This is a genomic window from Kribbella caucasensis (assembly GCF_004361855.1).
GTDB classification, from domain to species: Bacteria; Actinomycetota; Actinomycetes; order Propionibacteriales; family Kribbellaceae; genus Kribbella; species Kribbella caucasensis.
In genome coordinates this window covers 1-48,427 of sequence record NZ_SNWQ01000037.1, presented here as the reverse complement: position 1 = coordinate 48,427, position 48,427 = coordinate 1, and the positions used below count along the sequence as shown (strand labels likewise).

Here is a 48,427-nt window from a genome sequence, read left to right as displayed (position 1 = left end):
GTGATCGCGTTCATGTGTCTAGATTAGAACGCATGTTCGATCCAATCAAATCGAGAGGCGGCTGTCGTGGGCGGGAATCTGCTGCTCTGGTTGGGACTTCTAAGCTGTTGGTTGCTCTTAGCAAGTAATCGTGGACGGTGTCCAGATCGTCAGGGTGAAGGGCCGTTGGAGGTGGTGGCTAGGTGGCCGGAGATGGTTGTGACTGCGACAGATCCCTTGGTGTCTGTTCTTGCGACTGTCATGCCTTGGCGGGTTAGGAGGTCGAGCGTTCGGGGGGCGGGGTGGCCGTAGTCGTTGTCGCGGCCGGCGGAGATCAGGGCGAGGCGGGCATGGGTAGCGGCCAGAAAGGTGGGGTCTTGTTGGGCGGAACCGTGGTGCGGGACCTTGAGGACGTCGGCGGTCAGGTCGGGGTGGGTGGCGAGGATGGCGCGCTGGGATTCGGGTTCGAGGTCGCCGGTGAGGAGGATGCGGACTCCGGCTGTCTCGACCAAGAGAGTGATGCTGGCGTTGTTCTCGGGTGAGCCTTCGGTGGTGGACGTCGCGGTGGAGCCTGGTCCGGGCAGAGCGGGGATTCGGGCGGGCCAGAGGGTGGTCCAAGTGAGAGGGCCGATCGAGCGGTGTTCGCGGAAGGTGATGGGACGGATGGGGATGCGGTGCGTGGTGGCGAGGTCGAGGACGCGGCGGTGTTCGGCGGGTGGGGACAGGTACGGCGTCACCTCGATCTCGTCGATCCGGCGGCCGTGGATCGCGCCGGCCAGACCGCCTGCGTGGTCGGCGTGGAAATGGGTGAGGACCAGGACGGGGATGTGGTGAATGCCGAGGTCGCGGAGGCAGCGGTCCATCGGAGTGGGGTCGGGGCCGGTGTCGATGACGACGGCTGAGCCCGGTCCGACGCGGAGTACCAGGCCGTCGCCCTGGCCGACGTCACACATGACGAGTACCCAGTCCTTCGGGGGCCAGCCGACGCGGCCGACGGGACGCAGTACGAGGACGGCCAGGAGGGCGATCGCCAGGAGCATGGCGATTGGGTGGGCCAGGATTCGGTGGAGGCCGAGGACCAGTGCAAGGCAGAGCAAGGTGAGTACGGCGACTCCGAGGACGGTGGCCGGCCAGTGGTTGGTGGCGCCGGGGAGGTCGGCGCCGTTCTCGGCGATGAGGATGATCCAGCGAGCCGGCCAGCTCGCGAGCCAGCCGGCCAGGCGGGCGAGGTCGGCGCTGAGCAGGGCGATACCGGCCGCGCCGAAGCCGATGATGGTTGCGGGGCCGACTGCTGGACCGGCGAAGAGGTTCGCGGCGACCGCGACCATTGAGACTTGGCCGGACAGCCAGGCGACGACCGGAGTACAGGCCAGCTGTGCGGCGAGCGGGCAGGAGATCGCTTCGGCCACCCGCACCGGCAACCAGGCCGCCAAGGCATCTCGCCAGCCTGGTCCGAGGAGGACGATTCCGGCGGTTGCCAGTACCGACAAGGCGAATCCGGCGGATCGGGCGAGTGAGGTGTCGAGGAGGAGCAAGGCGATCACGGCGACCGACAGACTCCGTACTGCGCGTCGTTGGCCGCGGGCGCTGGTCATCGCTGCGAGTGCGACCAGTCCCATCGCCGCGGCACGCAGGACACTCGGTTGGGGACGGGCGAGTACTACGAACACGACGACCATCACCACACCTACGACGGTCAGGCCGCGTGCTCGTACTCCGATGAGGCGGGCCAGTGGGAGTACGAATGCCAGGAGGAGTGTGAGGTTGGTGCCCGAGACCGCCGAGAGGTGAGTCAACCCGGTGGTCTCGAAGTCTTCGACGAGGTCTGCGGGGAGGGCTGATTCGTCGCCCATGACAAGTGCGGGGACCAGGCCGCGCACGTCTGTCGGCTGTCCCGCGACCGATTCTCGCAGGCCGGCGCGGACGTGTTCGGCGGCGCGGAGCCACCAGGGTGGTTCGTCGAGGGCATGTGGGGAAGCGCGGGCGGAGAGCATCGCGGCGACGTCGGAACCTGGGTCGACGGGGCTGAGGCGGCCACGGGTCTCTACGTGCTGACCGAGGCGGACGTGCTGCCAGGCCGGTGAGCCGATCACCAGGATCGGGCTGCGGACTCGGGTGGTCTCTCCTTTGCTGGTGATCTCTTGGACGGTCGCCCGGATGACTACGTAGGGCGGGCGGCGGGCGCCTGGGGTGCTTCTGATTGTTGGGTCGCTGGTGAGTTTCAGGCGGAGCTTTGCGGTGGAGTTGGAGGCGGCCAGGTCTGTTACCGGGCCGCTGTTGAGCTTCTTGACCTGCAGTGCGGCTGCGCAGGCCATGGCTGCGATCACTGCGGCTATGGCGAGCCAGGTGGAGAGGTGAGGGACGCGGTGACGGGTGGAGACGTGGCGGAGGTGGTGACGAACGCCTTGGCGCGTGGGGAGGTGGCGTGTGGAGAGGTGGCGGAGGTGGTCGCGGGTGGGGAGGTGACGTGTGGAGAGGTGGCGGAGGTGGTCGCGGGTGGGGAGATGGCGACGGCGGAGGTGGGTGGAGATGGCTGTCAGGGCTAGGCCGAGGGCTGTGGCAGAGGCGGCGGTGATGAAGGAGACGTGGGATGGCTGGGCGGTGAGGACTGCTGCGGTGAGCCAACTCGCTGTCGCCGGCAGGAGGAGGCGGGCGTCGATCGGATGCTCGGGCTCGGTCTGGTCTGCGGTCGGCTGGTCCGCGGTCGGCTGGTCCGCAGTCGGCTGGTCCGCAGTCGGCTGGTCCGCAGTCGGCTGGTCCGCAGTCGGCTGGTCTGCAGTCGGGGGGTCTGGGGTGGGGTGGTCGGGGGCGGGCTTGTGGCGGTCAGATGCGGACATGGGGTTTGAGGGAGTCGAACTTCTTTTGGCCTACGCCGGGGACCTCTTGGAGTTGGTCGATGGTGGTGAAGGGGCCGTTCTGGGTGCGGTAGTCGAGGATTCGTTGGGCTAGGACGGGGCCTACGCCTGGGAGGGTTTCTAGTTGGGCGAGGGTCGCGGTGTTCAGGTCGACCTGGGTGGGTGAGGTGGGGGCTCCTGGTTGGGTGGTGCCGGGTGGGAGGGCGTTGGATTGAGAGCTTGCGGTTAGGCCGACGAGGATCTGTTCGCCGTCGGTGAGGGGGCGGGCGAGGTTGAGGGTGGTCAGGTCGGTGCCGGGGAGGGGGCCGCCGGCGGCGGTGAGGGCGTCGGCTACTCGGGCGCCGGGGTGGGTGCGGATCAGGCCGGGTTTTCGGACCTTGCCAGCTACGTGGACGACGATCGCGGGTGGGGTGCTGGTGGGTGACGATCCCGGAGAGGGTTGGGTGGATGGAGCGGCTACTGGGGAGCCGGTGGTGAGGGTTGCCGGGGGTTGGGGGTTGGGGACTTGGTGGGGGCGGGAGCGTAGTACGGAACAGCCGGCCCAGAGGAGGCCGATGAGGAGGACCAGGGAGATCACCGCGACGTGGCGTGGGGTCAGGGTCCAGCGGGTGCCGCGGAGGCGGTCGGGTAGGACGGGGTCGGGGATCCAGCCACCTCGCACTTGTTCCTCCCGTTCGTCGGCCGGTCTCGCGGGCACCGCGGCGCGCAGCCGGGCCAGCGAGCGCTGGCGGTCGGCCGGGTCCGGGGCTGGAGGTCGGCGGGACATCTTCACGTCAGGGAAGGTACGGGTGAAGTGCCGTCCGGCCGGACGAATCTTCGAGCCTGTGGACAGACGTGAGGAGAGGAGCCGGCGGAGGCGCGAGGCGAAGGGGCGCGGTGCGGAGGCACGGGTACGGGTGGCCGGGGCGCGGTGCGGAGGCACGGGTCCGGGTGGCCGGGGCGCCGTGCGCAGGTGACGCGGGCGCAGGTGACGCGGGCGCAGGTGACGCGGGCGCAGGTGACGCGGGCGCAGGATGGCTGGGGGCGGGCGCAGGGTCTGGAGCGCAGGTGGCGCGAGCTCGGGTTGGGGCGGGTTGGGGTGCGTGGGTTAGTGGGGGGCTACTACTACCGCCAGGAGGCCGGGGCCTACGTGGGCGCCTATTACTGCGCCTACTTCTCGGAGGACTATTTCGTCGGCTTCGGGGAGGCGGTCGGAGAGGCCGTCGGCGAGGGTTTGGGCTTTGTCGAGGTTGGCCAGGTGGTGGACGGCTACCTGGACTGGGCCGGTGCCGGCGCGTTGGACGGCTATGTCGGCAAGGCGGGCGATGGCTCGGCTCGAGGTGCGTACCTTCTCCAGCGGGATGATGCGGCCGCCGCTGATGGTGAGGAGGGGTTTCACGGCCAGGGCGGTGCCGAGGAGGGCTTGGGCGGCGCCGATTCGGCCGCCGCGGCGGAGGTACTCGAGGGTGTCCACGTAGAAGTAGGCGGAGACCGTGGCCATCCGGGCTCGCGCGGCCGCCTCGACCTCAAACTGGGTCGCGCCTTCGGCGGCGGCTGCGGCGGCCGCCAGGACGGGGAAGCCCAGGCCCATCCCCAGTGAGCGGGAGTCGACGACCCGGACCGGGATCGGGGACTCCTTCGCGCCGATCATGGCTGCCTCGAAGGTGCCGGACATGTCGCCGGACAAGTGGATCGACACGATCGAGGAGGCGCCGGCGTCCGCACAGGCGGCGTACGTGTCGGTGAAGGTTTGTGGTGCCGGCCGGCTGGTCGATACGGGGGTGAAGGTCTTGAGCGCCTCGGCGACCGCGTACGCGCTGGTGGCGCCGTCGTCGTACGACGTGCCGCCGATCACCACCTGCAGGGGTACGACGGTCAGCGGGTGGCGGAGCACCTCGTGCGCCGACAGCCCCGCGGTGGAGTCCGTGACGACGTGCACGTGGGCTGACATGGAGCGAGGTTACCGGACAGTTTTCGTCGGCGCCTGGTGTCAGACTCCGAAGAATGAAGGAGACCAGCGAGGAACTCACCGAACTGCAGCGGCTCCTCGACGCTGCCTATGGGCGCTCCACCGAGCATCTGCGCGCCATCATCACCGACAAGCGCCGCCTGGACGCGAACGACCTGGCCCAGGTCCTGACTGGCCTGTGCACGCTCAACCTGGCCACCGTGACCGCCCACAACGAGCCCCGGATCAGCGCGGTCGACGGTCACTTCCTGCACGCGCGCTGGGTGTTCACCACGGCCGGGAGCGCGGCCAAGGCGCAACACCTGCGGGTCAGGCCCGCGGCCAGCATCTCGTACGTCGACGGCGAGCGGATCGGCGTGTTCAGCCACGGCACGGTGGAGTTCCTCACCCCGGAGCACCCGGATTTCGAAGAGATCGAGGAGCACCTCACCGCGCACTATGGCAGCTCCCCGTCGAGCTGGGGCCCGGACATCGTCTACTGCCGGCTACAGCCGCACTGGATGGTCGGCTACGCCTTCGACAAGGCCGCAGTCCTGACCCCAAGGACATGACGAAACGACGAGAGGGCGGCCAAACCCCTCCAATGGCCGCCGCCCCCGCCGGTAGCTGACTCCCCCCTGGTTGTCAGCTCAAATGCGCTAGCCCGGGGAGCCCCAGCGGCCGACCCACCGGCAGGCGTCCAACCCTGCGCGGTAGTCGGATCGGCCGGGCCGGCACTCGTCCCCTGTGTCGTGTGCTCGGCCGCTGCTGGGACTCCGCCCCGGGGGCCTGTGCCCTGACGGTGCACGGCACCCGGCGTGAGGTAGGACAGGTCCGCACGACGCAGCACTCCGGAGCTCTCGACCACCGTTCGGCGCCCCCACCGTCCAGCCGTCGGAGTCCCTCCGCGTCGCTTCAACCAGGCCCGAAATCTTCCCCGGCAGTACGGTGCACCGCGGTTGCCTCGCCATCGGTGACCACCCCAATTCGCTGCCCAGTGATGCCCGAGCCCGGCATCGGTCTCTGTCTCGTGGAACCTGTCCTACTGGGCTCAATCTTGGTTCCGGCCGCTATGTCAGGACGAGGCAGAACTACCGGTAGTTACCCCGGCAGCTTCAGCGAAGCAGCGTCATGAAAGGGCAGTGAGTACGTCGTCCGCCAGCCGACGTACGGCCTCCGCGGGGTCCGCCGAGGGCCAACCCGAAGCCTCCGAAGCGGTCTTGCACGACTCCTGCAGGATGGCCCAGGCAGACGGCAGCATCGGCGGGTCCATCGTCCGCTGCCACGCCAGCAACTGACCACAGAGCGTGTCCGCCTCCGCGGATTGCCCCGCTGCATGCAGTACTGCGACCGCCTCGGGCAGCACGTCCAGGAGATAGACCACACGGCCCTCGACCAGCAGACGGCTCACCGCATCCTTGATCGAGGCACGCGCCAGCACGAGGTCCCCCGAGCGCCGGGCCAGCCGACTCCGGTACAGCATCACCAGGTAGTCGAAGTACCCCCGGTGTCCGCGGATGTCCGCGTCGGCCTCGTCCAGCAGCGCCTGCGCCTCGGCGTACCGGCCCTCGTGGTACTCGACCATCGCCAGGCAGCCGGCCACCTTCGTCCGCTCCGGGTCGTCGGACGCCTGGATCTCCCGGGCCAGCTCCGCGAACCGCCGCGCCTCCCCCAGATCCCCCAACTCCAGCGAGATCCGGCTGAGCGCCAGGTACCCGATCTCGTCCGGGTAGACGCCCGGATTCGCCAGCGCCGCCTCCCACGCCAGCAGCAACTCCTTGGCCTCCGGCAGCCGTCCCCACCGCGCCAGGGCGAGTCCGCAGATCGCCTGCACCGTCGTGGACCGCTGGACGTTCCCGTGCTCACGCGCGTCGGCGACCAGCGGAGGTATCTCGGCCAGAATCAACGTGTTCAGCAACAGCGACCCCGACGACACCCATCCCCCGCGCGCGACGAGTCCCATCTCGGACGTAGGCGCGATCAGTGTCCGTGCCTCGCCGTAGTGCCGCCGGGCCGCGCGGACGTCACCGGTGAGGTTCGACAACCGGCCGGCGATGGCCAGCAGCATCCCGCTGACCTCTTTGTCCTCGACGTTCTCCGCGCACTCGCCGGCCCACCGGATTCCCGTCTGCGCCACACTCGCCTGGTACTGCCAAGCGATCCGGAACCCGAGCACGATCTGCGCCGCCTGGTCCCACTCCCCCAGCTCCGCGGCCCGCTCCAGCGCCACCTCGAAGGTCGCCGAGTTCGCGTTCGCCGCGCGGTACCGGCGGTCCCGGTCCGGGCTCGCCCAGGCGCCCTCCAGCCCCTTCACGTACTCCGAACACCAGGCGACCGCACGATCGCGGAACACCGCCAGGTCGTCGTCCTGCGAGGACAACCCGGCGTACGCGTGCTCGCGGATCGTCTCCAGCATCTTGTACCGCGCACCGTAGAGCTGCTCGAACTCCGGTACCGGCTGCAACAACGACTTGTCCACCAGCTCGGCCAGCAGCATCGGCACGTCCAGTGGGTCGATCGGCGCACCCGTGCAGATCCCGGCCACCGCGTCCAGCGTGAACGGCGACCCCAGCATCGACGCGCGGTACAGCAACTGCCGGGCCGCATCCGACAACGTGTCCACGCTCCACGCGATCGTGTCGGCCAGCGTGCGCTGATGCGGCGCCCCGAACCGTCGCGGCCCCGACAGCAACCGGAACCTGTCGTCCAGCGCGGCCAGGATCGTCTCGACCGACAACGAGCCGGCCCGCGCGGCCGCCAACTCCAGTGCGAGCGGCAACCCGTCCAGCCGCTGGCAGAGCCGGGCCACTGTGGTCGCGTTCTCCGGGGTCAGCTCGAAGTCCCGCCGGACCCGACCCGCCCGTCGGACGAACATCTCCACCGCCGGGCTCGCCGCGATCTCGTCCAGGTCCTTGTCGTTCGCCGGTACGCCGAGCACCTGGACCCGGCGTACGACCTCGTCCGGCAGACCGAGCGGGATCCGGGACGTGACCAGCACGCCGATCCCGGGGAAGCTGCGGACCATCCGGTTGGCAACGGTGGCCACTCCGTCGAGTACGTGTTCGGCGTTGTCCTCCACGATCACCAGGTCGCCGGGTTTCCGGCCGGACAACACATCGTCCAGGTCCGACGTACCAGGCGCCGTCCCGAACGCGTCGAGGATCGCGGACGGTACGGCGGCGTCGCGCTGCACCGTGGTCAGGTCGACGACGACAACGGTGGTCTCCGCGCCCGAGAACCGGTCCGCCGCGGCCAGCGCCAGCTCGGTCTTGCCGACCCCACCCGGTCCGACCAGGGTGACCAGGCGGTTCTGCCGGAGCAGGTCCTCCAGCTCGAGCAGTTCCTCCTCACGACCGACCAGCCCGTCCGGGATCGGCCTGGTCCCGCGCCAGCGCAACCCGATCGGCGCCGGGTCGGCCACCGAGACGACCGGGCGCACGATGGCGTGCCCAGCGGCGGCCAGGAACCTCTCCGCATCGCCTTCCTGCAGGCCGAGACCCTTGGCGAGCAGCCGGACGGAATCCTTCCGGGGCCGCGCCACCCGGCCAGCCTCCAGCTCGCGGATGGTCCGCACGCTCAGCCCGGCGCGCTCGGCCAGCTCCTCCTGGGAGAGGCCCGCCTGGACCCTCAGGTCGAGCAACAGATCGGCGAAACTGCGCCGTCCGTCAGCCCGGCCATCCGTGTCCGACAAGCCCGTCACCCCTTCAGAGCCTCACCTGTCCACCGCACAACATAGCGTGACAGGGGCTCGGATAACGGACGCACCCGGTGCGTCGACGGTCACACCACCCGGCCGGCACCGATCGAACAGAAGCCCACAAAAAGGTTGAAAATCAAAAATGACAACGTCACTCCTGACGTCGCAAGAATGCGCGACTCAGGCGCTGAATCGGACTGTTTCCGAAGAATTGTCAGTTTGGTAGAGCGGGAGCACCGACGACCACTCCTCGATCCGCGCACTGGTCGCCGCTCGACCATGGTCGGCATTCAGAACGCTGCCGTCGCAGATACTCCGGGTGGCCCGGACGATCAGCTCGGTACCGACACCGAGCCAGTGTTCGCGCAGGGATTCGAATGCCGCCATGCAGAGTATTCAAGCCCAAATGTGTTTCGCCGGAGTAACGCAACCCGCAACATCACGATAAGTAAGACAAATGCGGAAATGCGGGGTTACCCGGTAGTCCCTTAACCGGGCAGCCAGGACAGCCGGACCTGCCGTTGCGGATTGTCGACGTTGGTGTCGACCAGGCAGATCGACTGCCAGGTGCCCAGCATCAGCCGGCCGTCGAGGACGGGGACCGACGCGTACGGCGGGATCAGCGCGGGCAGCACGTGATCCCGGCCGTGCCCGGGCGTGCCGTGCCGGTGCTGCCAGCCGAAGTCGCGCGGCAGCAGCTTCTCGAGCACGGCGATCAGATCGGTGTCGCTGCCCGCCCCGGTCTCCAGGATCGCGATCCCGGCCGTCGCGTGCGGCACGAACACGTGCAGCAGTCCGTCACCCTGAGCCTGATGGGCCTCAGCAGTGACGAACTGCTCGCACCGGCTGGTCAGGTCGAAGACGACCTCGCGGCTCCCGGTCCCGACGTCGATCAGCTCAGAACGCATCTGAGCAGCCTGTCAGGCCGGGACGATGTTGACCAGCTTCGGCGCGCGCACGATCACCTTGCGCAGACCGCGACCGTCCAGCGCCTTCTGTACCGCGTCGGAGGCCAGCGCCAACTGCTCCAGGTCGGCGTCGGAGATGTCCGGCGCGACCTCCAGCCGGTCCTTCACCTTGCCGGCGATCTGGACCACACAGGTGACCGAGTCCTGGACCAGCAGCGCCGGGTCCACCGTCGGCCAGCCCGCCTTCGCGACGGTCGCCTCGTGGCCCAGGTTCTCCCACATGTCCTCGGCCGTGTACGGCGCGACCAGGCTCAGCAGCACCGCCACCGTCTCGACGGCCTCACGAACCGCCGGGTCGGCCGCACCCGGGCCGGAGTCGATCGCCTTGCGGGTGGCGTTCACCAGCTCCATGATCCGGGCCACCATCACGTTGAACCGGTGCGACTCGACCAGCTCGGTCGCGTCGGCCACGGTGCGGTGGGTGATCTTGCGCAGCGCCTGGTCTCCGGTGGCGGGATCCGTACCGACCGGGGCCTCGACCACACCGCTCAGCCGCCAGGCGCGCTGCAGGAACTTGAGCGAGCCTCCCGGCGACATGTCGGCCCAGTCGATGTCGTCGTCGGGCGGGCCGGCGAACACCATCGTCAGCCGGACCGCGTCCACGCCGAACTCGTCCAGCTGGTCGCCCAGGTTGACCCCGTTGCCCAGCGACTTGCTCATCGCCTTGCCCTGGTTGATCACCTGGCCCTGGTTCAGCAACCGCGTGAACGGCTCGATCGCGGTCAGCAGACCCATGTCGTGCAGCGCCTTGACGAAGAAACGCGCGTACAGGAGATGCAGTACCGCGTGCTCCTTGCCGCCGACGTACTGGTACACGGGCATCCAGCGCTCGGCGGCCTCGGGGTCGAACGGGCCGTCGGTGTACTCCGGCGACATGTAGCGCAGGAAATACCAGGACGAGTCGACGAAGGTGTCCATCGTGTCGGTGTCGCGCTCGGCGGGACCACCGCACTTCGGGCACTCCACCTCGACCCAGTCCCGGGCGGCCGCCAGCGGCGAGACCCCCTTCGGCGCCAGGTCCGCGCCACGCAAATCGGGCAGCTCCATCGGCAGCTGGTCGTCCGGTACCGGCACCTCACCGCAGGAACCGCAGTGGATGATCGGGATCGGGCAGCCCCAGTAACGCTGCCGGCTCAGCAGCCAGTCGCGCAGCCGGTAGTTGATCGTCCGCTCGCCCAGGCCCTTGCTCTCCAGCCAGTCGATGATCGTCGACTTGGCCTCGGCGATCGGCAGGCCGTCCAGGCTGATCTCGTCGTTGGCGCTGTTGATGGCCGGGCCCTCGCCGGTGTACGCCTTGCCGTCGAAGCCGTCCTCCGGCTGCACGGTCCGTACGATCGGCAGCCCGAACTTCTCCGCGAACTCCCAGTCCCGGGTGTCCTGGCCCGGCACCGCCATGATCGCGCCGGTGCCGTAGTCGGCCAGCACGTAGTCGGCCGCCCAGATCGGGATCCGCTCACCGGTCACCGGGTTGATCGCGTACGAGCCCAGGAAGACGCCGGTCTTGTCCCGCTCGGTACTCAGCCGCTCGATCTCGGTCTCGCCCTTGACCTTCGCCAGATAGGTGTCGAAGGCCTCCTGCTGGTCCGGCGTCACCAGCTCCGCGGCCAGCTTGGCATCCGGCGCGACCACCATGAAGGTGGCGCCGAACAGCGTGTCCGGCCGGGTGGTGAAGACCCGGATCGGATCGGCGTGACCCTCGACGGTGAAGTCCGCGAACGCGCCCTCCGACCGGCCGATCCAGTTCCGCTGCTGCAGCAGGATCTCCTCCGGCCACTGCAGCTGGTCCATGTCGTCCAGCAGCCGCTGCGCGTAGTCGGTGGTCTTGAAGTACCACTGGGTCAGCTCGCGCTTGGTGACCTCGAACCCGCACCGCTCACAGCGTCCCTGGACCACCTGCTCGTTGGCCAGCACGGTCTGGTCGTTCGGGCACCAGTTCACGTACGACGCCTTGCGGTACGCCAGGCCGCGCTCGTAGAACCGCAGGAACAGCCACTGGGTCCAGCGGTAGTACTCCGGGTCCGACGTGTGCAGCCGGCGCGACCAGTCGAAGCTCAGCGCGTACCGCCGGATCGACTCCGCCTGGGTCTCGATGTTGGCGTAGGTGTACGTCGCCGGGTGCTCGTTGCGCTTGATCGCGGCGTTCTCGGCGGGCAGGCCGAACGAGTCCCAGCCGATCGGGTTCAGCACGTCGTACCCCTGCTGGAACCAGAACCGGGCCAGCACGTCGTGCAGCGCGAACACCTCGCCGTGGCCCATGTGCAGGTCGCCAGACGGGTAGGAGAACATCGTCAGCGCATAGCGGCGCTCGGCCGAGCCGTCGTCCCTGGCCTTGAAGGGGTCGAGCTTCTCCCAGACCGGCCGCCACTTGGCCTGCACGGCGTTGAAGTCGTACCCGCCCCGGTCGATCGGGGCGTCCTCCACCTGCTCGCTCACGGTCCTACTCCTGCGCTTCGTGTGTTGTTGAGCCTAAATGTGCCAGAAGGGCATCCCAGACATGACTGTGCCCCTAAAAAGAAGATGCCCCTCGCTCAGGAGGGGTCGCCGCACTGACCGGCGCGTCGGCGCCTTGATGCCAGTACGGCTAACTAAGGAGCAGGCTCACTCGCATGAGGCTCAGGATAGCACCGGTGCCGCGACTGCCAGAGACAGTCGCGGCACCGGGTGCGACGAGCGGTCAGCCGATCTTGACGCCCGGGAAGGTCGTCAGCCAGTTCTGCACGACCGGGACGTCGATGCGCTGCAGGCCGTCGAGGTAGCGGCAGTTCTGGGTGTAGCCGTAGCTGGTCACCGTCACCACGTAGCCACCGTGGTACGTCGGGCCGCCGGAGTCACCGAAGCAGGTGCCGCCGGTCCCGCGGTTGTCGTGCTCGTTGCCGTTCACCTGCAGGATCTGCGGGGTGAGCTTCTGGCCCGGCTCCTGCGCGACGCGACGGATCAGCGGGTACGACATCGGGGTCGGCTTCTGCGGGCCGGAGTCGGCCTTGCGGACCTCGGTGCCGTAGCCGACGGAGGTGAAGATGGTGCTGTTCAGCTTGGGCTGCTGGTAGGCGTTCAGGTAGTTCGTCGGGGCGATCTTGGCCGGGGTGATGTTGGCGACCGGCCGATCGAGCACGATGACGCCGACGTCGTTCCAGTTGTCCAGGTCGGTGAAGTCCGAGTACTCCGGGTGCGCGTACGCCGTACCGGACTTGTACCCCGCGGCCTCGAGCTCCGCCTGGGTGTAGCCGTTGGCCGGATCGGCGGCGACCGGGAACGGCGACGGCGGCTGCTCCGCGATCACCGAGTCGAAGGTGACCAGGGTCTTGCCCTTGGTGCCGAGCGTGCAGTGCGCGGCGGTGACCAGGACGGTCGGGCTGACCAGCGTCGCAGTACAGCGGAACCGGCCGTCGGGCTGGTAGAAGAGGATCAGGCCGACGCTCGGGTGGCCGTTGCCGTCCGGTTCGCCGCCGGTGATGGCGGACGCGGACAGCGACGGTACGGCGGCGAGACCCAGGATCAGGGCGATGACGCCGACGGCGCGGCGGACTCTGGTGCGCATATTCCCTCCAGGGCTGCAACACAGGGTGGTGAGTAACCGCATTGCAGCAGCGCCCACCGCCCACCGTCCAGAGTCCGCCGCGCAACGAGGGATAACCTTCTGTGATCGTCCGCGACGGCCCGGAAACACAGCGTGACCGCGCCTATCGCTCAGCCGTTGAGGTCAAGGGGCATGAAGGACGTTCCACCGGTTCGGCGGTACTCGCCCGGGGTGCGGCCGTAGCGGCGGCGGAAGGCGGTGGAGAAGGGGCGGACGTCGGAGTAGCCGCAGGCGTGGGCGATCGCGGTGATCGTGAGGGACGGGTCGAGCAGGAGTTGAGCTGCGAGTTCCAGGCGGAGGCGGCGGAGGGTCGACATCAGGGAGGCGCCGGTGACGGAGCTGAAGAGGCGTTCGGCGTGCCGCTCCGAGAGGTGGACCGCGGCGGCGACCTCGCGGACGGTGATCTGACGGGACAGGTTGTCGGACAGGTGGCGACGCATCGCCTCGACCACGAAGGGCCCACGGTTGCGGACGACCGGCTCCACCGACAGGTCGTCGTCGAGGGCGAAGGCGCGTGCGGTGTCGAGCACGAGCGCTGCACCGAAGGAATTTAAGGAGGTCTGGTACCCCGAACGTGGTGCCGCTGCTTCGGCAGCCAACGCGCTGATCGTCCCCGGGAGTCCGCCGAGCTGCGTGGAAACCACTGGTCCGTCGGCCCTGGTCAAGCCGGACCACCAGCCGTTGGCCGGGGCGAGATTCGATACCTCCCGGAACGTGAATCCCCAGAAGGCGATGCCCAGCGGTGAGGTCTGGCTGGATTCGATCTCGTGGACGTCGCCGGGGCGGGCGATGAACACGGTGCCGGGCCCGACGTCGTACTGGGTCGGGCCGGAGTTGAAGCGGCCCTCACCCTCGTAGGCGAGACAGACCTCGTGGAAGGAGTGGGTGTGCCAATAGTTGCGCCAGTACTCCGGCCGGTAGTACCCCCAGCTGACGAAGTCCGCGCGGAAACCGTCGACCTCGCAGGACTCCAGCAGTCCCGCGAGGTCGACGAACCGCTCGGCCGCAGCCACGCCGTCCAGACTCAAACAGCACTCCAAAACTCAAACAGTCCTGCCGGTCGGGTCGAACCCTCGCAGCATCATGCCCTGACCGAGCGAGAAGTCGTGCGTCTTCACGGTCGGCGGGTCAGCCGGGTCGCGGTACTGCACCAGCCACGTCGTCCGCGCCTGGTCGCTCACGTTCACCCCCGAGCCGTGCACGGTCAGATACGTGAAGAACAAGACGTCGCCGGCCTCGGCAGGTTGCGGTACAGCCGACTCGAACGGAACGTCGGGCAGGTGGAAGCCACCTGATTCGTCATGCTCCCGCGGCCCGGCGAGATGGCTCCCCGGGATCACCCGCACGCAGCCCTTCTCCTCGGGCGCGTCGTCGAAGTGGAAGATCGCCGCGCCGACCCGGTGATGGGTGTGCGGGAAGAACGGGTAGTCCTGGTGCAGCGGGAACGGCGACCCGTTCTCCGGCGGCTTCACGAACAGCTTCGTGTGGTGCAACTGGACGTTCTCCACGCCCATCACCGCAGCGGCCACGTCGGTGAACCGCGGGTCCACCAGCAGCCGCGAGAACGCCGCGTCGTAGAACTGCGCATCATGCAGATGCCGCAACGTCGTCGGCGCCTCGGTCATGTCGCGGGCGGCTGCCCAGGTCGGGTCGTCGGCCCGGTTCAGCCGGGCCAGCAGGGCGTGGCTGGTCTCCCGGTAGTACGCCGCTTCCGCCTTGCTGAGCAGACCTTTCACGAGAACGAAGCCGTTCTCGGCGTACTGCGACGCCAGTGCCGGCAGATCCGGCCGGCTCTCGGTGATCGTCATCTCGGTGTCCTCCTGATCGGGTACTCCGAGCCTAAGAAGATCGGCGCCCGGGCGGGAGGACCGCGCCGGACGCCGATGTTCGTCAAACGGACATGCTCGCCCGTGGATCAGCCGAGGAACAGGTAGTCGGCCTGGTACGGGACGGTGGCGATGCTCTGGCTTTCCGGGTCGCACGCGCCGGTCGGGGCCACCCCGCCGACCGTGTTCAGGCGGAGGATCTGGGTCGTGTCAGCGAGAATCCCGGACCGGCCGCCGATCTGCGTAGCCTCGAGCAGCAGTTCGGGGATGTTGCCGGCGCCGTTGGCCGACTTGGTGACGAGCTTGCCGGTGACCGCCGTACCGTCCGGCGCGATCCATTGCGGCGGGCCGGCGACCGGCTTGGCGAACGAGTGCAGGATCCCCTCCCGCAAGACAGCCGCGACGCCGAACTGGCCGAAGGCGAACCCACCGTCCGGCTGCTTCACGCAGTTGTAGATCTGCGAGCCGCCGACCACAGCGGCGTGCACCGACCGGGGCTGGCCGCTCTTGTTGTTCGCCAGCTGACCGCGCACCGCACCGCCGCTGAACTCCGCCGTGTGCAGGTTGGAGTAGAACGCTCCCGGGTTCTTCCTGAACTGACCCACCAGCTCAGTCCCGATCGTCGCAGTACCTGCGATCCCGGTGACGGACTGCGGCAGGCCGTCCGAATCGGCGAAGAGGTCGGCCGCGATCGTCCCGTTGACGCCCTTGACGCCGTTGTGGATGTGCCCGTTGGTCGGTGCGCTGATACCGTTCCACACTGCTGTGTAGGACAGCTGGTCACCGCTTGCCCGCAGCAACCACTGGGCCCGGCCGTCCCTGTCTCCGGACGGCTTCGGCCCCGGCACCTCCTGCTTGCCGTCAGCAACGGACTGGAGGTTCGCGGTCGCGCTCCCGTGCAGTACGCCGTTGAGGTCGACGGCCCGCTGCAACGGATGAAGCTGGCCACGAACGGCGCCGCCGGCGAACTCGGCCGTGTGCAGGTTCAGGTAGAACCCGGCTGGGTTGGCCTTGATCGAGTCGAGCAGGGCCTGGTCGGCGACCTTCACGCTGCCGGTGACGGCCTGGACACCGGCCGGGATGTCCGAGCCGAGGAAGTCGACCTTGATCCCGCCGTTCGCACCGGCCGCGCCCTGGTGGATGTGGAACGCCTTCGGCGCCGAGATGTTCTGCCAGCGCACGGCGTACGAGACCTGGTCACCCTTGATCCGGACCACCGCGGTCGCCCGGCCGTCCGGGTCGTTCACGGCCGGACCGCCCGCCACGGGCACCTCGTTCCGCCCGGCCAGCCCGGCGGCGAAGTAGACCGGCGAACTCTTGCTCGTGGTCTCGAACCCGGTGCTGCCGGCGTTCGCTTCCGTCGAGTGGTGACCTTCGTGCGATGCGGTGTCGTTGCCTTGCACAGAAGGTTTCTCACTATGCGCGAAGGCGAACCCGGTGGCGACGACAGCGGCCGTCACACCAGTGGCGAGGACAGGCAGCACTAGCTTGCGAACAGACATCGGAAGATCCCTTTCGGTGTGGGTCGAAGGTGTTGCCCTTCGACCCACAGCACGGACAGATCGCCGACCTGGTTCAGATCAATTCAAGAAAACTCACAAACCGAGTTGTCCCAGCCGCACGCTGACCCGGGGATCCGTGGAAACGACCGGCGATTCCGATCGCACCCACGGATCACCCCCGAAGTACGTCGCGAAGATCTTCTCCGCGGTCCGGGTCGCCAGCGCCTGACTGGTCAGCGTCGGGTTCGGTCCGCCCAGCGCGTTCGACAGGGCCGAGTTGTCCGCGACGAACAGCCGCTTCACCGCGCGAGTCTCACCCCGCGGGTTGACCACCGAGTTCTGCTCCGAGGCACCCATCCGCATCGACGACTGGACGTGCAGGATCAGCGGCGCCCAGTCGATCCGGTACACCTTCTTCGCCCCGGCGCCACGCAGCAGCTCAGCGGCCTTTCGGGCCATGAACTCGCGGTTCCGCACCGTCCGGGCGGTCCGCTGCCGGTGTTTGAAGGTGACCTTCGGGATCGGCCCGTTCTCGTCCGCGGGCAGTGCCGACAGGGTGACCCGGTTGTCCGGCTCGACGTCGTCGTCGGTGATCACCAGCACCGTCATCAACTTGTCGATACCGCCGGCCATCAGCTCCTTCAGTTCCGGTCCCATAACGCGACCGGCCGGCCCGTCCCACGGACCGGTCTTGCCTCGGCCGTTCCCGTACTGCCCGCGGATCCCGGAGTCCGACAGGGTCCCCGCGAAGGCGGACAGCGCCGGCGGCAGCCCCACGTTCTCCAGTCCCCCGTACGGCGGGAAGTCGAGGCGCGCACTCGATCCGACACCCTTCGGGTTGCCGGTGGAGTCGTCGAACGAGCCGATCAGCCAGTCGAAGAAATGGTCGGTGTACCCGCGCCCGACCCAGCCGTTCGGGTTCGGCAGGCCACTGTTGAACCACAGCCGCGGGTTCTCCGTACAGCCACCCGACATCACCACGACCCGGGCGTCCTCACGATGCTCGGCACCCGAGTTGTTGTCCCGCCACGTCACCCCAGTGGCAGTCAGTACGCCGTGCCGCCGCTCCGCGTGGACCCGGGTCACGTAGGCATCCGTGATCAACTCGATCGGGCGACCGCCCCGAGCCCACACGTTCGCCGTCAACGCCATCGGAACGTAGCTGTTGTCCGTCGAACGCTTTGCGAACTGGTTGCGCGGGGCACCATTCGGCCGCATGCATCCCTGGAAGCAGTAACCGCAGAAGGTGCAGCCGGTCGCCTGCGGGTAGTTCAGCAGATTCTTGTCGGACGTCTTCCCCGCTGTCCCTCCCGGTTGCAGGATCGCGTTCTCCTGCGGCCGGTACGACGGACCGAGCGTGGTCTTCGTGGTCTGCACGGGTAACCCGAGCGTCTCGGCACCACGGAAGAAGGTCTGTTCTTTGTGCCCCATCGCGGCCGTCATCACCGGCATGGTGGCCTCGACCCATTCGAAGTACGGCACCATTTCGGCGTACGTGAACGGGAATCGGTGGTTCACGTCGTACTCGTTGCGGTCGGCACCGTCGTACCCCTGGAAGACGCCGGGATACGCGCGCGGGTAGTTGCCGTAGAAGTGCTGGGTGGTGCCGCCGACACCGGACAGCTGCCAGACGAACGAGTTCTGCGGCCACTCCCGGAACCAGGCCGGCTTGGACCGGTCGGACGGGCCGGGCCGGAAGTACCCGGTCAGTGGGTTGTTCGCGTCGTCCTCGAACGTGGTCCACTCGTCCCGCGGCTTCGCGTGCCGCGGTCCGGCCTCCAGCAGCAGGACGTCGAGGCCCTTCGCCGCGAGCTCCTTGGCGACCACGGGGCCACCGCCGCCGGCCCCGATCACGATGACGTCGCGCATCAGTCGTGCACCTCCTTGCGTCCCTGGTAGTAGCCGATGAAGTCGTCCCAGCCCTCGACGGGTCCGTCCGGCTGGTAACCCGTCAGGCTCCAGCTCACCGGCCGCATCCGCAGCGCCTTGGTCTCCTTGTCGAACACGCCGTACTCGCTGTACGCGCCGAAGGTGGCGAACTCGAGCAGCGCGCCCCCGACGAACTTGAGCAGGCCGGAGACGGACGCCTTCAGCGGTTCGGGGAAGTGCACGTCGAGCAGCGCGACCAGATCGGAATCCGTCCGCTCGATCAACTCGAACGCGGCCGCCTTCTCGGCATACGTGAGCCGGGCGAACGGCGACAGGTGCGGCCCGTTCACCGCGAGCGGGTTCACCTGCGTCGCCATCAGGTTCAGCAACCCGGCGATCGGGAACGACAGCGGCAACGTCTCGTCACTCTGCAGGTACGCCGCCAGCGCGCGGTCGAGGGTGCGCAGTTCCACCGGCAGCACCGAGAGTCCGGGCAGCGCCAAACCGGTATCAGCTAGCCCTGAGTCCGCCAGTCCTGTCACCAGAGCAGCACCGACGGGTTGGGCGATCGCGTCCGGGAAGGGGACGAAGTGGTCCAGCGCGTTGATCATGAAGTCGGTCGCGCCGGACTCCATCGCACCCGGTGTCGGGCTCGGTGTGCCTTGGGTCCGGGAGTACGCGTCCGGGCCGGGCATCGCGAAGACGGTCAGCCCGTTGAGGGTGTCCCGGGCGAGCTCGGCCAGCACCGGCCGGATCAGGTCGACGGCCGGTGGGAGCAGCTGGTTCGTGGCGGCGTCGGCCGGGTTGAGCAGGCTGCGGGTCAGGAGTCCGCCGGCGCCGACCGCTGCGCCGAGAACTCCGATTCGGGCCGGAAAGGCCCTGCGGGCCAATGGTTCTACGGCAGGGGGATCTGCATCAGGCATGCGGCATCCTTCGCAGTGCAACCGGGGCAAACGGGTGGCCCCACTGCGAAGGACCACCGGCACTAGTGGTCTTACAACGACCACCAGGCCGGTGAGTTACTCCTCGTTAACCGGCACCACGATCGGGCGGAGCCGCTAGTGTCCCGTGTCGGTGATTGCTTGACAGTGGGCGGTGTCCAGGTGCGTGCATCGCAAGGCGGAGAAGCGGCCTCGATGCGGGGTTCATCGTGGCCGTTTCTCCAACGCCGCGAGGTGCGTGCCTGGGCGCCGCCCACGTCAAGGAATCACCGACACGGGACACTAGATTCTGATCTCGGCCACGACCGGACGGTGGTCGCTGCCGGTGGCCTTCATCACCCAGGCCTTGGTCGGGGTGACGCCGCGGACCATGATGTGGTCGATCCTGGCCATCGGGAATTTGGCCGGCCAGGTGAAGCCGAACCCGTACCCCGCGGCGCCCTGCGCCGACCGCAGGCCGGACGTGATCGGGGCCAGGCTGCGATCGTTCGCGGTGCCGTTGAAGTCGCCCATCACCACCACGCCGGCCAGCTTCTCGGCCGCGATCTGCTGGCCGAGTTGCTTGATCGTCTCGTTCCGCTGGTTCGAGGTGAACCCGCTGGCGCCGACCCGGACCGACGCCAGGTGCGCGACGTAGAACGCGATCTTGCCCTCCGGCGTACTGACCTCGGCCCGGAGCGCGCGGGTCCAGGCGAAGCCGACGTCGACCGATTCGCTCTCCTCGACCGGGTACTTGGACCACATCGCGACCGTGCCGCGGCTGACGACATGCGGGTACGCCTTGGCGAACTGGGCCTTGTAGACCTTCAGATCCGCCGAGGTGATCTCCTCCAGCGCGATCACGTCGGCATCCGCGCTGAGCAGCTCGCGGGCGGTCGCGGCCGGGTCCGGGTTCGCCGCGTCGACGTTGTGGGACAGCACCCGCAGGTCGTACGCGCCGCCGCCCTTGCCGGGCACCAGCAGATGGCCGAACATCAACCCCCAGACCGCGAGCGGGACCAGCAGTGCGACCCCCGCCGTCGCGGATCGCCGTACCAGCGCGGCCACACCGAGGATCGGGACGGCGAGGCCGACCCAGGGCAGGAAGGTGTCCAGCAGGCTGCCCAGGTTGCCGACCGAGTTCGGTACGTGACGGTGGAACATCAGCGGAAGGGCGGACAGGACCGCCAGCACGGCGATGATCCAGCCACGACGCCACTTGCCCGAACGGCGGCGCTTCTTGCTGGCAGCGCGCGGCGTCGGCTTCCGGTTGGCGGCGGCGGTCTGGCTCGGCGACATGCAGCGATTCTTACGGACGGCCGCTCGGCACCAAAGCCCCCGCCCCGTCATTCATCCCGTCAGCGACCGTGGTTTCATCCCTAGGAATGATCATTCGACCGAAATGACTACCCTTCCAGGCATGGGTGAGCAGACTTTCCGGTGGACCGACCCGGAGCAGGTACTGGCGGAAACGGCCGGCCTCAGCGGACTCGAGTATCTCCAGGGGATGATGAAAGGCAGCATCCCGCCGCCGCCGATCGCCGTACTGATGCAGTTCGGCGCGTCGCACGTCGAGGCCGGGAAGGTGGTGTTCACCTGCCGGCCGTCGCACGCGACGTACAATCCGATCGGCGTGGTGCACGGCGGGCTGGTTTGCACGCTGCTCGACACGGTCACGGGTTGCGCAGCTCACAGCACGCTGCCGGCCGGGGTTGGTTACACGTCGGTCGAGATCAAGGTCAACTACCTGCGCCCGGTGCTGCACGACACCGGTGAGCTGATCGCGACCGGTCAGGTGATCAAGGGCGGCCGCTCGGTCATATTTGCCGAGGGCAACGTCACGACAAGCGCCGGCGACCTGGTCGGCACCGCCAGCAGTACCCTGTTGGTACGGCCGAAACCCGCCGGCTGAGCAGCTGACCTTCGGGAGGACCGATGCCGACCTGGGCCGATGCCGTCAGGATCGCGACCGCGCTGCCGGAGACCATCGAGTCCACGTCGTACGGGACGCCCGCGCTGAAGGTGCGCGGCAAGCTGCTGGCCCGGCACCGGACCGAGGCGGAGGGCAAGCTGGCGGTGATGTGCGACCTCGCCGAGAAGGAAGCCCTGCTCGCGTCGGGCGATCCGGTCTTCTCGACCACGCCGCACTACGACGGCTACGGGATGATCCTGGTCGACCTCGACCTGGTCGATCCGGTCCAGCTGGAGGAGTTGCTGACCGAGGCATGGCGGCTGAAGGCGCCACCGAAACTCCGCCGCGAGCACGACGAGGGCTGATGCCGGAGTGATCAGCCCTTCTTGCCGAGGAGTTTCTCCAGGTCGTCCAGGACCAGCATGGCGCCGACGGGACCGAGGCCGAGGAACCACACCTCGTCGTCGACGCGGGAGACCTGGCCGGCCTTGACCGCGGGCACCGCCTTCCAGAGGTTGCCGTTGACGACGGTGCCTTCGGCGGTCGTCTCCGGTTTGCCGTAGCTGGAGTAGAAGATCCAGTCGCCGTCGGCCTGGCCGATGTTCTCCTGGGAGACCTCGACCGCGAGGTCTTCGACGTTCTGCACCTTGGGCCGCGGCACGCCGACGTCCTTGAGGATCACGCCGATGAACGACTTGTTGCCGTACAGCCGGATCTCGGCCGGCCGGAACCGGACCAGCGAGATCGTCGGCGAGCCCTCGACCTTGCCCTTCACGTCGTTCGCGCGCTTCTGGTAGTCGTTCAGCACCTCGGTGGCCTTGGTCTCCTCGCCGACCGCGTCCGCGACGAGCAGGAAGTTCTCCTTCCACGGGAACCCGGGCCGGATGCTCATCACAGTCGGCGCGATCGCGCTGAGCTTGTCGTACAGGTCGTTGGCGCGCAGCTTGCTGCCCAGGATCAGGTCAGGCTGCAGGCTGGCGATCGCCTCCAGGTTCAGCTCACTGATCCCGCCGACCGTCTTGATGCCTTGCGCCTTGTCCGCCAGATAGCTCGGTACGCCGCTCTGCCCGGCCGTCGTCGCCATCCCGACCGGGGTGATCCCGAGCGCGAGCACGTCGTCCAGCTCACCGCTGTCCAGGACGACGACCTTCTCGGGTTTCTTGTCCAGCTTGGTCTCGCCGAGCGCGTGCTTCACCGTCCGCGGGAACACCCCAGCCGCGGCGTCAGAACCGAGTTTCGCCGTCTCCTGGTCCGCGGTCGAGAACAACCGGCCGCCGGTCGCCACCTCGGTATCGCCCGGCCCGGCGTCCGACTGCGCACCATCGTCGCTGCCACATCCCGCCAGCACGACAGCCAGCGCGAGCGCACCCGCCACGGCGATCCTGATCCGGCTCATTCCCAGTCCCTTCCTTCGGACATATTTCTTCCCCACCCCACCACCCCGGTCTGGCAAAGTGTCTGGTTGAGACTACAACGACTTTGGTTAGGCATACCTCACCAGGGGTTGCAGTCCGTACCGGGGTACGGGTTCACCATCAAGACATGACCTGGATCGACACCTCCTGCACCCTGCCGACCGCCGAGCGACCCCTGCGCGTGGCCGAATTCGACGACCTCTTCCGTACTGCGCTCCGCGGCGTGAACCGTCTTGCGCCGGGCGCCGTCCGGCTGGAGTTGGACCCGTCCGCCGAATCCTTCGCCCGCGACCTGGTGGCGAGGGAATCCGCCTGCTGCTCGTCCTTCACCTTCACCTTCTCGACCGAGGACGCGGCGTTGCTCCTCCGCGTCGAGGTCCCGCCCGCGCAAGTCGCCGTACTGGACGGATTGGCCGCCAGAGCCGCAGCCTGGACGTCATGAGAAGCGGACAACTCGCCGCCGCGGTCGGGGTCAACCTCCAGACCCTCCGGTACTACGAACGCCGGGGCCTGCTCCCCGAGCCGACCCGGACACTCGGCGGTCATCGCGCCTATCCGCCCGAGGCCGTGACCCGCCTCCGCCTGATCAAGTCCGCGCAACGCCTCGGCTTCACCCTCACCGAGATCGCCGACCTCCTCGGCCCTCGGCGCAACTGGTCCACTTCGTCGGGTCTGCACACCCACGCAGCCGGCAAACTCGCCGAGGTGGAAGCCCGGATCGACGAGCTGACCGGAATCGCCGAGACCTTGCGCGCCGCCCTCACCGTCGGCTGCGACGACCTCGCCGAGTGCGCCACCACCCCGGACTGTCCCCTGTCTCTCTAGCCCCAGGCTGCCCCCTCCCCCTCGCCCCCTATCCGCGTGCTCTGTACGGACCGACAGGTAGTAGTCCCCTCACCGGCCGCCCTCCACGCCGACGCCCACCGACTGAACGCCCCCTTTGCCGACCACCTCCTGTCCGTCGATACGCCAACCGCCGTCGGAAACCCGGCTACCGGATATGCCAAACCCAGACGCGGGCCGGCCGTTCCTCGGCTGCATCACCGCAGCCCCTTCGGCTGGCTCCCTACCGCCTGGATCCAGGCGACTTACCGGCACCGCGCACAAGAAACGGGGACCTTCGACAGGGAAATATCGTGTCTGAGGTCCCCAGAGGGTGTTCAAGGACCCAGCCGGGACCCGGGGGCGCGAGGGCGCGGGGCACGAGGTGCGCGGGGGGCGCGGGTGGTCAGGTGAAGGTGTGGTGGAAGCGTTCTAGTTTGGCTTCGGCGTTCTGGTGGTTGCCGAAGGAGATGGCGAGGGTCTCGGCGCCGGCGGTGGCGAGGTTGTGGGCCAGGGTGACGGCGGCGGCGAGGGCGGGGTCGTCGCCGGACCAGTGGATGCGGGTGCCCACGCGGACCGGGCGGTCGGAGTATGAGCGGAGTCGCTCGACTGACTGGGTGAAGCCGGGGCCGTCGAGGTTCAGGCCCTGCCATTCGTCGGCCAGTAAGGCGGCTCGACGGAGGGCGCGAGGGGTGGTGCCGCCGACCATGAGAGGCAGCGGTGCTTTGAGCTTCGGCTCGAAGACACCACCTTCGTGGGTGCCTTCGAAGAGTTCGCGCAGGATCGTCAGGCCCTCGTCGGTCAGCCGGCCGCGGTCAGCGAACTCGACGCCGACCGCGGCGAACTCGGCGGCGTCCCAACCGGCGCCGACGCCCAGCGTTAGACGTTCACCCGACAGCCGATGCAGGGTCGCCGCCTGTTTCGCGACGGCGTACGGGTTGCGGAGCGGCAGCACGAGGACCGATGTCCCGAGCCGGATCCGGGTCGTCCGCGCCGCGATGTACGCCAGCGAGACGAGTGGCTCGTAGACCCCGCCGTACGTCGCGCCGAAGGGTGCTGGCGGCAACAAATGGTCGGGCAGCCAGGCCGTCCCGTACCCGATCTCCTCGGCCGCGACGGCCAGTTCCACCAACCGCTCCGGCGGCATCTCGGCCGACTCATCCGGCAACACAACCTGTAGCTCCACGCCGCCGATCGTAGACAATCACACGATGTCATGGGCAGGCCGATCAACCTCACGGCCGGGCGGGCCGGTGTCAGGGCAGGCTCAGGTTGGCACGCTTCCCGGCGGTGAGGGTCACTGTTGCCGGCTCATTCGCGGCACCGGTTGCGATCTGGAATTGGCCGTCGACATCCGAGATCACCGACGCCGCGGTGATCCGGCCGTCTGCCCAGGTCACGTCGAACGACAGGCCGCCACGAGCCCGAAGACCGCGGAACGAGCCGTCCGGCCACTCGGCCGGCAGCGCGGGAAGCAGCCGGATCACGTCGGTGTGGCTCTGGATCAGCAGCTCCGCGATCGCGCCCGTCATGCCGAAGTTGGCGTCGATCTGGAAGATGTCGCCGTCGCGATGGAACAAGTTGTCCGACACCAGCCGGCTCACGTAGTCCCGCAGTACCGAAGCGGCCTTCTCCGGCTCGGACAACCGGCCCCACAACGCGATCAGCCAGGCGCTCGTCCAGCCCCCGGGCTCCCGACCGGACGTCCGCACGGCGAGAGCCTCGCGCGCGGCGGAAGCCCAGTCCGGCGTACGGATCGCGTCGATCTCCGCACCCGGATAGAGGCCGTAGAGATGCGACTGATGCCGATGGTCGAACTCGGACGGCTGCCAGTCGGTCGGCCACTCCATCAGCCGCCCGTCCGGCGTGATCGGGATCTCCGGCAACCGTACGACGGCCGCCTGGCACCGCGCGGCCAGCTCCGAAGTCAACCCGAGCGCCGTCTCCGCCTCGACCACGTTGCCGAACAGCTCGCGGATCAGCCAGATGTCGTACGTCGTGGTCAGGTCGACGGACGCCTTCTGTCCGGACGGAAGGACGAAATGGTGTTCGGGCGCCGTCGACGGGATGAACTGCAGCCGACCCTCGCGATCCGCCACCAGCATCGACAACACGAACTCCGCCGCGCCCGCCAGCACCGGATACGCCTTGTCCCGCAGGTACTCCAGGTCCGGGTGGAACCGGTAGTGCTCCATCAGATGCGCGGACAACCACACCCCACACGTGGCCGCCATCGCCCAGACCGGATCGTCGCCACCATCGCCGACCGGCCACGTGGCCCGCCAGATGTCGGCGTTGTGGTGTGACACCCACCCCGGCGCGTCGTACAGGATCCGCGCGGTTTCCCGGCCCGACTCGGCGAGACCTTCGAGCAGGTCGACGAACGGGTCGAAGCACTCACGCAGTCCGGTGACATCGGTGAGCCAGTAGTTCATCTGGGTGTTGATGTTGTTCGTCCAGTCGCTCGCCCACATCGGGCGGCGGTCCTCGTTCCAGATGCCCTGCAGGTTCGCCGCCTGGGTGCCCGGCCGGGACGACGCCATCAGCAGGTACCGGCCGAACCCGAAGACCAGACCGGCCAGATCAGGATCGTTGCCCCCAGCACCGACCGCGCGAACCCGCTCGTCGGTCGGCAGGTCGACCACCGTTCCCAGAGTCAATTCTGCACGGTCATAGAGCGAGATGTGATCCTCCACATGCCGCTGCCGAAGCTTGTCGACGGCAACGGCATCGAGAATGCGGACCGCCTCACGGAGCGGCAACTCCTGACCCGGCCGAACCGACCAGCCCTGGAATGTGCTTGCCGCCGACAACACCAACGTGACCGCATCCGCGCCCGTCACGGACATGCCGTGTACGCCGGTGGCGATCGTCCCGCCGACAGGAAACGCCCGCACCACGACGCCGAATCCCGTGCCCCGCTGATCGTCGTACCGGATCGGGTCCGGGCTGGTCCGGTACTCGATCGTGAGGTCCGCGGGCGCCCGGCCGACGAGCCCGATCGTGTTGCTGTCGACGACCGACGTCTGCGCCGGATGCTGGCTGGTGAGCCCGACCGTCAGATCCACCGCGCCCGGCGAATCGGCCGTGATCGTCCAGACCAGCACCTGATCGGGCGCCGACACGAACGTCTCCCGCCGAAACCGCACCTCCCCCCGCGTGTACTCGACCGCGACGACGCCGGTCCGCAGATCAAGACTGCGCCTGTACTGCGTGACGTCGTACTGCGTGACGTCGTCGCCGGCCGAGGTGATCAGCAGGTCGCCAAGTGGTTGGTACGACTCCACCAGTGGCCCTTGCAGCGCCCTGGTCCGCTCGGTAGCGGCGAGCTGATCACCTTCCTCCAGCAGCAACCGCCGGACGTCGGCCAGTACCGCCGGCCCGTCGGTCACCTGGAGGGTGCGCGGGCCGTCACCGGACCACACGTCGTCGAGGTTGAGCGCGATCCGCTCGTCCCCGACGCGGCCGAAGACCTTCCCACCCAGGTGACCGTTGCCGATCGGCAGCGCTTCGAACCAGTCGGGCGCGGGCGAGCGGAACCAGAGTTCGTGCGACATCTACTTGGAGCCTGCCTTGTACTTGTCGTAGGCCTCTTGCTGAATCTGCAGGTACCGCGTCATCCCGGTGCTGTCGAGCCCCTTCACGTAAGTGTCCCAGTCGGCATCGACGTTCTTCGACCCGGTGATGAAGGCGAGCTGGTTCTGCGTGACGTAGCTGTTCAGGTTCGTCTGCAGGGTCGCGATCTCGTTGCCCAGCGCGGGGTCCGGCCAGACTGACGTCAGCGGGAACCATTGCGCCTTGTCCTCATGCCCCTCGTACAGCTTGGTCGCCTGGTAAAGCCGGCGCTCGAGGCCTGACTCCGTGTAGATGTCGGTCGGCACCGCCTGTGCGTTGCGGTAGTCCAGGGTGAGGTAGTACTGCGCCATCGAATCCCAGGCGATGTTCTTCGGCTTCTGGTCGTCGGTGAACCGGTAGTAGTCCACCTTCGTGCTCTCGCCGAGGGCGACGTCAGCCGCGCGGGGCTTGCTCCAGCCGACACCCTCCGGGCCCATCACGCCGATCTTGCGGCCCTCGTCGCTGTAGATGTAGTCGAGCATCTTGACCGCGGCGACCTGCGCCTCCTTGCTCGCCTTGTTCGTCAGCATGAAGGTGTAGCCGGTCGAACTCGGGTAGTTGTAACCGGTGTAGCTCTTGCCTGCCGGTCCGGTCAGCGGCGGTACGGCGTTGTACTGCTTGTCCCGTCCGTCCTTGGAGCCCAGCTGCACGAAGATGCCCGGCCACAGCACCGGCACGGAGCCGACCGTGACCGCCTTCGGGTCGTTGCCCTGGGCCTTCAGCGCCTCCGCGTTCTGGGTGAAGGCGGCCTTGTCGATCAGGCCCTCCTGGTAGAGCGAGTTGATGTACTTGAGACCCTCTTTCCACTCGGGCGTATTGACCGGGGTGACGACCTTGTCCCCCTGCAGGCTGAGCAGCGAGCGGACACCGTTGTTGGCCCCGACCGGGTTGTAGGCGAACGCGTTCATCAGGTAGCCCAGCAGGCTGCTGTCCTGGACGTCGGTGGTCATCGGGATCTCGTCGGCCTTGCCGTTGCCGTTCGGGTCCTGTGTCTTGAAGGCCCGCAGTACGGTCCGTAGATCCTCCGTGGTCTTCGGCATCTGCAGACCCAGCTTCTTCAGCCAGGCGGAGTTGATCCACAGCTTGTCCGGATAGGTGCAGTGGAAGCACTCTGACCACTGCGGCAGCGCGTAGATGTGGCCGTCGGGGGCGGTGGACATCTCCTTCAGGGTCTTGTTGGAGTCCAGCGCCTTCTGGATGTTCGGCGCGTTGTCCTTGATCAGGTTCTCCAGCGGTACGGCGACGCCCTGGCTGCCCAGCTTCAGGACGTCCGCCTGGGTGATCCCGTCGACCCAGGGGATCAGCAGGAACAGGTCCGGGTAGTCACCACTGGCCAGCGCGATCTGTCGCTTCTCCTTGGCCGGCCCGGCGTCCAGGGTGGTGGTCTGCCACCGGAACTGGATGTTGAACTTGTCACTCATGATCTTGGTGACCTGGTTGGTGTCCAGGTTGTCGTCCGGGCCGACCGGCGAGAAGGTGTCGATGACCACCTTGCCGTCAGCACTCACCTCGTTCTTCGCAGCCTCGTCGGACTTGTCCGAACTGCAGGCCGCGACAGCCAACCCGATGGCTGCTGCCAGTGCGGCCATCCTGCTCATGGTTGAGCGCATTTCGTGGTATCCCTTCTGGAACGGAACTACTAGCCCTTGACGGCGCCGACCATCACGCCCTTGGTGAAGTGGCGGGCGATGAGCGGGTAGATGAGCAGTACGGGCAGGCTCGAAATGACGATCAGCGCGTACTTGAGCACGTTCGCGAGCTGCTGCCGTTCGAGCTGCTGCGCGACGTCCGAGGCGGAACCCGTGGTGGAGTTGAGGATGAGGATGTTGCGCAGCACGATCTGCAGCGGATAGAGGCCCGGGTCCTTGAGGTAGATCAGGGCGTCGAAATACGTGTTCCACTGGAAGATCGCGTACATCAGCGCTATCACCGCGATCACCGGCTTCGACAGCGGCAGCACGACCGACCAGAGGAAGCGAAGATCACTCGCCCCGTCCAGTACCGCGGCCTCGTACAGATCGTCCGGGATCGTGCTGCGGAAGAAGGTGCGGGCGATGATCACCTGCCAGACGCCGATCGCGCTCGGGATCACCATCGCCCACCGGGTGTTCAGCATGCCGAGGTCCTGGACCACCAGGTACGTCGGGATCAGGCCGCCGGAGAACAGCATGGTGAACAGCAGCAGGCTCATGATCACGTTGCGCCCGAAGAACCTCCGGCGCGACAGCGGGTACGCGATCGCGATGGTCAGCGTGACGCTGATCAGCGTGCCGCCGACGGCGTAGATCAGCGAGTTGTAGTAGCCCTTGAGAATCTGCGGATCGCTGAGTGCCTCCTGGTAGGCGCGCAAGCTGGGCTCCACCGGCCAGAGGAACACCCGGCCCGCACTGACCGCACTCGCGCTGCTGAACGAGTTGGCGACCACATAGATCAGCGGGATCAGCACCAGGATCAGAGTGATCCACAGCATCGTCTTGACGCCGATCAGGAAGATCCTGTCGCCGCGGGTCTCGGCGATCGTCGTTGTCGTCATGACCAGAGTCCGTTCCCGGTGATCCGCTTGGCGGCGAAGTTGACGGCGAGCAACAGGAAGAGGTTGATCACCGAGTTGAACAGCCCGACCGCGGTGGCCATGCTGAAGTCGGCGTTGAGCAGACCGGTCTTGTAGACGTAGGTGGCGATGATCTCGGACTGGGCCAGGTTCAGCGGATTCTGCAGCAGGAAGACCTTCTCGAACCCGATCGCCATGATGTTGCCGACGCCCAATACCAGGATGATGACCGCGGTCGGCATGATGCCGGGGAGGTCGACGTGCAGGATGCGCCGGATCCGGCTGGCGCCGTCGATCTTCGCCGACTCGTGCAGCGCCGGGTCGATGCCGGCCAGAGCGGCCATGTAGATGACCGCCGAGTACCCGGTGGTCTGCCAGACGTCGGACCAGACATAGATATGGCGGAAGTAGTTCGGATCCCCCAGGAAGTCCACCGCCGGGATGCCGAACAGGCCGATCGCGTCGTCCACGAAGCCGATCCGCGGTGACAGCACCAGGATCGTCATCGAGACGACCACCACGGTGGAGATGAAGTACGGCGCGTAGGTGACCAGCTGGACGGTCCGCTTGAAGAGACCGTTGCGGATCTCGTTCAGCGCGATCGCCAGGATGATCGGGATCGGGAAGCTGGCCAGCACCGTGTACGCGGCGAGGATGAAGGTGTTCTTCAGCAGGGTCCAGAACACCGGGTTGGCGAAGAACAGCTCGAAGTTCTTGAAGCCGACCCAGTCGCTGCCCCACGGGCCCTTGATCGGGCTGTAGTTCTTGAACGCGATCACCGCGTTCGAGATCGGGATGTACTTGAAGATGACGAAGTAGGCCAGCGGGATCAGGACCAGCAGGTAGAGCTGCCAGTGCCGCCGGAGGCTGCGCCAGGCCTCGGTACGCCGGCGGCGGACCGGTCGGCGGCCCCGACCTGGTCGCCGGGCGGACCGCACCACCCGGGCCGCGGCCGGTGCCGGTGGCGCCGGTTTCACCTCGATCGTTCCACTCACACCTGCGTCCCTTCCTGGTCCTGCCCGGGCCGTGACGGCCTGCCCGCTGTCCTCACGTGAAAACAAATATCCGATAGGATCTCGGATCTTCTTCACCGGAGGATGGCACAGAACCAGCGAGATCGGAAGAGGCCTCACCCCAGTCGATATCCGATGTTGACCGGACCGCGAAACCCCTTGTCCGCAAGGGTTTCACCCAGTTGCCAACCGCAACCTTCGATCGGGAAACGCCAGCAGATCCCCTGGCCGCGCCAGGAGATCCGGACGTCGCTCGACACCGGGCGGAGACGTTCTGAGCCGACGACTCCGAACCGGGGCTGCGTCTTGGTTCTCGGGTTTGTTTCTCGCGTTAACTATGTCGAAGTCAACTGCGCGACGGCGGACATGTCAAGACCTGCCCGTCGTTCCGCCCCTCAACTGGCGAGCTGGGTGCGTGCGTGCAGATGTGCGTCGTGCCAGCCGTCGGCGTGCCGCATCGACGCGAGCTGGGTACCTTCGAGCGGGAAACCGGCCTTGGTGGCGACCCGGCAGGACTGCTGATTCCTAGTCGAGTGCCCGAGCCGCAGGCGAACCAGGCCGAGCTCGTCGAAACACCAGCGCGTGAGTACGTCGACCGCCCGCACCGCCACTCCCCTGCCCCGCGCCGCCGGCAGCACCCAGTACGACAGCCCGGCCGCCGCCTCGACCAGGTCGATACCACGCAACCCGATCTGGCCCAGCACCTGGTCCGACTCGTCGACGATCGCCCAGCTGGCCGCCTCCTCGTCGGCCCATCGACGGGCCCACTGTGCGATCCAGTCGCGAGCCTCGTCCTCGTCGTCGAGGCGTAGTACATGCCATCGCTGGATCTCGGCGTCACTGAAAGCCTCCTGGGCCGCCGCCGCATCCGGCTCTTCCCAGGGCCGCATCCCGTCCAGCCGCGGCTGCTTCAGATCCCGTACTACGCCCGCCGGCAACGCGGGCTCGACAAGTTTCGGCACCCACTGATCATCTCAGGGCCGAGCCGCCCCGGTCCTAGCGAGCTGGCTGTCGACGTCGGTGAAATGCACATTCCAAGGGTGGGACAGGCAGCGCCCGGAAATAACCTTCGGGCGCGAAAGACCTGACCCGACCATCACGGGGGAACGGCCGGGCCAGGCTATTTCCGATGGTACCCCTCAAAGCCCCCGTCAACCGGGAAATTCGGGCGCGGAAACCCAGGCGTCTCCCCTACCCTGACGACCATGCAACGTCACTCCTGAAAGCGCACCACCGCATTCCCCCGACCGCGGGGCGATGCCGTCGTGCGTCACGTTCAAGCGTCGAGCCGTCGCTGACGGTGGCGCTTCTACCTGCCCACGACGTGATGCTTTCGGGAGCAACCCTCGATGTTCTTACCTGCCTATCGGGCCGCCGATCCGGTCCGGACGTACTTCGTCTTCAAGGGCGCCTGGTCCTTCCTCTTCGCGCTGGCCTTCACGCTCAGCATGGTCTACTACGTGGCCGACGTGGGCCTCGATCCGCTCCAGCTCGTCCTGGTCGGTACGACGCTCGAGCTGGCCTGCTTCCTCTTCGAGGTCCCGACCGGGATCGTCGCCGATCTGTACAGCCGCCGGCTGTCGATCATCATCGGCTGCGCCCTGATCGGCGCCGGAATCCTTCTCCAGGGGTTGGTGCCGGCCTTCCTCGCGATCCTGGCCGCGCAGGTCCTCTGGGGCATCGGCTACACCTTCGTCTCGGGCGCCGACCATGCCTGGATCACCGACGAGATCGGCGCCGACCGGATCGGTCCGGTGTTCGTCCGCGAGCAGCAGATCGGCCTGACCGCCACGATCGCCGGCACGGTCACCGCGGGCGCGTTCGGACTGATCAGCCTGCCGCTGCCGATGACGTTGGCGGGCGCCGGGATGATGCTGCTGGCGATCGCGCTGTTCGTGGTCATGCCCGAGCGACACTTCGAGCGCAGAACTGAGCGCCAGACCTTCCGGCGGATGGGGCAGACCTTCAAGGCCGGCCTGCAGATCGCCCGGACCCGGCCCGTGGTCCGGACGCTGGTGTTGATCAGCCTGATCTCCGGGCTGTCGAGCGAAGCGTTCGACCGGCTCTGGACGGTGAAGATCCTGGAGTTCGACTTCCCGGAGTTGTTCGGGACCTCGGACCCGGCGTTCTGGTTCACCGTGCTCGCGCTGGTCGGCACACTCCTCTCGCTGGCCGCGTCGCTGGTGGCGAACAAGGTGTCCCCCGAACGCGTCAATGCACTGCATCCGAACGGGCTGCTCGCTCTGCTCAGCCTGTTCCAGCTGACCGGCGTGATCGCGTTCGCGCTGTTCGGCAACCTGTGCCTCGCGCTGGTGGCGATGTGGGTCAACCGGGTCGCGGGGTCGCTCTCCTACCCGATCGAGTCGGCCTGGCTGAACCGCAATCTGGAGTCCGGCTCCCGCGCGACCGTGATCTCGATGGTGTCCCAGGCGAACGCGATCGGCCAGTCCGTCGGCGGACCACCGCTCGGCGCCCTGGCCGGGCGGACCACACTCCGTACTGCGTTGGTGGTGTCCGGGCTGATCCTGACCCCGATCCCGCTGCTCTATCTGCGACTGCGGCCGGCCCGGACGTCCGTCGTACAGGAAATCTAGTCTGCTTCGAGGCGGCGGTCGCGGTTTGCATTCGCAGGCAAAGCCGGGTGCGGCGTCAGCGGGTTTCACTCCTCAGGCGATCGGGCACCGGACGTGCGGGCGATTCACGACAGCTCGTGGCACGCCCTGGAGCCAACCCGAAGGAGCTCCGTGGAGCACAACCCGAGGAGGCGTGCGATGGGCATCGGTGCGGGGATCTTCCTGCTGGCGGTCGGCGGCATCCTGGCCTTTGCGGTTTCGGACCGGATCAGCGGTGTCGACCTGACCATGGTCGGCTACATCATGATGGGAGCCGGCGCGCTCGGCCTGATCCTCGCCGTGATCCTCAACGGCCAGCGCTCACGAACCTCCCACACAGTCGTCGAAGAACACCGCGACCCGACAACCCGAGACCCGCGGCTGTAAAACGCCGCTGCAGGGCCTGGCGACAACAGGTGGTCGCCAGGCCCTGCCATGTCTCTCCGTCCAGCGGGACCGGCTTCTACGAGGTGCTCCGCAGGGTCGTCGACCGCCGCGTTGGCGGGCGGCGTGGTGGTTACGATCGGGGGATGACTTCGACGCCTTCTGGGCATGCGGTTCAGCAGTATTCGGGTGGGAGTGGGCGGCTGCGGGCTCGGATGGGGGTGCATGCGTTCGGGACTGATCCGCGAGGATGGTTTGCCTGGTTGGCCGAGCGGGTGGTGGCGCAGGGGGACGTGCTCGAGGTGGGGGCTGGGACGGGGAAGCTGTGGGCTGAGCTGCCGCATGAGGGGGCGCGGTTGACATTGACGGACTTCTCGCCGGCGATGTGCGAGGAGTTGCGGAAGGTCCCGGGGGCTGAGGTACGGCAGTGCGACGCGACGGAGCTGCCGTTCGGGGACGGCACCTTTGATGTGGTGATCGCGAACCACATGCTGTACCACCTGGACGATCCGACCGCGGCGTTGCGCGAGTTCGCCCGGGTACTGCGGAACGGTGGGCGACTGGTTGCCGCGGTCAACGGTCGCGACCACATGCAGGAGCTCCGCGACCTCGGCCCCGCGATCGGGCGGCCGGCCATGCTCCGCGGTCTGACGATGAACGACTTCACCGCCGAGACGGGCGGAGAGATTGTGGGCGGCTACTTCGCGGAGGTTCGGGTCGAACGCTATCCGTGCAACCTGGTGATCCCGTCCCCCGAGCCCGTCCTCGACTACCTCGGCAGCCTCACCGAGGAACCACTCACAGCCGAGGAAGAGTCCGCCGTACGCGAGCTGGTGCAGGCGAAGATCGATGCCGACGGCCACTTCTTCGTCCGCAAACACACGGTCCTGATCACCGCGACCCACTGACCGCACCGCCTGGACAGGAACCCGGGACCTCGGTCGCGAACCGGGGACCTCGGTCAGGAAGCGGGGACCTCGGTCAGGAAGCGGGGACCTCGGTCAAGAAGTGGGGGCCTCGGTCAAGAAGCCGGGACCTCGGTCACGAAGCCGGGACCTCGGTCACGTTATTTCTTGTTCATGCCCCCGGGTTCTTGGTCACGGTCCCGCCTTGGTGTACGCAGGACGGGTCAAACGCGCACCTCGTTGCCCGCCGCCCCGCCCACGTCGCCGGTGTACCGATGGACAGGTAGTAGTCGGCTTTGGGGCGTGAATTCGGTGGGCGTCAGGCGTGGGGGGTTACCGGGGAGGGGACTACTACCTGTCCATATGTACGCAATCGGGGTGGTCGGTGGGTCAGGTCAGGTGGAAGTGGTGGAAGTCGGCGGGGAGGGTGGTGGTGGGGAGGTCTTCGGAGACCAGGCCTACGAAGGCGCCGGTGAAGCGGAGGGTCGTGCCGTAGTCGTCGGAGAGCACGCCTGCATCGAGGGTGGGGCCGACGGCGTGCCAGGTGAGGTTGTCGATGGGCGCCGTGGGGTCGGCGGTGGGGGCCGTGGGGTCGGCGGTGGGGGCCGTTGGGTTGGCGGTGGGGGCCGCGAGGCCGGCCGCGGTGGGGGTGGCGGCGGTTGGGATTGCGGCGGTTGGGATTGCGGCGGTTGGGATTGCGGCGGTGAAGGTTAGGTGGGCGTCGCGGAGTTCGCCTCTGAGGTGGACTGGGGCGGTGGCGGGGAGGTCGGTGATGTGTTCGGTGTAGGTGCCGTCGATCGAGGTGGCTAGGAAGATGCGGGGGCCGTCGTCGGTGCCGGTGACGCCGAGGAGGTAGTGGTTGGTGGTGTCGTACCAGAAGACGAGTCCGGCGCGTTGGCCTCTGTACTGCGGGTGGTAGTCGAGCGAGGTGGTCGCGGTCAGGCGGGTGCGGGTGATTCGTTGCGCGACGAGGCTCAGGGCGAATCTGGAGCGCATGCTCTGGCGGCCGCGGAGGCGGAGGTAGCCGGGTCGTTCGGTCAGGTTCACCCAGGAGTCGTCCATCGGCTCACGGAGAGAACACCATTCGTCGCCGAGGACGGCTCCGTTGAACCTGCCGTTGGTCGAAGCAGCGGCGTACGGGGTCTCTGGTTTGGGGGGTGGGACGGCTACTTGCTCGCTGGGCCAGTGGGTGCCGTTGGTCAGGCGGAGCCAGTTGTCTTCGGTCCAGGTGACTTGTTGGAGGCAGGTTTCACGGCCGAGGATGGAGCGGCGTTCGCCTCGGGAGAGGACCGGGCGGCTCGCGAGATGGGCCAGGTACCACTCCCCCGTCGGGGTCTCTACGAGTTCGCCATGACCCGCCTTCTGCAGCGCCAGGCCGGGGTTGTCGCGGGACGTGAGCAGCGAGCCGCGCGGATCGAGCTCGTACGGACCCCCAAGAGACCGGGACCGTGCCATCAGGATCCCGTGGTTCCAGCCGGTACCGCCCTCGGCGAGCATCAGGTAGTACCACCCGTCACGGCGGTACAGGTTGGGCCCCTCGATCAGCTCCGAATTCGTCAGCACCGTCCGCGGCCGACCGAGCAGTCGGCCGGTCGACAGCTCGAGCTCCTGCAGCACGATCCCGGCGAACGGCGAGTGACCGGGCCGGTGGTCCCACGTCATGTTGACCAGCCAGCTCCGCCCGTCCGCATCATGGAAGAGCGACGGATCGAACCCGCCCCCACCAAGCTGCACGGGCTCCGACCAGGGACCGGTGACGGACGGCGCGCTGATCAGGAAGATGTCCAGGTCCTTGAACGGCCCGCCGACCGTGTAGATCACCGCGAAGACCAACCAGTACCGCCCGGCGTGATAACTCAGCGAAGGCGCCCAGACACCGCCCGAATCCGGTACGCCGCGCAACGGCAGGCTCTCCGAAGACGTCAGGGCGTACCCCACCGGCGTCCACCGGACGAGATCCCGCGAGTGGTGCAACCGGATCCCCGGGAACCACTCGAACGTACTGTTCGCCACGTAGTAGTCCGCCCCGACGCGGACGATCGACGGGTCGGGATGGAATCCTGGCAGGATCGGGTTGCTTACGGCGGTATTCGTCATCTCAGTCCCTGGAGGTGAAAGTGGTCGAGACGGTCCGAACGGGTCCGACCATGGCCGTGGTCGCCCGGATGGCCGGCGTCTCGGTGCCGACGGTCAGCAAGGTGATCAACGGCCGTGGTGGTGTCGGCGCCGCGACCCGTCAGAAGGTGACCGAGGCGCTCCTCGAGGTCGGGTACCTGCGCCGTCCCAGTAAGCCGTCGGACCAACCGGGTTCCGGCCGGCTGATCGATGTCGTGATGCACGGCCTGCGCACGACGTACGCCGCCAACGTGCTGGACGGCATCGAGGCAGCCGCGCGTGACGCGGGACTGGACATCGTGGTCGCCTCGTCGGACTACGCCCATCGGCACCGCGAGTACCCGGGTGGTGGCTGGCTGGACCACCTGATCGACCGGGGTACGGCGGGTGTCCTGCTGGTCCTGCTGGAGACGACGGCCGCCCAGCACGACTGGCTCACCCACTTCGGCATCCCGTGCGTGATCGTCGACCCGATCTCGCCACCGCCACCCGGCGTACCGACCGTTGCCGCCGACAACGAAGGCGGAGGCGCCGCGGCGACCCGGCACCTGATCGAGCTCGGCCATCAGCGAATCGCCTACATCGGCGGTTCGCCCGGCAAGCTCTGCGCCAAGGCCCGGCTGGCCGGCTACCGGACGGCGATGTCTGACGCCGGCCTGCCGATCCCGGAGAGCTACCTGCACGACGGCAACTTCAACGAGCCCGACGCCGCCCTCGCGATGGCGAAACTGCTCGCGCAGCCCACAGCCAAACGCCCGACGGCGGTGTTCGTCGCTTCGGACCTGATGGCCGTCTCCGCCTGCCGGGTGATCCGCGAGCACGGTCTGCAGGTCGGCAAGGACATCAGCGTGGTCGGCTTCGACGACGTCGACGAGGCCCGCGCCACGGCGCCGATGCTGACCACCGTCCGCCAGCCCCTCGGCGAGATGGGCGCGACGGGACTGCGACTCCTCTTCGACCGGATGCGGGGTGCCGACCCCCAAGGCCACGTCGAGCTGCCGATCGAACTGATCGTCCGCGAGAGCGCCGTACCGAATTAGCCTCTCCCGGCGAACAACCCTGGTCACAAAGCTTCCTCCCGACAGACAGAGCGGGCAAACGTTTGCCTGCGCTGGGACGCTAGAGCGGGCCACAGGCACCGTCAAGGATCCTGGGCGGACGAAAACTTTCGCAGCGGCGGCGCCCGATCAAGGTCTGGACAACCCGGAAACCCCTCTGTAATTTGCGGGAAAGCGTTTGCCTAATCCGGTTGACGCAGCATCCCGCGAACACCGAGGAGGATCACGGTGCGGGCCAATTCACTGGTGATGGAGTCCGGCAGTGAGCCGGGCACCGATGACGCAGTACCGCCTCAACGGCCGGCCGATCCACCGCGCACCCCGGCCAAGCGACCGCGGCGACGGCCTCCGCTCGGTCTGGTGCTGCTGGCACTGCCCGCGATCGCCTTCTTCGTGGTGTTCAGTTACGCGCCGATGGCCGGCCTGGTGGTGGCCTTCAAGGACTTCTCGATCAGCGACGGTGTCTTCGGCAGTCCGTGGAGCGGGCTGGACAACTTCCGGTACTTCTTCAGCACCGGTGACGCGCCCCGGATCCTGGCGAACACGTTGTTCCTGAACACGCTGTTCCTCGGCGCCACGCTGCTCACCGGGATCACCCTCGCGGTGATGCTGAACGAGATCCGGGTGAAGCTGTTCAAGCGAGCGATCCAGTCCGTGATCTTCTTCCCGTACTTCGTCTCGCCGATCGTGATCAGCATCATCCTGCAGGTCCTGCTGGCCGGCGTCGGCGGCAGCGGCGGTGCCGCGAACGACCTGCTGCACGTGTTCAACCTGCCGCAGGTCGAGTGGTACACCCAGCCCGGACCGTGGCCGTGGATCCTCACGGTGGTGAAGATCTGGCAGCTCGGCGGCTATCTCAGCATCATCTTCCTGGCCGCGATCACCGCGATCCCAGAGGAGGTGTACGAGGCCGGCATGATCGACGGCGCGTCCCGCACCCAGATGGCGTTCCGGATCACCGTGCCGCTGCTCCGCCCGACCGCGGCCGTGCTGCTGGTCCTCGGGATCGGCCGGATCTTCTACGGCGACTTCGGCACCATCTACGCGATCGTCGGCGACAACGGCACGCTCTTCCCGACCACCGACGTGATCGACACCTACGTCTTCCGGTCGCTGCGACAGCTCGGCGACTTCGGCAGTACGGCGGCAGTAGGGCTGTTCCAGTCGGTCGTCGGCTTCGTCCTCGTCGTGCTGGCCGTGCTCGTCCAGCGCCGGTACGCGAAGGAGAGCAGCATCCTGTGAGCACCTCAACCGCGGCCGGCCGGCGTACGGTCGAGCCTTTCACCGTCATCAGCGTCATCTGCGTGACGGTGTTCGGGCTGCTCTGCCTGATCCCGTTCTGGATGATCATCGCGGGCTCGTTCACCGACGAGTCGAAGCTGTCCGTCAGCGGGTACAGCTTGTTCCCGGACCCGTTCTCGCTCGAGGCGTACCGGACGATCTTCACCGGCCCGGCCGTGCTTTCGGCGTACCGGGCCAGCATCTTCATCACGGTCGTCGGTACGGCGCTGTCGTTGGCGGCGACCTCCGGGATCAGCTGGGTGATCGCTCGACGACTGCCCTACATCAGCCGGCCGTTGGCGATCTTCACCTACATCCCGATGCTGTTCACCGGTGGCCTGGTCCCGATGTACCTGCTCGTCACCCAGTACCTGAATCTGCAGAACAGCCTGTTCGCGGTGATCCTGCCGTTGCTGGTGGCCCCTTTCCTGGTGTTCATCCAGGTGAGCTTCTTCCGCCAGCTGCCGGAGGAGATCCTGGAGTCCGCCCGGGTGGACGGCGCGAGCGAGTTGCGGATCTTCTTCCAGATCGGGCTGCCGCTGTCCAAACCGATTCTCGCGGTGATCGCGCTGTTCTACGCCGTCACCTATTGGAACGAGTGGTTCCACGCCCTGCTGTTCATCTCCGACACCGAGAAGTACCCACTGCAACTGCTGCTGCAGAACCTGATCTCCAGTGTCACCAACGCGGCCACCCTGCCGCAGTCCACCGCCCAGGCGGCGCCGGTCTACCAGCTCCGGCTCGCCCTCACCGCGGTCACCATCGGGCCGATCCTGCTCGCCTACCCGTTCGCGCAGCGCTACTTCGTCAAAGGCCTCACGCTCGGCGCCACCAAGGGCTGAGCTGTCTCATTCACCACCGAATCCCGCAGGAGTTGTCCCATGTCCGCAAACCTGTCCCGTCGTGGTTTCCTGGCCGCCGGCGGTGGCCTGTCCCTAGCCGCAGTGCTCGGCCTGTCCGGCTGCGGTGACTCGAACTCCGACTCGTCGTCTGGTGACGGCGCGAAGGATCTGAAGCTGCTGCTGCCCGGTGCCGTGCCGGACGGGTGGGCCGCAGTACTCGAGGCGGTGAACAAGAAGCTGCAGGCCGACCTCGGCTTCAGCATCACGCCGCAGTTCATCAACTGGAACAACTACGGCAGCCAGGCGCTGCTGAAGTTCACCGCCGGAGAGAAGTTCGAGACGGCACTGCAGGCCCGCTGGCTGAACATGGCGCAACTGGTCGGCAGCGGCTCGCTGGTCGACGTCGGCCCGCTGGTGACGGGCGGGAAGTACCCGAACCTGCAGAAGACGCTGAACGACAAGCTGATCGAGCTGAACAAGTGGAGCGGCAAGCTCTGGGGCATCCCGCAGGTCAACAGCGCCGGCCGGATCCACCACTTCGCCATCCGCCAGGACCTGGCCGAGAAGTACGGCATCACCGAGATCACCGACTACCCGACACTGGAGAAGTTCTGGTACGACGTGAAGCAGCGCGATCCGCGAGTGACCCCGATCGCGCTCAGCCAGAACCAGTCGAACCTGACCTGCGTCCCCGGCCCGGTCGCGATGTTCAACGCCGCCTCCTGGGAGAACGCCAACCGGATCGCGCAGTCCTTCAGCGGCGGGTCGATGCCGTTCTTCCTGGCCGAGAACGCAAAAGAGACCGGGAGCTCGGACCCGGTGCCGTTCTGGGAACTCGATGGTGTGGTGGACGCGCTGCGTACGATCCGCAAGTACTACCAGGACGGCATCATCAACCGCGACGCGCTCAACGTCGACGCCGCCACCACGAAGGGCCTGTTCACGAACGGGCAGACCGCGTCGGCCTGGGCGACCACCGACGGCCTGTCGTCCACGACGTTGCTGCCCGGACTCCAGAAGGCCGTCAAGGGTGCGCAACTGGCGAACGTCGTACCGCTGAAGGGCGGGAAGTCGGCCAAGCCGAACCAGACGTTCCAGGCCGACAACTTCACCGTGCTGAACGCGAAGGGCGCGAGCAACGAGCGGGCCATGCAGCTCGAGGACTGGCTGTCGATCAAGGAGAACCACGACCTGATCTCGTACGGCGTCGAGGGCAAGGACTGGAAGCCGGTCGGCGCGGACAAGTTCGAGCAGCTGAGCACCTACGCGTTCCCCGGGTTCGCGCTCTGCTGGCGTACTTCGCTGGAACGGCGGTCGGCGCTGATGACCGAGTCCGAGGCGGACTGGTTCAGCTGGGCGCAGGACTACGACAACTTCACCGTCGACACGTTCGCGAGCTTCATCCCCGACGTGAACCCGGTGAAGCGCGAAGAGGCCCAGATCTCGCAGGCGTTCACGCAGTACGGGAACCCGCTCTTCTTCGGCGCGGTGGACGTGGACGCCGGCCTGGACAAGCTGAAGAAGGCAGTCTCGTCGGCCGGGCTGGACAAGCTGCAGACGGAGCTGGCCAAGCAGGCCGATGAGTACTTGAAGACCGTCAAGTGAGCCGATCGCCGAGCAGTTGCGCGAAGCGGTCTGGGTGCTCTTGGTGGAGGTAGTGCCCCGTACCCGGCCAGACCTCGATCGTGGAACCGGCCGGCCAGGTCAACGACATCGCGAAGTCGGCGGCCCGGCCGGTCGAGTAGAGGCTGTGGAACGGATGCTGAGCCGTGGCGAGGAAGTCGCGGGTCGCCGGGCGGTGGCCGAAGCTGCCCGGCGCGAGGTACATGGATTCGTAGAGGTCGGCGAGGACGTCGCCGGGTGTGCGTTCCATCGCCGCTCGGGTCTCGCGGTGGAGTTCGTTGGTCTGCGGGAACGCACGATCGACGAACTCCGCACCGGCCTCTGATCCACGCTCGCGCAGGTCGGCGAGCCGATCCGGGGCTAGCGCGATCTCCTCGTCGTCAGCCCCGTACGCCGGGTCGATGACGACCACCGCGGTCACCAGCTCGGGGTACCGGGCGGCCAGGTCGGCGACGACTTGACCGCCCATCGAGTGGCCGACGGCAACGACCGGATCGTGGATCATCTTGGCCAGATCGTCGGCCAGGGCGCCGATCGTGTACGGGCCGTCGGCATCGATCTGGGTGCCGTGACCGCGGAGATCTGGGGCTGTGGTTTCGGACCACTCGCTCACCAAGTCGGTGATTTGTCGCCAGGCGTTGCCGTTTGCTCCCCAGCCGTGGACCAGCAGGATCCTCATTGGTTACCGCCTGCGCCGCGGTCTTGCGGTCGACTCGCGGATCACCAGCTCGGGCGTCGCCACCGAGGCGGGTACCTCGCGCTCACCGGCGAGGATCCGGGCGAGTACGTCGAAAGCCCGGGCACCGAGATCGTTGAAGTCCTGCCGGACCGTGGTCAGCGCCGGCTGCCACATCTCGACGTACGGCTGGTCGTCGAATCCGATCACCGAGATGTCCTCCGGCACCTTGCGGCCCGCGTCGCTCAGCGCGCGCATCAGACCGACGGCGATCTCGTCGTTGCCGCAGAGCACCGCTGTGACGTCGCGCCGCTTGGCGATCTGCTCGCCGCACGCATGCCCGCTGCGCGCCTCCCAGGTCGCATGCATGATCTCCGGGATCTCCACACCGGCGGACTTCAACGCCGCCCGCCAGCCCTCGGTCCGGCCGGAATGCTTGCCCATCGTCGGCCCGGCGACGTGGTGCACCGTGCGATGTCCGAGCCCCAGCAGGTACTGCGTCGCTTCGCGGCCGCCCGCGCGTTCGTCGATCAGCGCACACGCACGGGATCCCGCCCGACGCGCACCGCCGCCCGCGACCACGAGCGGAACCGTGCCCGGCATCACCTGGCCGGCGATGATCCCCGGCCGATCGAACTCGAGAATTACAGTGCCCGCGACCGCCTGGATCAGCACCCGGTCGACCACCCTGCGGACCGCCTCGGGATCGGACGACTCGACTACCGTGATCCCGACCTCCATCCCGGCCGCGCGAGCCGAATGCTCGATCCCCTCGACGGTGCGGGCGTATCCGTATCCGGAGGTGTGGCCGGCGATCACCGCGACGAGAGTCCGCTTCCCGGAGACCAGGGCCCGGGCTGCGCCGTTCGGCCGATACCCGAGCTTGTCGACGGCGCGGCGTACCCGCTGCTGCACCTCATGACTCACCGGCTTGGCCCCGGTCAGCACCCGCGACACGGTCGGCACCGACACCCCCGCCGCCGCGGCGACATCGGCCAGCACAGGCACTTTCACGGACTTGGTCGGCATCTCCGGATCATAGCGCTCCGACCAGCCGCGCAAACGTTTTCCTTCTTATTTGGAAAGGCTGCGTGGTACGACGCGGAGGGTGCCGAGGGCAGCCTTGTCGCCGACGACGGTGCCGACGATCGCGGCGCCGTAGCGGTCGTACTTCGCGTGGTAGGCGTCGTCGATGTCCGCATGCACTCCCTGGTCGGCTTCCGTGAACGTCACGTCGCGTTCGATTCCGCCGGCGTTGATCCGGCCCTCGCCGCTGGTCTTCGCGCGGCGGTACCAGGGGTTTTCGGTGCCGTGCGCCGAGCGAACGTAGATGTCGTCGCCGGCCCGAACCACCCAGATCGTCACGTACGGGCGAACCGTGCCGTCCTTGCGAAGCGACGCGATCCGTAGCTCGGTCGCGTTGCCGATCTTCTGCAGCTCGTCAGTCGTCCAGTTGGTCACGGTCAATCCTTTTGTCCACCGAGGACCTGCTTTGCCACGGTGATCGCCGACATCGCCTTGGGCCACCCGGCGTAGAAGGCCAGGTGGATGATGAGTTCCTTGAGCTCGGTCTCTGTTACGCCGTTCTCCCGCGCCCGGTTCAGGTGCCCGGGCAACTGTTCGGTGTTGCCGCCGGCAACGAGGGCGGCGACGGTGACGAGACTCCGGTCGCGCGGCGACAACTCGGGCCTGGCCCATACGTCGCCGAACAGGACGTCGTCGGTGAGTTCGACCAGTTTCGGCGCGAAGTCGCCGATCAGTTGCTGGGCTTTGGTCTGGGCTGGTGGTTCGGTCGTGTGCTCTGTCATGGGCGGACCAGGACCTTCAGGGCTTCGCGGTCGTCCATCGCCTTGTATCCGGCCGGGACCTCGTCGAGCGACACCGTACGGTCGAAGACGCGACCCGGGTCGACCTTGCCTTCGAGTACGTCGGGCAGCAGCTCCTCGATGTACGCGCGCACTGGGGCGGGTCCGCCGGTCAGGGTGATGTTGGGACCGAACAAAGTGGGGAACCCGACCGGCGCATCGGCGTACTGCGGGACGCCGACCCGACTGATCACGCCACCGGGGCGGACTACGCCCAGCGCCTGGTCGTAGGCCTCCATGTAGCCGACGGCCTCGAGCACCGTGTGCGTTCCGTCGCCCCCAGTGAGCTCGCGCACCTTGGCGATCCCCTCTTCGCCACGCTCCGCGACCGCGTCGGTCGCGCCGAACTCCAGCCCGAGGTCGGTACGAGCCTTGTGACGGCCCATCAGGATGATCTGCTCGGCGCCCAGTCGCTTGGCCGAAAGGACCGCCATCAGACCGACCGCGCCGTCGCCGATCACCGTGACCGTCGTACGGGGATTGACGCCGGCCTTGATCGCGGCGTGATAGCCGGTGCCGTAGACGTCGGACAGGGTCAGCAGCGACGGCAGCAGCGGGGAGTCCTCGGCGACCGGAGCCTTGACCAGGGTGCCGTCGGCCAGCGGCACGCGAACGGCCTCGGCCTGGCCGCCGCCGACACCGGGGGCGTTCCAGAATCCACCGGTGCGACAGGACGTATGCAGACCTTCGCGACAGAAGTCGCAGGTGTTGTCCGACCAGGCGAACGGGGCGATGACGACGTCACCCGGCTTCAGGGTGGAGACGTCGGAGCCGATCTCCTCGACCACACCGACGAACTCGTGTCCGATGGTCGAACCCTCGGGCGTGGCGGGCATGTTGTGGTACGGGTGCAGGTCGCTGCCGCAGATACAGGCGCGCAGTACGCGTACGACCGCGTCCGTGGGCTGCTGGAGGACCGGGTCGGGGACGTTCTCGACCCGAACGTCGCCGGCACCGTAGATGATGGTTGCTCGCATTGTTCCTTCGTTCTGTCGGACTTGTTGGCTCCAGTTCCAGTGAAGGGGATCTCGCGGGCGCGTGGGAGTTCCTGTCGTTCGGGGTACTGGCAGTGCCTCCCAGGCCGTCCGGGGCGGCCGTAACCTGGGGTTCATGGACCTCCGAGCCGAGACGCGAGAATTCCTCAGGTCTCGCCGTGCCCGGATCACCCCCGAGCAGGCGGGGCTGCCCGTGTACGGCGGCAACCGGCGGGTCACGGGGCTGCGGCGCGAAGAGGTCGCCCTGCTGGCCGGCGTATCGGTGGACTACTACGTCCGGATGGAGCGCGGGAACCTCAGCGGAGCCTCCGACAACGTGCTCGAGTCGATCGCCCGGGCCCTGCAGCTCGACGAGCCCGAACGGGATCACCTCTTCGACCTCGCCCGCAAGTCGGTCGCCCCTCCCCCGGCCCGCCGGCGCCCGGCGTCCCAGCGCGTCCGGCCTGCCCTGCAGCAGGTGCTCGACGCGATCACCGACGCCCCGGCCTGGATCCGCAACGGCCGGCACGACCTGCTCGCCGCGAACCGGATGGGCCTCGCCCTGTACGCGCCGATGCTCGCCGACCCGCGCCGCCCGGCGAACACCGCCCGCTTCATCTACCTCGACCCGGCGTCCAAGGAATTCTTCGTCGACTGGGAACGCGCGGCCGACGACGTCGCCGCGATCCTCCGGTCCGACGCCGGCCGCAATCCGCACGACAAGGCCCTGACCGAACTCATCGGCGAACTGTCGACCCGCAGCGAGGTCTTCCGCACCCGCTGGGCCGCCCACAACGTGCGCTTCCACCGCACCGGCTTGAAGAAGCTGCACCACCCCGCTGTCGGCGACCTCGACCTCAACTACGAGGCCATGGAGTTCCCCTCCGACCCGGGACTCACCCTGCTCGTCTACACCGCCCCACCCGGTACGCCGACCGCCGACGCCCTGAAGCTACTGGCCACCTGGGCCGCGACCCAGGACCAACTCTCCCCTGTTGCCTCAGGCAAGGAGTAGCCCCGGCTATCGGCTCGGGAGGGATCGCGGTAGGCCGAAGGATGGGAACACGCTGTTTTCGAAGCGGGTCAGGGCGCGGATTCGGTCGCTGGTGAGAGTGAGGACGAACAGGCCGACGCCGTGACGGGTACCGCCGGTGGGGGTGCTGCGAAGGTAGGCGCCGAACGCCGGCTGTCCGTTGGCTCGCGTCGGTACGAGGTCGAATCTGCGGCCCGCGTCGAAGATGTTTGCGAAGAAGCGGGATGCGATGTCCCGGCCCTCGTATTCGAAGGGCATCGGCGGCATCGAGATGAAGACGTCGTCCGTCAGCAGGGCGATCAACGCGTCGAGATCGGCGGACTCGTACGCGCGGACGAACCTCGCCACGATCGCATCCTCCTCTTCGGAGGACGGCGGCGGTTCGGGGTCGACGGACCGTACGTGCTGCACGCCGGCGCGTGCTCGTTTGAGGGCGCTGTTGACCGAGTCGACGGTGGAGTCCAGCATGCCGGCCACCTCGTTCGCGTGGAATCCGAGGACGTCGCGCAGGACGAGTACGGCGAGTTGGCGGGGCGGTAGAACCTGGAGGGCGGTCACGAAGGCGAGCGAGATGGATTCGGTTCGCTCGTACCGGGTTTCCGGGCCGATCACGTTTTCGAGGAGGGCGTCGGGGAATGGCTCGAGCCACACGACCTCGCCGTACCGGGTCGGCTCAGGTGGCACGACTTTGGGCACGTCCCACTCCTTGGCTGGGCGTCGGCTCGCCGTGCGACGCGCGTTGAGGCAGCGGTTGGTGGCGATCCGGTAGAGCCAGGTGCGGAGCGAGGCGCGTCCTTCGAACCCGTCGAGGCCCTGCCAGGCGGTCAGTAGTACGTCTTGGAGGGTGTCCTCGGCATCCTGGAAGGAGCCGAGCATCCGGTAGCAGTGCACTTGGAGCTCTCGGCGATACGGCTCGATCAGTTCGCGGAACGCGTCGCCGTCTCCGGCCCGCGCCCTGGTGATCAGATCGGCTGTCACCAGTCACCTCCCAGCTCGTCTCGCTTTCCAGTATGGACACCGCCCGGGAGGCGAACTGGGCGGTCGGCTGGCGCCCAGTTTCCCGGCGGTGCGGTGTCTTCATCATCAAACCCGAGCGGAGTGGAGTCAGAGATGATGCTGAAGCACAAGGTCGCGGTGATCTACGGAGCCGGTGGCGCTATCGGCGAGGCTGTCGCACACGCCTTCGCGCGTGAAGGGGCCAGGTTGTTCCTCACCGGACACCACCTCGCACCGGTCGAAGCGGTTGCCAAGGACATCGTTTCCGCCGGCGGATCCGCCGAGGCGGCAGAGGTCGACGCTCTCGACGAGCAGGCAGTGGACACGCATCTGGGGTGTGTGGTCGACAAGGCGGGCCGGGTCGACGTCTCGTTCAACGCTGTGGGCATCCCGGATCAGGCGATTCTGGGTGTGCCGCTGGCCGAGCTGGACGTCGAACAGTTCTCCCTGCCGATCGCGGCGTACACCACGTCGTACTTCCTGACCGCGCGCCTCGCAGGCCGACGGATGATCGCGAACAAGTCGGGAGTCATCATGAGAGTCACCACACTCCATTCGCGGACGGGCATCCCGTTGGTAGGCGGCTACGGCCCGGCGATGGCGGCCATGGAGGCGCTCACCCGCGATCTGTCCGCCGAGCTCGCACCGTACGGCGTACGCGTGGTGGGCCTCCGACCGCAGGCCATGCCGGAGACACCCACGATCAAGGAAGCCTTCGAACCGCGCGCCAAGGCGACCGGAATGACCTGGGAGCAATGGGAGGAGCTGCTCGCAAGCAAGACCCACCCCAAACGCCTCATGACCCTCGAGGAAATGGCCAACGTGGCAGCCTTCATCGCCTCTGACAAGGCCACCGCATTGACCGGAACCACCGTCAACCTGACCTTGGGCAGCCTGGACGACTAACCCGACCAGTGCGACCGCGTGGCCGGCCGGTCCGCGTGGCCAAAAAATCGTGTGCGCGCGGTCCGGGAAGTCTCTACTCTCCACGGATGGATCTACGCGCCGAACGGACGAATGATCGAGACAGCGTACGGGATGTCCACCTTCGCGCTTTCGGTGATCACGGCACCGTGGTCGCCGACCTTGTCGAGACCCTGCGTGAGACGGTTGACCCTCTGTCCCTCGTCGCCGACGACGGCGGACAGGTTGTCGGGCATGTCATGTTCACCCGGAGCTTGCTCGATGCCCCTCGTCAGCTGGTTGAGGTCCAGGTGCTCAGCCCGCTGGCGGTATGCCCTGACCGTTTCAGGCAGGGCATTGGTTCGGCGCTGGTCATCCTTGGATTGAAGATCCTCACTGAACGAGGCGTGCCTGTCGTGTTCCTGGAGGGCGATCCTGGGTACTACTCCCGTTTCGGCTTCGCGGCCGGTGGCGACCAGGGTTTCCGCAAGCCGTCCCTGCGAATTCCCGACGGCGCATTCCAGGCCATCACGCTCCCCGCGCACCAGCAGTGGATGACGGGAACGCTTGTCTATTCGGAACCCTTCTGGCAACACGATGCGGTCGGCCTCCGCGGCTGTTGCCCGTCGTTCATCTTGCAGATGAAGGCGTCACCGGTGTTGCCGATGGGCGGGGTGTGGGAAGGCCCCGCTCGCTGGTCGCGGACGGGGCC

At 67.6% G+C, this 48,427-nt stretch carries 43 protein-coding genes; 15 read left to right on the top strand and 28 right to left on the bottom strand.

All coding sequences use genetic code 11. The features are described from left to right. Positions 1-149: 149 nt before the first annotated feature. The 3 genes from EV643_RS40935 to EV643_RS40920 all read right to left on the bottom strand — a co-directional run bounded on the left by EV643_RS40935 (position 150) and on the right by EV643_RS40920 (position 4,764). On the bottom strand, positions 150-2,816 hold the full coding sequence (locus EV643_RS40935; RefSeq protein WP_238166152.1) for a ComEC/Rec2 family competence protein: 2,667 nt from the start codon (positions 2,814-2,816) through the stop codon (positions 150-152). Next, complete coding sequence (locus tag EV643_RS40925) at positions 2,803-3,600, bottom strand: ComEA family DNA-binding protein (protein ID WP_238166153.1); 798 nt, start codon at positions 3,598-3,600, stop codon at positions 2,803-2,805. Before EV643_RS40925 ends, EV643_RS40935 begins: the two co-directional genes overlap by 14 nt. Positions 3,601-3,921: 321 nt before the next feature. Beyond that, a complete protein-coding gene (locus tag EV643_RS40920; RefSeq protein WP_133805623.1) occupies positions 3,922-4,764 on the bottom strand; it encodes a DegV family protein in 843 nt (280 codons plus the stop codon). Between the two features lie 53 nt (positions 4,765-4,817). Between EV643_RS40920 and EV643_RS40915 the strand changes: the two genes are divergently transcribed. Further along, positions 4,818-5,333, top strand: coding sequence for a pyridoxamine 5'-phosphate oxidase family protein (locus tag EV643_RS40915; protein WP_133805622.1), 516 nt, complete (start codon positions 4,818-4,820; stop codon positions 5,331-5,333). Between the two features lie 557 nt (positions 5,334-5,890). Here EV643_RS40915 and EV643_RS40910 read toward each other — a convergent pair. From EV643_RS40910 to EV643_RS40860, 11 genes are all read right to left on the bottom strand, one after another. Next, the gene (locus EV643_RS40910) at positions 5,891-8,461 is read right to left on the bottom strand and encodes an ATP-binding protein (RefSeq protein ID WP_370452438.1); all 2,571 of its coding nucleotides are present in this window, start codon (positions 8,459-8,461) and stop codon (positions 5,891-5,893) included. Positions 8,462-8,638: 177 nt separating this feature from the next. After that, entirely contained in the window at positions 8,639-8,845 is a 207-nt protein-coding gene (locus EV643_RS40905; protein WP_133805620.1) for a hypothetical protein, read from the bottom strand. A 101-nt stretch (positions 8,846-8,946) separates the two neighbouring features. Then, entirely contained in the window at positions 8,947-9,366 is a 420-nt protein-coding gene (locus EV643_RS40900) for a YjbQ family protein (protein WP_133805619.1), read from the bottom strand. Positions 9,367-9,378: 12 nt separating this feature from the next. After that, positions 9,379-11,847 (bottom strand): leucine--tRNA ligase, encoded by a 2,469-nt coding sequence (leuS, locus tag EV643_RS40895; protein WP_202870009.1) that lies wholly within the window; start codon positions 11,845-11,847, stop codon positions 9,379-9,381. Between the two features lie 253 nt (positions 11,848-12,100). Further along, positions 12,101-12,964, bottom strand: coding sequence for a S1 family peptidase (locus tag EV643_RS40890; protein ID WP_133805617.1), 864 nt, complete (start codon positions 12,962-12,964; stop codon positions 12,101-12,103). Positions 12,965-13,113: 149 nt separating this feature from the next. Then, entirely contained in the window at positions 13,114-14,031 is a 918-nt protein-coding gene (locus EV643_RS40885) for a helix-turn-helix domain-containing protein (RefSeq protein WP_133805616.1), read from the bottom strand. A gap of 15 nt (positions 14,032-14,046) precedes the next feature. After that, positions 14,047-14,811 carry a phytanoyl-CoA dioxygenase family protein gene (locus tag EV643_RS40880; RefSeq protein WP_133805615.1) on the bottom strand — a complete coding sequence of 255 codons (765 nt, stop codon included), beginning with the start codon at positions 14,809-14,811 and terminating at the stop codon, positions 14,047-14,049. Between the two features lie 107 nt (positions 14,812-14,918). Then, positions 14,919-16,331, bottom strand: a complete 1,413-nt coding sequence (locus EV643_RS40875; protein ID WP_133805614.1) for a CHRD domain-containing protein — start codon at positions 16,329-16,331, stop codon at positions 14,919-14,921. Between the two features lie 93 nt (positions 16,332-16,424). Next, a complete protein-coding gene (locus EV643_RS40870) occupies positions 16,425-18,200 on the bottom strand; it encodes a GMC family oxidoreductase N-terminal domain-containing protein (protein ID WP_133805613.1) in 1,776 nt (591 codons plus the stop codon). Continuing rightward, a complete protein-coding gene (locus tag EV643_RS40865; RefSeq protein WP_133805612.1) occupies positions 18,200-19,123 on the bottom strand; it encodes a hypothetical protein in 924 nt (307 codons plus the stop codon). Before EV643_RS40865 ends, EV643_RS40870 begins: the two co-directional genes overlap by 1 nt. A gap of 300 nt (positions 19,124-19,423) precedes the next feature. Continuing rightward, positions 19,424-20,419 carry an endonuclease/exonuclease/phosphatase family protein gene (locus tag EV643_RS40860; protein WP_133805611.1) on the bottom strand — a complete coding sequence of 332 codons (996 nt, stop codon included), beginning with the start codon at positions 20,417-20,419 and terminating at the stop codon, positions 19,424-19,426. 121 nt (positions 20,420-20,540) lie between these two features. On the opposite strand from EV643_RS40860, the gene EV643_RS40855 reads away from it, so the two are divergent. Together EV643_RS40855 and EV643_RS40850 are read left to right on the top strand one after the other, a co-directional pair. After that, the gene (locus EV643_RS40855; RefSeq protein WP_202870007.1) at positions 20,541-21,032 is read left to right on the top strand and encodes a PaaI family thioesterase; all 492 of its coding nucleotides are present in this window, start codon (positions 20,541-20,543) and stop codon (positions 21,030-21,032) included. 23 nt (positions 21,033-21,055) lie between these two features. Beyond that, the gene (locus EV643_RS40850) at positions 21,056-21,397 is read left to right on the top strand and encodes an MmcQ/YjbR family DNA-binding protein (protein ID WP_133805609.1); all 342 of its coding nucleotides are present in this window, start codon (positions 21,056-21,058) and stop codon (positions 21,395-21,397) included. Positions 21,398-21,408: 11 nt separating this feature from the next. On the opposite strand, the gene EV643_RS40845 is transcribed toward EV643_RS40850, so the two are convergent. Next, positions 21,409-22,428 (bottom strand): ABC transporter substrate-binding protein, encoded by a 1,020-nt coding sequence (locus EV643_RS40845; RefSeq protein WP_133805608.1) that lies wholly within the window; start codon positions 22,426-22,428, stop codon positions 21,409-21,411. 146 nt (positions 22,429-22,574) lie between these two features. Between EV643_RS40845 and EV643_RS40840 the strand changes: the two genes are divergently transcribed. Together EV643_RS40840 and EV643_RS40835 are read left to right on the top strand one after the other, a co-directional pair. Continuing rightward, entirely contained in the window at positions 22,575-22,889 is a 315-nt protein-coding gene (locus tag EV643_RS40840; RefSeq protein WP_133805607.1) for a hypothetical protein, read from the top strand. Further along, entirely contained in the window at positions 22,886-23,272 is a 387-nt protein-coding gene (locus EV643_RS40835) for a MerR family transcriptional regulator (RefSeq protein WP_133805606.1), read from the top strand. The genes EV643_RS40840 and EV643_RS40835 overlap by 4 nt, the downstream gene beginning before the upstream one ends. A gap of 403 nt (positions 23,273-23,675) precedes the next feature. Here EV643_RS40835 and EV643_RS40830 read toward each other — a convergent pair whose 3' ends face one another. The 6 genes from EV643_RS40830 to EV643_RS40805 form a co-directional block, all read right to left on the bottom strand. Next, positions 23,676-24,455: a TIGR03619 family F420-dependent LLM class oxidoreductase gene (locus EV643_RS40830; protein WP_202870006.1), complete on the bottom strand. Its 780-nt coding sequence runs from the start codon at positions 24,453-24,455 to the stop codon at positions 23,676-23,678. Positions 24,456-24,525: 70 nt separating this feature from the next. Continuing rightward, positions 24,526-26,826 (bottom strand): glycoside hydrolase family 95 protein, encoded by a 2,301-nt coding sequence (locus EV643_RS40825; RefSeq protein WP_133805605.1) that lies wholly within the window; start codon positions 26,824-26,826, stop codon positions 24,526-24,528. Then, the gene (locus EV643_RS40820) at positions 26,827-28,473 is read right to left on the bottom strand and encodes a type 2 periplasmic-binding domain-containing protein (RefSeq protein WP_238166151.1); all 1,647 of its coding nucleotides are present in this window, start codon (positions 28,471-28,473) and stop codon (positions 26,827-26,829) included. A 50-nt stretch (positions 28,474-28,523) separates the two neighbouring features. After that, positions 28,524-29,417, bottom strand: coding sequence for a carbohydrate ABC transporter permease (locus EV643_RS40815; protein WP_133805603.1), 894 nt, complete (start codon positions 29,415-29,417; stop codon positions 28,524-28,526). Further along, complete coding sequence (locus tag EV643_RS40810; RefSeq protein WP_202870005.1) at positions 29,414-30,430, bottom strand: ABC transporter permease; 1,017 nt, start codon at positions 30,428-30,430, stop codon at positions 29,414-29,416. Before EV643_RS40810 ends, EV643_RS40815 begins: the two co-directional genes overlap by 4 nt. Before the next feature lie 413 nt (positions 30,431-30,843). Beyond that, positions 30,844-31,410: a GNAT family N-acetyltransferase gene (locus tag EV643_RS40805; protein WP_133805602.1), complete on the bottom strand. Its 567-nt coding sequence runs from the start codon at positions 31,408-31,410 to the stop codon at positions 30,844-30,846. Between the two features lie 387 nt (positions 31,411-31,797). On the opposite strand from EV643_RS40805, the gene EV643_RS40800 reads away from it, so the two are divergent. The 3 genes from EV643_RS40800 to EV643_RS40790 all read left to right on the top strand — a co-directional run bounded on the left by EV643_RS40800 (position 31,798) and on the right by EV643_RS40790 (position 34,352). After that, entirely contained in the window at positions 31,798-33,042 is a 1,245-nt protein-coding gene (locus tag EV643_RS40800; protein ID WP_133805601.1) for an MFS transporter, read from the top strand. 177 nt (positions 33,043-33,219) lie between these two features. Then, positions 33,220-33,447: a DUF6458 family protein gene (locus EV643_RS40795; RefSeq protein WP_133805600.1), complete on the top strand. Its 228-nt coding sequence runs from the start codon at positions 33,220-33,222 to the stop codon at positions 33,445-33,447. A gap of 143 nt (positions 33,448-33,590) precedes the next feature. Then, positions 33,591-34,352 (top strand): class I SAM-dependent methyltransferase, encoded by a 762-nt coding sequence (locus EV643_RS40790; protein WP_133805599.1) that lies wholly within the window; start codon positions 33,591-33,593, stop codon positions 34,350-34,352. A 387-nt stretch (positions 34,353-34,739) separates the two neighbouring features. On the opposite strand, the gene EV643_RS40785 is transcribed toward EV643_RS40790, so the two are convergent. Continuing rightward, a complete protein-coding gene (locus EV643_RS40785; RefSeq protein WP_202870004.1) occupies positions 34,740-36,446 on the bottom strand; it encodes a glycoside hydrolase family 43 protein in 1,707 nt (568 codons plus the stop codon). A gap of 20 nt (positions 36,447-36,466) precedes the next feature. Between EV643_RS40785 and EV643_RS40780 the strand changes: the two genes are divergently transcribed. From EV643_RS40780 to EV643_RS40765, 4 genes are all read left to right on the top strand, one after another. Continuing rightward, on the top strand, positions 36,467-37,504 hold the full coding sequence (locus EV643_RS40780; protein ID WP_133805598.1) for a LacI family DNA-binding transcriptional regulator: 1,038 nt from the start codon (positions 36,467-36,469) through the stop codon (positions 37,502-37,504). A gap of 246 nt (positions 37,505-37,750) precedes the next feature. Then, the gene (locus EV643_RS40775) at positions 37,751-38,764 is read left to right on the top strand and encodes an ABC transporter permease subunit (protein ID WP_202870003.1); all 1,014 of its coding nucleotides are present in this window, start codon (positions 37,751-37,753) and stop codon (positions 38,762-38,764) included. Beyond that, positions 38,761-39,645 (top strand): carbohydrate ABC transporter permease, encoded by an 885-nt coding sequence (locus EV643_RS40770; protein ID WP_133805597.1) that lies wholly within the window; start codon positions 38,761-38,763, stop codon positions 39,643-39,645. The genes EV643_RS40775 and EV643_RS40770 overlap by 4 nt, the downstream gene beginning before the upstream one ends. 39 nt (positions 39,646-39,684) lie before the next feature. Continuing rightward, positions 39,685-41,250 (top strand): ABC transporter substrate-binding protein, encoded by a 1,566-nt coding sequence (locus EV643_RS40765; RefSeq protein WP_133805596.1) that lies wholly within the window; start codon positions 39,685-39,687, stop codon positions 41,248-41,250. Here EV643_RS40765 and EV643_RS40760 read toward each other — a convergent pair. Genes EV643_RS40760 through EV643_RS40740 form a run of 5 tightly spaced genes read right to left on the bottom strand, consistent with a single transcriptional unit; the run spans position 41,243 to position 44,786 of the window. After that, on the bottom strand, positions 41,243-41,947 hold the full coding sequence (locus EV643_RS40760; RefSeq protein WP_133805595.1) for an alpha/beta fold hydrolase: 705 nt from the start codon (positions 41,945-41,947) through the stop codon (positions 41,243-41,245). The two genes, EV643_RS40765 and EV643_RS40760, sit on opposite strands and share 8 nt — an antisense overlap. Before the next feature lie 3 nt (positions 41,948-41,950). Further along, positions 41,951-42,973 (bottom strand): LacI family DNA-binding transcriptional regulator, encoded by a 1,023-nt coding sequence (locus EV643_RS40755; protein ID WP_133805594.1) that lies wholly within the window; start codon positions 42,971-42,973, stop codon positions 41,951-41,953. A 45-nt stretch (positions 42,974-43,018) separates the two neighbouring features. Then, positions 43,019-43,405, bottom strand: a complete 387-nt coding sequence (locus tag EV643_RS40750) for a DUF2255 family protein (RefSeq protein ID WP_133805593.1) — start codon at positions 43,403-43,405, stop codon at positions 43,019-43,021. Between the two features lie 2 nt (positions 43,406-43,407). Continuing rightward, the gene (locus EV643_RS40745; RefSeq protein ID WP_133805592.1) at positions 43,408-43,752 is read right to left on the bottom strand and encodes a carboxymuconolactone decarboxylase family protein; all 345 of its coding nucleotides are present in this window, start codon (positions 43,750-43,752) and stop codon (positions 43,408-43,410) included. Further along, a complete protein-coding gene (locus tag EV643_RS40740; RefSeq protein ID WP_133805591.1) occupies positions 43,749-44,786 on the bottom strand; it encodes an alcohol dehydrogenase catalytic domain-containing protein in 1,038 nt (345 codons plus the stop codon). The genes EV643_RS40745 and EV643_RS40740 overlap by 4 nt, the downstream gene beginning before the upstream one ends. A gap of 133 nt (positions 44,787-44,919) precedes the next feature. On the opposite strand from EV643_RS40740, the gene EV643_RS40735 reads away from it, so the two are divergent. Next, entirely contained in the window at positions 44,920-45,798 is an 879-nt protein-coding gene (locus EV643_RS40735) for a helix-turn-helix transcriptional regulator (protein ID WP_133805590.1), read from the top strand. Between the two features lie 6 nt (positions 45,799-45,804). Here EV643_RS40735 and EV643_RS40730 read toward each other — a convergent pair whose 3' ends face one another. Continuing rightward, positions 45,805-46,794, bottom strand: coding sequence for a sigma-70 family RNA polymerase sigma factor (locus EV643_RS40730; RefSeq protein WP_202870002.1), 990 nt, complete (start codon positions 46,792-46,794; stop codon positions 45,805-45,807). 132 nt (positions 46,795-46,926) lie between these two features. Here EV643_RS40730 and EV643_RS40725 point away from each other — a divergent pair, with 132 nt between their 5' ends. Together EV643_RS40725 and EV643_RS40720 are read left to right on the top strand one after the other, a co-directional pair. Next, on the top strand, positions 46,927-47,718 hold the full coding sequence (locus EV643_RS40725; RefSeq protein ID WP_133805588.1) for an SDR family NAD(P)-dependent oxidoreductase: 792 nt from the start codon (positions 46,927-46,929) through the stop codon (positions 47,716-47,718). Positions 47,719-47,804: 86 nt separating this feature from the next. Then, the coding region (locus tag EV643_RS40720) for a GNAT family N-acetyltransferase (RefSeq protein ID WP_133805587.1) at positions 47,805-48,427 on the top strand (623 nt) is incomplete at its 3' end.

Coding starts and splice junctions, on each gene's coding strand:
- EV643_RS40935 (WP_238166152.1), bottom strand. CDS start 2,816: ATGTCCGCATCTGACCGCCACAAGCCCGCCCCCGACCACCCCACCCCA.
- EV643_RS40925 (WP_238166153.1), bottom strand. CDS start 3,600: ATGTCCCGCCGACCTCCAGCCCCGGACCCGGCCGACCGCCAGCGCTCG.
- EV643_RS40920 (WP_133805623.1), bottom strand. CDS start 4,764: ATGTCAGCCCACGTGCACGTCGTCACGGACTCCACCGCGGGGCTGTCG.
- EV643_RS40915 (WP_133805622.1), top strand. CDS start 4,818: ATGAAGGAGACCAGCGAGGAACTCACCGAACTGCAGCGGCTCCTCGAC.
- EV643_RS40905 (WP_133805620.1), bottom strand. CDS start 8,845: ATGGCGGCATTCGAATCCCTGCGCGAACACTGGCTCGGTGTCGGTACC.
- EV643_RS40900 (WP_133805619.1), bottom strand. CDS start 9,366: ATGCGTTCTGAGCTGATCGACGTCGGGACCGGGAGCCGCGAGGTCGTC.
- EV643_RS40890 (WP_133805617.1), bottom strand. CDS start 12,964: ATGCGCACCAGAGTCCGCCGCGCCGTCGGCGTCATCGCCCTGATCCTG.
- EV643_RS40880 (WP_133805615.1), bottom strand. CDS start 14,811: ATGACGATCACCGAGAGCCGGCCGGATCTGCCGGCACTGGCGTCGCAG.
- EV643_RS40875 (WP_133805614.1), bottom strand. CDS start 16,331: ATGTCTGTTCGCAAGCTAGTGCTGCCTGTCCTCGCCACTGGTGTGACG.
- EV643_RS40870 (WP_133805613.1), bottom strand. CDS start 18,200: ATGCGCGACGTCATCGTGATCGGGGCCGGCGGCGGTGGCCCCGTGGTC.
- EV643_RS40865 (WP_133805612.1), bottom strand. CDS start 19,123: ATGCCTGATGCAGATCCCCCTGCCGTAGAACCATTGGCCCGCAGGGCC.
- EV643_RS40860 (WP_133805611.1), bottom strand. CDS start 20,419: ATGTCGCCGAGCCAGACCGCCGCCGCCAACCGGAAGCCGACGCCGCGC.
- EV643_RS40855 (WP_202870007.1), top strand. CDS start 20,541: ATGGGTGAGCAGACTTTCCGGTGGACCGACCCGGAGCAGGTACTGGCG.
- EV643_RS40850 (WP_133805609.1), top strand. CDS start 21,056: ATGCCGACCTGGGCCGATGCCGTCAGGATCGCGACCGCGCTGCCGGAG.
- EV643_RS40845 (WP_133805608.1), bottom strand. CDS start 22,428: ATGAGCCGGATCAGGATCGCCGTGGCGGGTGCGCTCGCGCTGGCTGTC.
- EV643_RS40840 (WP_133805607.1), top strand. CDS start 22,575: ATGACCTGGATCGACACCTCCTGCACCCTGCCGACCGCCGAGCGACCC.
- EV643_RS40835 (WP_133805606.1), top strand. CDS start 22,886: ATGAGAAGCGGACAACTCGCCGCCGCGGTCGGGGTCAACCTCCAGACC.
- EV643_RS40825 (WP_133805605.1), bottom strand. CDS start 26,826: ATGTCGCACGAACTCTGGTTCCGCTCGCCCGCGCCCGACTGGTTCGAA.
- EV643_RS40820 (WP_238166151.1), bottom strand. CDS start 28,473: ATGGCCGCACTGGCAGCAGCCATCGGGTTGGCTGTCGCGGCCTGCAGT.
- EV643_RS40815 (WP_133805603.1), bottom strand. CDS start 29,417: ATGACGACAACGACGATCGCCGAGACCCGCGGCGACAGGATCTTCCTG.
- EV643_RS40800 (WP_133805601.1), top strand. CDS start 31,798: ATGTTCTTACCTGCCTATCGGGCCGCCGATCCGGTCCGGACGTACTTC.
- EV643_RS40795 (WP_133805600.1), top strand. CDS start 33,220: ATGGGCATCGGTGCGGGGATCTTCCTGCTGGCGGTCGGCGGCATCCTG.
- EV643_RS40790 (WP_133805599.1), top strand. CDS start 33,591: ATGACTTCGACGCCTTCTGGGCATGCGGTTCAGCAGTATTCGGGTGGG.
- EV643_RS40785 (WP_202870004.1), bottom strand. CDS start 36,446: ATGACGAATACCGCCGTAAGCAACCCGATCCTGCCAGGATTCCATCCC.
- EV643_RS40765 (WP_133805596.1), top strand. CDS start 39,685: ATGTCCGCAAACCTGTCCCGTCGTGGTTTCCTGGCCGCCGGCGGTGGC.
- EV643_RS40760 (WP_133805595.1), bottom strand. CDS start 41,947: ATGAGGATCCTGCTGGTCCACGGCTGGGGAGCAAACGGCAACGCCTGG.
- EV643_RS40755 (WP_133805594.1), bottom strand. CDS start 42,973: ATGCCGACCAAGTCCGTGAAAGTGCCTGTGCTGGCCGATGTCGCCGCG.
- EV643_RS40745 (WP_133805592.1), bottom strand. CDS start 43,752: ATGACAGAGCACACGACCGAACCACCAGCCCAGACCAAAGCCCAGCAA.
- EV643_RS40740 (WP_133805591.1), bottom strand. CDS start 44,786: ATGCGAGCAACCATCATCTACGGTGCCGGCGACGTTCGGGTCGAGAAC.
- EV643_RS40735 (WP_133805590.1), top strand. CDS start 44,920: ATGGACCTCCGAGCCGAGACGCGAGAATTCCTCAGGTCTCGCCGTGCC.
- EV643_RS40725 (WP_133805588.1), top strand. CDS start 46,927: ATGATGCTGAAGCACAAGGTCGCGGTGATCTACGGAGCCGGTGGCGCT.